This is a genomic window from Acetivibrio ethanolgignens, assembly GCF_001461035.1.
GTDB classification, from domain to species: Bacteria; Bacillota; Clostridia; order Lachnospirales; family Lachnospiraceae; genus Velocimicrobium; species Velocimicrobium ethanolgignens.
The window spans coordinates 1-57,671 of sequence record NZ_LNAM01000153.1 but is presented as its reverse complement, the minus strand read 5'-3'; the positions used below and the strand labels follow the sequence as shown (position 1 = coordinate 57,671).

At 41.4% G+C, this 57,671-nt stretch carries 59 protein-coding genes, 7 pseudogenes and 1 riboswitch (1 of these 67 running past the window's edge); of the genes and pseudogenes, 48 read left to right on the top strand and 18 right to left on the bottom strand.

What is annotated here, in order from left to right:
* From ASU35_RS09040 to ASU35_RS09030, 3 genes and pseudogenes are all read left to right on the top strand, one after another.
* Window positions 1-8: the end of a recombinase family protein gene (locus tag ASU35_RS09040; RefSeq protein ID WP_479714986.1), read on the top strand. The gene continues 1,525 nt to the left of window position 1, outside the view; only the last 8 of its 1,533 coding nucleotides appear in the window; its start codon lies off the left edge, out of view; it ends in the stop codon at window positions 6-8.
* A gap of 37 nt (window positions 9-45) precedes the next feature.
* A pseudogene (locus tag ASU35_RS09035) lies at window positions 46-1,818 on the top strand (type IA DNA topoisomerase); the annotation flags it as partial.
* Complete coding sequence (locus ASU35_RS09030; protein WP_058352697.1) at window positions 1,815-2,660, top strand: LPD16 domain-containing protein; 846 nt, start codon at window positions 1,815-1,817, stop codon at window positions 2,658-2,660. The pseudogene ASU35_RS09035 and the gene ASU35_RS09030, both read left to right, overlap by 4 nt.
* 121 nt (window positions 2,661-2,781) lie before the next feature.
* On the opposite strand, the pseudogene ASU35_RS09025 reads toward ASU35_RS09030, so the two are convergent.
* The 4 genes and pseudogenes from ASU35_RS09025 to ASU35_RS09010 all read right to left on the bottom strand — a co-directional run.
* Window positions 2,782-3,003 (bottom strand): annotated as a pseudogene (locus ASU35_RS09025) ((4Fe-4S)-binding protein); the annotation flags it as partial.
* A gap of 16 nt (window positions 3,004-3,019) precedes the next feature.
* Window positions 3,020-3,619, bottom strand: coding sequence for an ECF transporter S component (locus tag ASU35_RS09020; RefSeq protein WP_058352696.1), 600 nt, complete (start codon window positions 3,617-3,619; stop codon window positions 3,020-3,022).
* Window positions 3,620-3,697: 78 nt separating this feature from the next.
* Window positions 3,698-3,812: riboswitch (FMN riboswitch) on the bottom strand.
* Between the two features lie 12 nt (window positions 3,813-3,824).
* Entirely contained in the window at window positions 3,825-4,220 is a 396-nt protein-coding gene (locus ASU35_RS09015) for a pyridoxamine 5'-phosphate oxidase family protein (RefSeq protein WP_058352761.1), read from the bottom strand.
* 217 nt (window positions 4,221-4,437) lie between these two features.
* Window positions 4,438-4,902, bottom strand: a complete 465-nt coding sequence (locus ASU35_RS09010) for a hypothetical protein (protein WP_058352695.1) — start codon at window positions 4,900-4,902, stop codon at window positions 4,438-4,440.
* 164 nt (window positions 4,903-5,066) lie between these two features.
* On the opposite strand from ASU35_RS09010, the gene ASU35_RS09005 reads away from it, so the two are divergent.
* From ASU35_RS09005 to ASU35_RS08895, 22 genes and pseudogenes are all read left to right on the top strand, one after another.
* Window positions 5,067-5,393 carry a helix-turn-helix domain-containing protein gene (locus tag ASU35_RS09005; RefSeq protein ID WP_058352694.1) on the top strand — a complete coding sequence of 109 codons (327 nt, stop codon included), beginning with the start codon at window positions 5,067-5,069 and terminating at the stop codon, window positions 5,391-5,393.
* Between the two features lie 409 nt (window positions 5,394-5,802).
* A complete protein-coding gene (locus ASU35_RS08995) occupies window positions 5,803-6,021 on the top strand; it encodes a helix-turn-helix domain-containing protein (RefSeq protein ID WP_058352692.1) in 219 nt (72 codons plus the stop codon).
* Between the two features lie 12 nt (window positions 6,022-6,033).
* Entirely contained in the window at window positions 6,034-6,639 is a 606-nt protein-coding gene (locus ASU35_RS08990) for a DUF1819 family protein (protein ID WP_058352691.1), read from the top strand.
* Window positions 6,640-6,650: 11 nt separating this feature from the next.
* A complete protein-coding gene (locus tag ASU35_RS08985) occupies window positions 6,651-7,208 on the top strand; it encodes a DUF1788 domain-containing protein (RefSeq protein WP_058352690.1) in 558 nt (185 codons plus the stop codon).
* Window positions 7,209-7,220: 12 nt separating this feature from the next.
* Entirely contained in the window at window positions 7,221-10,760 is a 3,540-nt protein-coding gene (gene brxC / locus ASU35_RS08980) for a BREX system P-loop protein BrxC (protein WP_058352689.1), read from the top strand.
* 21 nt (window positions 10,761-10,781) lie between these two features.
* A complete protein-coding gene (locus tag ASU35_RS08975; RefSeq protein ID WP_058352688.1) occupies window positions 10,782-11,264 on the top strand; it encodes a hypothetical protein in 483 nt (160 codons plus the stop codon).
* A 17-nt stretch (window positions 11,265-11,281) separates the two neighbouring features.
* A complete protein-coding gene (locus ASU35_RS08970) occupies window positions 11,282-12,391 on the top strand; it encodes an SEFIR domain-containing protein (RefSeq protein ID WP_058352687.1) in 1,110 nt (369 codons plus the stop codon).
* A 3-nt stretch (window positions 12,392-12,394) separates the two neighbouring features.
* Window positions 12,395-12,913 (top strand): annotated as a pseudogene (locus ASU35_RS08965) (BREX-1 system adenine-specific DNA-methyltransferase PglX); the annotation flags it as partial.
* A pseudogene (locus ASU35_RS08960) lies at window positions 12,892-13,605 on the top strand (DinB/UmuC family translesion DNA polymerase); the annotation flags it as partial. The pseudogenes ASU35_RS08965 and ASU35_RS08960, both read left to right, overlap by 22 nt.
* A gap of 16 nt (window positions 13,606-13,621) precedes the next feature.
* Entirely contained in the window at window positions 13,622-14,458 is an 837-nt protein-coding gene (locus ASU35_RS08955; RefSeq protein WP_058352685.1) for a hypothetical protein, read from the top strand.
* A 17-nt stretch (window positions 14,459-14,475) separates the two neighbouring features.
* On the top strand, window positions 14,476-15,504 hold the full coding sequence (locus ASU35_RS08950; RefSeq protein ID WP_058352684.1) for a hypothetical protein: 1,029 nt from the start codon (window positions 14,476-14,478) through the stop codon (window positions 15,502-15,504).
* Window positions 15,505-15,526: 22 nt separating this feature from the next.
* Window positions 15,527-17,065: a hypothetical protein gene (locus tag ASU35_RS08945; protein WP_058352683.1), complete on the top strand. Its 1,539-nt coding sequence runs from the start codon at window positions 15,527-15,529 to the stop codon at window positions 17,063-17,065.
* A gap of 111 nt (window positions 17,066-17,176) precedes the next feature.
* Window positions 17,177-17,536 (top strand): hypothetical protein, encoded by a 360-nt coding sequence (locus ASU35_RS08940; RefSeq protein ID WP_207644129.1) that lies wholly within the window; start codon window positions 17,177-17,179, stop codon window positions 17,534-17,536.
* Between the two features lie 96 nt (window positions 17,537-17,632).
* On the top strand, window positions 17,633-19,162 hold the full coding sequence (locus tag ASU35_RS08935) for a hypothetical protein (protein WP_058352682.1): 1,530 nt from the start codon (window positions 17,633-17,635) through the stop codon (window positions 19,160-19,162).
* Window positions 19,163-19,203: 41 nt separating this feature from the next.
* Window positions 19,204-19,578, top strand: a complete 375-nt coding sequence (locus tag ASU35_RS08930; RefSeq protein ID WP_242861244.1) for a hypothetical protein — start codon at window positions 19,204-19,206, stop codon at window positions 19,576-19,578.
* 58 nt (window positions 19,579-19,636) lie between these two features.
* On the top strand, window positions 19,637-20,086 hold the full coding sequence (locus ASU35_RS08925) for a YolD-like family protein (RefSeq protein ID WP_242861243.1): 450 nt from the start codon (window positions 19,637-19,639) through the stop codon (window positions 20,084-20,086).
* 211 nt (window positions 20,087-20,297) lie between these two features.
* Window positions 20,298-20,663, top strand: coding sequence for a helix-turn-helix domain-containing protein (locus ASU35_RS08920; RefSeq protein ID WP_058352680.1), 366 nt, complete (start codon window positions 20,298-20,300; stop codon window positions 20,661-20,663).
* Window positions 20,664-20,939: 276 nt separating this feature from the next.
* A complete protein-coding gene (locus ASU35_RS08915; RefSeq protein WP_058352679.1) occupies window positions 20,940-21,233 on the top strand; it encodes a hypothetical protein in 294 nt (97 codons plus the stop codon).
* Window positions 21,227-21,526: a hypothetical protein gene (locus ASU35_RS08910; RefSeq protein WP_058352678.1), complete on the top strand. Its 300-nt coding sequence runs from the start codon at window positions 21,227-21,229 to the stop codon at window positions 21,524-21,526. The genes ASU35_RS08915 and ASU35_RS08910 overlap by 7 nt, the downstream gene beginning before the upstream one ends.
* 324 nt (window positions 21,527-21,850) lie before the next feature.
* Entirely contained in the window at window positions 21,851-22,138 is a 288-nt protein-coding gene (locus tag ASU35_RS08905; protein WP_058352677.1) for a helix-turn-helix domain-containing protein, read from the top strand.
* A gap of 507 nt (window positions 22,139-22,645) precedes the next feature.
* Window positions 22,646-23,053 (top strand): type II toxin-antitoxin system PemK/MazF family toxin, encoded by a 408-nt coding sequence (locus ASU35_RS08900; protein ID WP_058352676.1) that lies wholly within the window; start codon window positions 22,646-22,648, stop codon window positions 23,051-23,053.
* Between the two features lie 6 nt (window positions 23,054-23,059).
* Window positions 23,060-23,296 carry a helix-turn-helix domain-containing protein gene (locus tag ASU35_RS08895; protein ID WP_058352675.1) on the top strand — a complete coding sequence of 79 codons (237 nt, stop codon included), beginning with the start codon at window positions 23,060-23,062 and terminating at the stop codon, window positions 23,294-23,296.
* 237 nt (window positions 23,297-23,533) lie between these two features.
* On the opposite strand, the gene ASU35_RS08890 is transcribed toward ASU35_RS08895, so the two are convergent.
* On the bottom strand, window positions 23,534-24,850 hold the full coding sequence (locus tag ASU35_RS08890; RefSeq protein ID WP_058352674.1) for an IS110 family RNA-guided transposase: 1,317 nt from the start codon (window positions 24,848-24,850) through the stop codon (window positions 23,534-23,536).
* A 370-nt stretch (window positions 24,851-25,220) separates the two neighbouring features.
* Between ASU35_RS08890 and ASU35_RS20190 the strand changes: the two genes are divergently transcribed.
* The 8 genes and pseudogenes from ASU35_RS20190 (at window position 25,221) to ASU35_RS08860 (ending at window position 29,955) form a co-directional block, all read left to right on the top strand.
* Window positions 25,221-25,394 (top strand): helix-turn-helix domain-containing protein, encoded by a 174-nt coding sequence (locus ASU35_RS20190; protein ID WP_242861242.1) that lies wholly within the window; start codon window positions 25,221-25,223, stop codon window positions 25,392-25,394.
* Between the two features lie 165 nt (window positions 25,395-25,559).
* Window positions 25,560-25,847, top strand: a complete 288-nt coding sequence (locus ASU35_RS20185) for a helix-turn-helix domain-containing protein (RefSeq protein WP_242861241.1) — start codon at window positions 25,560-25,562, stop codon at window positions 25,845-25,847.
* Between the two features lie 4 nt (window positions 25,848-25,851).
* Entirely contained in the window at window positions 25,852-27,225 is a 1,374-nt protein-coding gene (locus ASU35_RS08880) for a site-specific integrase (protein ID WP_058352673.1), read from the top strand.
* A 1,171-nt stretch (window positions 27,226-28,396) separates the two neighbouring features.
* Window positions 28,397-28,480: pseudogene (locus ASU35_RS20925) on the top strand (transposase); the annotation flags it as partial.
* 24 nt (window positions 28,481-28,504) lie between these two features.
* A pseudogene (locus ASU35_RS20920) lies at window positions 28,505-28,894 on the top strand (helix-turn-helix domain-containing protein); the annotation flags it as partial.
* Window positions 28,895-29,039: 145 nt separating this feature from the next.
* A complete protein-coding gene (locus ASU35_RS08870) occupies window positions 29,040-29,279 on the top strand; it encodes a DUF3791 domain-containing protein (protein WP_058352671.1) in 240 nt (79 codons plus the stop codon).
* A complete protein-coding gene (locus ASU35_RS08865; protein WP_058352670.1) occupies window positions 29,276-29,749 on the top strand; it encodes a DUF3990 domain-containing protein in 474 nt (157 codons plus the stop codon). Before ASU35_RS08870 ends, ASU35_RS08865 begins: the two co-directional genes overlap by 4 nt.
* Window positions 29,746-29,955, top strand: coding sequence for a DUF3791 domain-containing protein (locus tag ASU35_RS08860; protein WP_058352669.1), 210 nt, complete (start codon window positions 29,746-29,748; stop codon window positions 29,953-29,955). Before ASU35_RS08865 ends, ASU35_RS08860 begins: the two co-directional genes overlap by 4 nt.
* Window positions 29,956-30,414: 459 nt before the next feature.
* Here ASU35_RS08860 and ASU35_RS20710 read toward each other — a convergent pair whose 3' ends face one another.
* The 5 genes from ASU35_RS20710 to ASU35_RS19235 form a co-directional block, all read right to left on the bottom strand.
* The gene (locus ASU35_RS20710) at window positions 30,415-30,609 is read right to left on the bottom strand and encodes an IS66 family transposase (RefSeq protein WP_423229979.1); all 195 of its coding nucleotides are present in this window, start codon (window positions 30,607-30,609) and stop codon (window positions 30,415-30,417) included.
* Window positions 30,610-30,716: 107 nt separating this feature from the next.
* Window positions 30,717-30,917 carry an IS66 family insertion sequence element accessory protein TnpA gene (gene tnpA, locus ASU35_RS08855; RefSeq protein ID WP_058352668.1) on the bottom strand — a complete coding sequence of 67 codons (201 nt, stop codon included), beginning with the start codon at window positions 30,915-30,917 and terminating at the stop codon, window positions 30,717-30,719.
* A 227-nt stretch (window positions 30,918-31,144) separates the two neighbouring features.
* Entirely contained in the window at window positions 31,145-32,986 is a 1,842-nt protein-coding gene (locus ASU35_RS08850; RefSeq protein ID WP_058352667.1) for an ABC transporter ATP-binding protein, read from the bottom strand.
* On the bottom strand, window positions 32,983-34,782 hold the full coding sequence (locus ASU35_RS08845; RefSeq protein ID WP_058352666.1) for an ABC transporter ATP-binding protein: 1,800 nt from the start codon (window positions 34,780-34,782) through the stop codon (window positions 32,983-32,985). The genes ASU35_RS08850 and ASU35_RS08845 overlap by 4 nt, the downstream gene beginning before the upstream one ends.
* A 15-nt stretch (window positions 34,783-34,797) precedes the next feature.
* The gene (locus ASU35_RS19235) at window positions 34,798-34,974 is read right to left on the bottom strand and encodes a hypothetical protein (protein ID WP_156059393.1); all 177 of its coding nucleotides are present in this window, start codon (window positions 34,972-34,974) and stop codon (window positions 34,798-34,800) included.
* A gap of 319 nt (window positions 34,975-35,293) precedes the next feature.
* On the opposite strand from ASU35_RS19235, the gene ASU35_RS08840 reads away from it, so the two are divergent.
* From ASU35_RS08840 to ASU35_RS08800, 9 genes and pseudogenes are all read left to right on the top strand, one after another.
* Window positions 35,294-36,451, top strand: a complete 1,158-nt coding sequence (locus tag ASU35_RS08840; protein ID WP_058352665.1) for an ABC transporter substrate-binding protein — start codon at window positions 35,294-35,296, stop codon at window positions 36,449-36,451.
* Window positions 36,452-36,518: 67 nt separating this feature from the next.
* Entirely contained in the window at window positions 36,519-37,394 is an 876-nt protein-coding gene (locus ASU35_RS08835) for a branched-chain amino acid ABC transporter permease (RefSeq protein WP_058352664.1), read from the top strand.
* A gap of 5 nt (window positions 37,395-37,399) precedes the next feature.
* A complete protein-coding gene (locus ASU35_RS08830) occupies window positions 37,400-38,455 on the top strand; it encodes a branched-chain amino acid ABC transporter permease (RefSeq protein WP_058352663.1) in 1,056 nt (351 codons plus the stop codon).
* Window positions 38,456-38,459: 4 nt separating this feature from the next.
* A complete protein-coding gene (locus tag ASU35_RS08825; RefSeq protein WP_058352662.1) occupies window positions 38,460-39,248 on the top strand; it encodes an ABC transporter ATP-binding protein in 789 nt (262 codons plus the stop codon).
* Window positions 39,148-39,720, top strand: a pseudogene (locus ASU35_RS08820) (ABC transporter ATP-binding protein); the annotation flags it as partial. The gene ASU35_RS08825 and the pseudogene ASU35_RS08820, both read left to right, overlap by 101 nt.
* Before the next feature lie 239 nt (window positions 39,721-39,959).
* Complete coding sequence (gene dhaK, locus ASU35_RS08815; RefSeq protein WP_058352661.1) at window positions 39,960-40,946, top strand: dihydroxyacetone kinase subunit DhaK; 987 nt, start codon at window positions 39,960-39,962, stop codon at window positions 40,944-40,946.
* A 17-nt stretch (window positions 40,947-40,963) separates the two neighbouring features.
* Complete coding sequence (gene dhaL, locus ASU35_RS08810; RefSeq protein WP_058352660.1) at window positions 40,964-41,611, top strand: dihydroxyacetone kinase subunit DhaL; 648 nt, start codon at window positions 40,964-40,966, stop codon at window positions 41,609-41,611.
* A 37-nt stretch (window positions 41,612-41,648) separates the two neighbouring features.
* Window positions 41,649-42,125, top strand: coding sequence for an L-2-amino-thiazoline-4-carboxylic acid hydrolase (locus ASU35_RS08805; RefSeq protein WP_058352659.1), 477 nt, complete (start codon window positions 41,649-41,651; stop codon window positions 42,123-42,125).
* Between the two features lie 64 nt (window positions 42,126-42,189).
* A complete protein-coding gene (locus ASU35_RS08800) occupies window positions 42,190-43,911 on the top strand; it encodes a sigma 54-interacting transcriptional regulator (RefSeq protein WP_058352658.1) in 1,722 nt (573 codons plus the stop codon).
* A gap of 108 nt (window positions 43,912-44,019) precedes the next feature.
* Here ASU35_RS08800 and ASU35_RS08795 read toward each other — a convergent pair whose 3' ends face one another.
* Window positions 44,020-44,979 (bottom strand): rhodanese-like domain-containing protein, encoded by a 960-nt coding sequence (locus tag ASU35_RS08795; protein WP_058352657.1) that lies wholly within the window; start codon window positions 44,977-44,979, stop codon window positions 44,020-44,022.
* A gap of 54 nt (window positions 44,980-45,033) precedes the next feature.
* The gene (locus ASU35_RS08790) at window positions 45,034-45,951 is read right to left on the bottom strand and encodes a sulfurtransferase (RefSeq protein WP_058352656.1); all 918 of its coding nucleotides are present in this window, start codon (window positions 45,949-45,951) and stop codon (window positions 45,034-45,036) included.
* Window positions 45,952-46,122: 171 nt separating this feature from the next.
* Between ASU35_RS08790 and ASU35_RS08785 the strand changes: the two genes are divergently transcribed.
* Entirely contained in the window at window positions 46,123-47,709 is a 1,587-nt protein-coding gene (locus tag ASU35_RS08785) for a phospholipid carrier-dependent glycosyltransferase (protein ID WP_058352655.1), read from the top strand.
* On the opposite strand, the gene ASU35_RS08780 is transcribed toward ASU35_RS08785, so the two are convergent.
* The 5 genes from ASU35_RS08780 to ASU35_RS08760 are packed head-to-tail and all read right to left on the bottom strand — an operon-like array spanning window position 47,706 to window position 53,290.
* Window positions 47,706-48,419: an ABC transporter ATP-binding protein gene (locus ASU35_RS08780; RefSeq protein ID WP_058352654.1), complete on the bottom strand. Its 714-nt coding sequence runs from the start codon at window positions 48,417-48,419 to the stop codon at window positions 47,706-47,708. The genes ASU35_RS08785 and ASU35_RS08780 overlap by 4 nt on opposite strands.
* Entirely contained in the window at window positions 48,419-49,177 is a 759-nt protein-coding gene (locus tag ASU35_RS08775) for an ABC transporter permease (protein ID WP_058352653.1), read from the bottom strand. Before ASU35_RS08775 ends, ASU35_RS08780 begins: the two co-directional genes overlap by 1 nt.
* A 12-nt stretch (window positions 49,178-49,189) precedes the next feature.
* Complete coding sequence (locus ASU35_RS08770; RefSeq protein WP_058352652.1) at window positions 49,190-50,146, bottom strand: ABC transporter substrate-binding protein; 957 nt, start codon at window positions 50,144-50,146, stop codon at window positions 49,190-49,192.
* Window positions 50,147-50,159: 13 nt separating this feature from the next.
* Window positions 50,160-52,160 (bottom strand): glycosyltransferase, encoded by a 2,001-nt coding sequence (locus ASU35_RS08765; RefSeq protein ID WP_058352651.1) that lies wholly within the window; start codon window positions 52,158-52,160, stop codon window positions 50,160-50,162.
* Entirely contained in the window at window positions 52,157-53,290 is a 1,134-nt protein-coding gene (locus tag ASU35_RS08760) for an aminotransferase class I/II-fold pyridoxal phosphate-dependent enzyme (protein WP_058352650.1), read from the bottom strand. Before ASU35_RS08760 ends, ASU35_RS08765 begins: the two co-directional genes overlap by 4 nt.
* A gap of 91 nt (window positions 53,291-53,381) precedes the next feature.
* Here ASU35_RS08760 and ASU35_RS08755 point away from each other — a divergent pair, with 91 nt between their 5' ends.
* Window positions 53,382-53,597, top strand: a complete 216-nt coding sequence (locus ASU35_RS08755) for a sulfurtransferase TusA family protein (protein WP_058352649.1) — start codon at window positions 53,382-53,384, stop codon at window positions 53,595-53,597.
* On the opposite strand, the gene ASU35_RS08750 is transcribed toward ASU35_RS08755, so the two are convergent.
* Window positions 53,594-54,493, bottom strand: a complete 900-nt coding sequence (locus ASU35_RS08750) for a LysR family transcriptional regulator (protein ID WP_058352648.1) — start codon at window positions 54,491-54,493, stop codon at window positions 53,594-53,596. The genes ASU35_RS08755 and ASU35_RS08750 overlap by 4 nt on opposite strands.
* Before the next feature lie 197 nt (window positions 54,494-54,690).
* On the opposite strand from ASU35_RS08750, the gene ASU35_RS08745 reads away from it, so the two are divergent.
* The 4 genes from ASU35_RS08745 to ASU35_RS08730 are packed head-to-tail and all read left to right on the top strand — an operon-like array spanning window position 54,691 to window position 57,478.
* On the top strand, window positions 54,691-55,395 hold the full coding sequence (locus ASU35_RS08745) for a YeeE/YedE thiosulfate transporter family protein (RefSeq protein ID WP_058352647.1): 705 nt from the start codon (window positions 54,691-54,693) through the stop codon (window positions 55,393-55,395).
* A 28-nt stretch (window positions 55,396-55,423) separates the two neighbouring features.
* The gene (locus tag ASU35_RS08740) at window positions 55,424-55,651 is read left to right on the top strand and encodes a sulfurtransferase TusA family protein (RefSeq protein ID WP_058352646.1); all 228 of its coding nucleotides are present in this window, start codon (window positions 55,424-55,426) and stop codon (window positions 55,649-55,651) included.
* Window positions 55,652-55,678: 27 nt separating this feature from the next.
* Window positions 55,679-56,227: a YeeE/YedE thiosulfate transporter family protein gene (locus ASU35_RS08735; protein ID WP_058352645.1), complete on the top strand. Its 549-nt coding sequence runs from the start codon at window positions 55,679-55,681 to the stop codon at window positions 56,225-56,227.
* Window positions 56,228-56,248: 21 nt separating this feature from the next.
* Window positions 56,249-57,478, top strand: a complete 1,230-nt coding sequence (locus tag ASU35_RS08730) for an FAD-dependent oxidoreductase (RefSeq protein WP_058352644.1) — start codon at window positions 56,249-56,251, stop codon at window positions 57,476-57,478.
* The last annotated feature ends 193 nt before the right edge of the window (window positions 57,479-57,671 follow it).

Genomic DNA, 57,671 nt, shown 5'->3' with positions numbered 1-57,671 from the left:
TTGAGTAGTGAAATCTAGTAGTAACTCACCTACAAAAACTAACCAACAGATGCCGGTCGTGAGGGTGAACTGATTTTCCGTCTGGTGTATCACGAAGCCGGGTGCAGAAAGCCATTTGAGCGACTTTGGATTTCTTCCATGGAAGATTCCGCTATCCGGGAGGGCTTTGAAAATCTTAGGCCTGGAACTGAATATGATGCTTTGTATGAAGCAGCCCTGTGTCGAGAGCGAGCCGACTGGATTGTTGGCATTAACGCTACTCGGCTTTTTTCTACCCTCTATGGGCAAACCCTGAATGTTGGTCGAGTCATGACTCCCACCCTTGCGATGGCAGTCATGCGTGAAGCAGCCATTGCCGCTTTCAAACCGGAACCCTTCTATACGGTTCAGATTGGACTGGATGGATTTACGGCAGCAAGCGAACGCTTCAAAAAGAAGTCGGATGCCGAAGCAGTCAGCAGAGGCTGCTCTGTCGCTGCGGTCACAAAAGCGGAACGCAAAGAGAAAAGTGAAAAGCCGCCTGCGCTCTATGATCTGACCAGTTTACAGAGAGATGCCAACCGTGTGCTGGGCTACACGGCGCAGCAGACCTTGGATTACACCCAGAACCTCTATGAAAAGAAATTGGTCACTTATCCCCGAACCGACAGCAGGTTCTTGACGGATGATATGGCGCACAGCCTGTCTGACCTTGTGAAGATGGCTTTCAACACATTCCCCGTGGATGGTGTGGATAATGTACCTGTCCATGCAGTACAGGTTGTGAATAACAAAAAGGTCACAGACCACCATGCCATTATCCCTACCAGAGAATTGCAGAAATGCAATCTGAGCGAGCTTCCCAAGGGCGAGCTTGCAATTTTGCAACTGATTTCCACCCGCCTGTGTGTGGCTGTCGGAGATCCGCACCGATACGCAGAGACAGTCATTGAGCTGGACTACGGCGGCACAGCGTTCTCCGCCAAGGGAAAAACCATCCTGCATAATGGCTGGAAAGCTCTTGCCAGGAAAAGCAGTTCGACAAAATCTGATGAAAAGGAACAGGCTCTCCCTTCTGTTTCCGTTGGCGATGATATGGCTGTTAACAGCACGGAAATCAAGGAAGGAAAAACATCCCCTCCGAAGCACTACACCGAAGATACGCTCCTGCAGAGTATGGAAACTGCTGGTGCGGATGAAATGTCCGATGAGGTGGAGCGCAAAGGTCTGGGAACACCTGCAACCCGTGCCGGTATCATTGAGAAACTGGTGCGTATCGGTTTCTTGGAGCGTAAAGGCGACAAGAAAACCAAGTACCTGATTCCGACCCACAAGGGTACAGCTTTGGTAACAGTTATGCCCGAACAGATTCAGTCCCCATCTATGACAGCAGATTGGGAAGAAAAGCTGCTTCTCATTGAGAAAGGCGAATACGCCAGCGAGGACTTTATGGATGAGATCAAAGATGTGATTGCCGGTCTGATTCAGAATTATGAGGTGATCCGTGATTCTGAGGTTCTTCTGTCAAAAAAAGCAAATGCCATTGGTAAATGCCCTGTCTGCGGTAGCGCCGTAGAGGACAAAGCCAAGGCATTTTTCTGTTCCAACCGGAGCTGTAAGTTTGCCCTCTGGAAAAACAACCGTTACTTCGAGAGTATCGGCAAGAACATGACCAGTGCCACGGCACAAAAGCTGCTCGGCTCCGGGAAAATCAAACTGAAAGGCTGTAAATCAGCCAAAACCGGAAACACCTTTGACGCCACGGTGTATATGTCCGTCTCGGATGACGGAAAGACACAGTTCACGATGGAATTTGATAACGGAGGAAAACGCAAATGAGAAATGAGTTTAACCCGGATGGCAAGGACATCCGATTTATTGACAGCCACTATAAGGACTTATTCCGTATTCCTGACGGCGGCTGTGTCCAGATTCACTATCCTGATGAAACTGTCGTGAAACCCTGCAAATTCATCGACGAGTACCACACCCAGGTTGGCTACAATGTGTTCCACATCTGCCAGTTCGCAGAAATCATGGAACGTAACGGCGCAACCTACATGGCAGAGCCTGAGATTATGGGGGATGAAGCGGCATGGAAAGTTGGGCGTGACAGAATCCTGGCGGTGCAGACCTGTGAGGATGGCTACGACTATACTCTGCTTGATGAGAACTACAACGAGATAGATGGCGGTCAGCTGGATAACCCGGATTTGTCCATGATCGAAGCCAGAAAAGAAATTCTGGAATCCTTTGGTCTGGAACACAGGGAGCTTCGTGCCATGGTCTATGAGGAGGTGATGGAACAGGCTTTTGAGGTTGGCAGGCAGGCGGTTGTGGTGAATGACCCTATCGCAGAGCTTGCGTTCAAGCTCGACCGTTTTGCTGAGAACTTCGACCCCTATGAATATATGGATCAGGTCGATGATATGCAGGCGCATATCCAGCAAATCAAGGCAGACCTTGCCGTAGGCAAAACTGCACCATACCGTGAATTTCTGGATACGGCCATTGCAGAGTCTCGTGATGAAACTGCCGTAGAGGTTGCAAAGGTGCTGAGAAGTCAGCTGGACAAGATCGAACCTTCGAAGCGTGAATCGGTCATAGAAAAACTGGCGCAGGCCGCAGAAAAGGCTGTGCCTGCCAGTCACTCTCCCAAACGCAAAGAACCTGAACGATAAGGAGGAAGCCTATGAAAATCGAAAAATGGAATGATGTTCACGGAAACACCACTCCTGATGAACCAATGGTAGCTTTCTTGGAAAGCTCCATCGACTCTTACGCAGTCCTTCAGCTGAAACGCATGGTGTCCTCGCCCTTCATGCTGGTCAACGCAAGGACTCCACGCTTTTTCAGTCGGTCATAGAACCCTTTTCCTCTTGCAGTCAGGAAATAGATGCCGTTCTCATCAGTATCCATCATATCAATGGCAGCCGTAACTGGCTGACCGGCATCATCCACTGTTGCTACAACCGTGGTATGAATTTCCTCGACAAAATATGCCAGATAATCCTTGCTTTCCATTTTGAACCTCTCTTTCTTAAACAGCACCCTTCAGTACCGGGCGCAGTCGTTTATAAACTAACATCGTAACACCGCTGATTACAAGTCCCTTCAAAAGATTGAAAGGAAACGCATTGTAAAGAACCACATCCAATTTCGTATGAATAAATGGGATGAACTCTCCAAAGGAAGCGATAAGTTGTTCCAAAGGCATAAACTGCTCAAACAGCGGCAGGAGAATGAAATAGTTTGCGACAGCCGCAACAACGCCTATCACAATGCTGCCGACAATTCCAGCAATCCATGCCATTTTTTTCGTTTTATGACACCCATAAATCAGCCCGGCGGTAAAGACAAAGGAAGCACCCATCAGAAAGTTTGCCAGTTCGCCGACTCCACCTGTTGAGGTGGAGAAAAGCTGTAGAGCATTCTTTACAAGCTCAATCAATAAACCCGCCACAGGCCCAAAGGCAAAGGTTCCGATCAAAGCCGGAAAATCGGAAAGATCCATTCTGGCAAAAGCGGGTGACAGCGGAACCGGCAACTCTGCAAACGCCAGAATATAAGCGATTGCGGATAGAAGCGCAGTCATGGTAATGGTACGGACAGTAATTTTGGTTGCGGAAACAGTACGCATAATTCTCCTTTTGAGATATGATTTGGATTTAAGGCAAAACCCCGCAGATTGCTTTTTGCATCTGCGGGGTGAGTCTTATCACATCTTCTTTCATCCGGACTATACCGTCGGCTGCGGGATTTCACCGCATCAGCGTTTCCGCTCGCAGGCTGTCACTGCCGGTCAGGGATTTCACCTTGCCCCGAAGATTTCATTACGGTTCTTCTTAGAACTCGTAAGGAGGATTGCCGGAGAAGTCAGCAATCACGCCGTGAGGCTCTTCCAGATAGAACACCTCAAAGATAGGATTGTCGGCGGTCTGGTACTGACCCTTGACAATCGGATTGTTCATGCAGCCTTCCTTAACTGCCATGTTGTTCTCAAACACCGCCTTGCCATGCAGCCGAATCCAGGCGTAGCTGGGGCTGGAGACGGACACTTCCACATAGGGGTTGGCCTGCATATCCTGATAGACATCCTTGGTGTTGTTGGTGCAGAACCAGAGCTTGCCATCCTGCTCGAAGCAGAACATGAAGGGACGGCACTTGGCTTTTCCGTCACGACCAACGGTAGCGAGATTCACTGGGGTATTATGTCTGGACGGACGGTCACTGTAAAGCACGGAAAAGGGTTCCTCCTCTATTTCTGGAAAGATGTTCTCTGCAAAATATTTCGCCCAGGACTTCTCCAACAACCGATCTTCACGATCCGTAAGATTTGCAGTAGCATCAAAGAGACTAATCTGTTGTGATTGATTTGTAGCAAATGACATTTGTTGTACACTCCTCGTTTAAAATCTGTCTCTATTATACTATATTTGAGGTTAATGTGTTAAGTTTTCAAAGTGCTATTGGTTGTCCATTTGTCGGGCAACTCTTTGCATATTGCATGGTCTGATAAGCTCCGCCAGAATTGTGTTCTACGCAGAAAATAACCAAATCCGACCGGTCAACCATGAACCGATTTCTGACTTGATGGGCGGACTTGAAGTGCTTTTTTGAGGATTCGAGACAGATTTCAATTTCATCATAATACTCATGAAATGACTGTTCATTATTCCGGTATTCTGCCGTCATATATGGCAGTACAAGAACGAGAGAACTGTTGTCATCACGGATGGTTCGCTTGCATCTGCGGACCGTTGATGAAACAAGCTGATCAAATTCTCCGTCTCGTCCAACAAGGAACTCGACATATTCTTTGGTAAGAAGCAGCTCACAGATGATTGATTCCAACTGTCGCTCAGTCACAAACGGATCATCAACTTCTCTGTGTCCAAAGAAACTGACAGCGAATAAATTCATAAAAATCTCTCCTTTGGAGATGCTTGGTACTGGTATCGCCAATCAAAAACCGATATTGGTAATTATATCACCAATACAGAAAAGGATAAAGAGAAAATTCATTTTCTCACTACCAACGCCGCCTTCAAATTCATACTACAATAATCGGGGAAGGAGGGACAGGAATGGCCAACACGCAGTATGATGAATTTATTCGTATCAGGATTACTGAACTGAGAATAGCAAAGAATATTTCCGAACACAAGATGAGCTTGGATTTGGATAAGAGTGGCTCGTACATTCGTGGAATAACCAGCGGAGCAGCCTTGCCGTCTCTCAGGGAACTGTTCAATATCATCTCGTATTTTGATATGACACCGGCAGAATTTTTCGCCCCGCTGGACGATGCGAATACTCCGTATCGTGAATTGTGCGAGAAGCTGAGAACCATGAGTGAGGAAGATCTCGAAAAGGTCATCACCTTCATCGGCTGGATTGAAAAGACAAACTAATTATATGAAAGTGATTCTTGAACCTGGATGCTAAATGGCAGTCCGGGTTCTTTTCTTTTATGTTGAAGCGTTCAGAATGAACGAGCAGCCGGTATCGCAGATACCGTTCAAAGGGGATTGGGGATGCTGCCCCAACAAGCAAATTTGCGAAGATTGCACCAGAGGGAAAATCGAGAAAATGAGTGAACCTGTACAGGTTTACACTGCTTGCCAATTTGTGAATCGGGTCCGAGAGTATTTAAACCTTCCTAAAAAGTATTAAGATCATATAAACAAAGAAATCATTAAAATATTCAATGAAAACAGAGCTATCACAACATTATCCATTGAAAATGAGCGAGTTTGTGGTATAATGTAAAATAGTGCAAGTATACTTAGCAGAGTTGACAAGAAAGGATCGGTGAAGTACATGGCTGTCAGCTATAAGAGGCTTTGGAAACTGTTGATTGATAAAGACATGAAAAAGAAAGATTTAGCGGAGAAAGCAAATATCAGTTCTTATACGATCAACAAATTGAACCGTGGGGACAACGTAAACACAGATACACTTGAAAAAATATGTTGTGCACTGAACTGTTCTTTTGATGACATCATGGAAGTGGTCTCGGAGTCATCTGAGCAAGAATAAGGAGGCTTCAACATGGATAGTACATACCCATATATCGCTTCTCTGACCAGGGAACCATTCCTGTTTTATGAAATGCGTACAACAGCAAAACTGATATGTGAAGGACTGGAGGACGCAGAAGTAGTTAGCAGGATTGCTGAGGAAAACCTTTTTCAGTATCCGACAGAAAAGACGATTTCAAGAATCGCCAGAGCCTGCATAAAACGGCTTCGAGCAATGGAGGATGAATCACTCATTCAGGCAATTTCTATTCAGCCTGCAGATGTGGCAAAACAGATTTGTCTGTATGCAATGATGAAGCAAAGCCGCCTTGTCTGGGAATTTATGATTACGGTGATTGGTGAGAAGTACCGATTAAGGGACAGCTCATTTGGTAAGATAGACTTGAATACTTATTTTATGCGTTTACAGGAACAGGATGACACTGTTGCCACCTGGAGCGATAATACAATTACGAAATTGAAGCAGGTTCTTGCGAGAGTTCTGGTAGAAACAGAATATCTGGATAACCTGAAATCAGATCATTTGAATCCTGTCTGGCTGCAACCGATTTTAGAAAATGCCATCAGAAGCAATGGAGATTTATCCGCTTTGCCTGCATTCAACTGCTTCTCATAGGAGGGATCTTTATGAGTGACATAAAGGAACGCCTGGATAAAGTCCGGGCTTTAATCCAGGAGCCTGAGTTTCTGGAAGGAAAAGGATTAAGCAATGAAGTAAATATACGTATTTTCTGCTATGAGCCTGAAAAAGAAATGACAGTCCGGCATTTTGTCGAGCAACTCACAACAGACCAGAGCTTGAACTGTCATCTGAAAATTTGTAATCTCTATGATATTTTCCTGTCCATTTGCGATGATATGGACATCACAGACGAGATACCAGATATGGAAGTGGCGGACGGAAGTGGATATCTTCTGGAGCAGCTTCATTCTGCTGTAGGAGAAGGAGAATTTATTGAGAAAATCCAGTATGAGCCGCACGAACCTGGTGATGTTTTAATGCTGACCGGTGTGGGCGAGGTATTCCCTTTTATGAGAATCCATGCTCTTCTGGAAGCGCTGCAGCCGCATTTCTCGGATATCCCAATTCTTGTTATGTATCCGGGAGAATTTGATGGCCGTCATGTAAAACTGTTTAACAGGCTTCAGCCCAACGACTATTATCGGGCATTTAATGTAATCTAAGGAGGAAAAGCCATGATCATTCGTGAAATGTTTGCGGACGACATCAACCGCAAAATCAATGGAGTCATTAAGGTTGACCAGGCTGCCGATGATGTCATTGAGCAGGAATTAAATGAATACGTGATTACGAAGGAATTGAAGAAACACTTCATTACTTTTTTCAACTATTACGGAGACGCCTTTGACCAGCCGACCTCTGATATGGGTGTCTGGATTTCTGGCTTTTTTGGAAGTGGTAAATCTCACTTCCTGAAAATGCTATCTTATTTGCTGGAGAACAAAGAAGTCAAAGGTATTCGCAGTGTGGAGCGATTCCGAAAAAAGTTTGAGGACGATCCCGCTACCTTTATGATGATTGACCGTGCGACAAAAGGAATGACAGAAACGATTCTGTTTAACATTGACATCGAAGGTTCCATTACAAAGGATAAGACGGCGGTACTTCGTGTTTTTGCAAAAATGTTCTATACCCATCTTGGATACTACGGGGAAAATCTGAAAGTTGCTATGCTTGAGCGCTATATTGATCAGCAGGGCAAGACTGAGGAATTTCGTCGTGTGTTTGAAGAAAAGAAGGGCAAGACCTGGATGGAAACCCGCCGTGCCTTTGCTTTTAATGGCAAGTTCATTATTCCGACTCTGATGGAAGTTTTGGATATGAGCGAGGAAGATGCACGGGCCTGGTTTAATGATAAATCTGCTACAGACCTTTCCATAGCACAGCTTGTTGCAGATATGAAAGCCTATGTGGATTCTAAACCCGCAAACTTCCGTCTGCTGTTTATGATTGACGAAGTTGGTCAGTATGTCGGTACTGACACCGATATGCTGTTGAACCTCCAGTCTCTGACCGAAAAAATCGGAAGTGAATGTGGCGGCAAAATCTGGGTCGTTTGCACTGGACAGGAGGTCATTGATGAGATCATCAAAGTACGTGCGGATGAGTTCTCCCGCATTCAGGCTCGCTTTAAAGTTCGTTTGAGCCTTTCTTCTTCCTCTGTGGATGAAGTGATTCAGAAACGTATTCTGAAAAAAACACCGCCGGCAGGTCAAATTTTGGAACGGGTTTATGATCAGAACGATTCTGTTCTTCGCAACCTGTTCAGCTTCAGCGGCTCTATTCTGGACATTAAAGGATACTCCGGCCCGATGGAATTCTCTGAGAATTTTCCATTCGTACCATATCAGTTTATTATCATGCAGAAGGTGTTTGCAGAAATCCGTAAGCATGGAAATTCCGGTAAGCATTTGTCCGGCGGTGAGCGTTCCATGCTGTCCGGCTTTCAGGAAGCAGCACAGAAAGTTCAGGAGAAGGATGAGTATGCACTTGTACCCTTCTTCCGTTTCTATGATACCGTACATACCTTCCTGGACGGTTCGATTCGCCGGGTAATTGAGCGTTGCCAGAAAGCTGCGGACAATGGTGATGGTATCGAACAGCAGGATGTGGATGTGCTGAAGCTCCTTTATCTGATTCGTTACATTGATGATATTCCTGCGAATCTGGATAACATCGTCATTCTGATGGCAGACGATATTCGTATGGATAAAATCACAATGAGAGAAGCTGTCCGGGAATGTCTCAACCGTTTGATGAGCCAGAACTATATTGGCAGAACAGGCGACACCTATAATTTCCTGACGGATGAAGAGCAGGATATTCAGCGTGAAATTAAGAACACACCGGTAGACACAGCTTCGATTGTGGAGCGGATTGCTCAGATGATTTACGGTGATATTTTCACCACGAAAAAGTTCCGATATGGAATTTATGACTTTCCATTTGATCAGATGGTAGATGGCATTACTGTTGGTGTGGCAACTGGTGGAATGCGGCTGCGTTTCCTGACTGTGGCGACCGATGCCTCTGACAAGTCCGAGCTGCATCTAATGACAGAATCTAAGGGAAACGAGGCGATTGTTGTTCTGGCAGAAACGCCTTATTACGAATCACTGGAAAGTGCTATGAAGATTCGTAAGTATGTGAAACAGCGCAATGTCAGTCAGCTGCCGAAGTCTGTGCAGGATATTATCCGTGACCAGCAGGAAGAAGCCAGCAAATATGAACTGTCAGCAATGGATGATTTGAAATCAGCGATTGAATCCGCACAGTTCTATGTGGATGGCGAACATTTGGAAATTAAGGCTGGAAATGCCAGGAGCAAGATCGACCAGTCTTTGGAATATCTGGTTTCCCATGTGTATAGCAAGCTCGATCTGATTACAAAGAATGCCGCTTCTGATGCGGATATTGTATCCATCCTGAATGGGTCAGAACAGATGATTCCCGGCACAGAGCCGAACCGGGATGCAGCTTCTGCAATGGAAGAGTTTTTGGAAATGCAGGCAATGAAGAACCTGCCTACTTCAATGGCAGATATTCAGAGCCGTTACAGCGGCATTCCATACGGCTGGAAAGAAATCGACATTGCTGCAGTCGCAGCCAGTCTGATTTATGACCAGAAAGTAACCATCAAATATGCTGGGAATACCATTCAGCCCGATGATCCGAAGCTTCCCGATATGCTTCGTAAAAAGAGTGAGATTGGTAAGACCTCCATCAGTAAGCGCAAGATGGTTTCCATAACCATGATGAAGGAAGCCAAAGACTTCCTGAGGGATTACTTTGATGTAATGGATGTACCGGATGACGAGGATGGTTTAATTAAATTTATCGTTGAGAAATTTTCTGCTCAGAAAGAGCATTACACGCAGTTAAATAACCGGTATGAAGATCGCAAGTATCCGGATCGAGGTCTGGTACAGACTGCAATCAGTCTGATGGATGATGTTCTCTCTCAAAGAAAAGACAATCTTGCCCTTGTTGAGCGTGTCGTAAAGAAACAGGACACTCTTTACGACAGCAAAGAGGCGATGGTCAGTGTGGAGAACTTCTTCAAGAATCAGGTTATGGTCTTTGATTCTGCTGTTCGTTTTGAGCAGGAGCTGCGTACCGACCTGGATTACATTGCAAAGGACGAGGAAGCACATAAGGCTTTGAATACAATTCGGCTGATCATCATGGTTCAGTCCGGCTCTAAGTTTAACTATAAGCGGATTCCAGAGCTGAATGCCCTGATGGCAACAGTACAGACTGCCCATGACAAAATGCTGGACGAAAAACGTCTGGAGGTTCTTGAAATCGTTCGTCAGTGTATGGAGGAAACCCATACTGCCGCTCATGGTGATGCAAAGGCATCCAACGTGATTGCTACATCTGACACCTACTTTACAGGATGCAAAACGAAAATAGCCGACTGCAAGAGCCTTGCTCTGCTGGATGGTATGTTCCTGCCGATGTGTCAATACAAGGACAATACCGTGGACAGGATTGAATCCCTCCTTGCCCCTCCTGCTCCGCCGAAACCGCCAGTAAACACTGGTGCAGGCGATAAACCGGTACCGAAGAAAGTGATTAAGGCTTATAACCGTCAGGTTGTATTTCAGGCGAAAACGCTGGAGAGCGAAGCAGATGTAGATGAGTATGTGGAGAAGATTCGTGCCCAGCTGAAAGCATTGCTGAAAAATTGTGATGGTATCAAGCTGAATTAACCCGTAAGGAGACCTCGAACCATGATGGAACTTATATCTGCTTTGATTGGCGTTATTGGAGTAGTGATCGGATGGATTTTGAATGAACTGACAACCGTTATCCGAGAACGACCGAAGCTCTGCTTTCAGATGGTGGTTACACCAGACAGTGAGCTGACAGAAAAAGAATACCGTGTCAAAACAAGCCCTTCGGAACATGGAATCGAAATCTTTAACATGGGAGAAAAGCCCTTTGTGTTGGAGAATTTTGAAATCTGTTACAAGAAAAGGCTATTAGTAGACTGCCATATGCCTGAAGAAAACCGGATTATTCTGCCCTACCACAATGCCATATATACGCTATCGGAGCAGGAAGCGGATGCAATGCAATGGCATTGTCAAAAAGAACATTTCGAGGAATGTAAAGTTATAGCGTACAGCGTTGACGGAAAAAAGGCAAAAGGAAAGCTGCCTGTTCCGCTGTTTGCGATACGGGCAAATTTCAGGGATGCGTGGGTAGTTTAGAAGATTAGGAGATAAATATGGATCATAACCCAAAAGTGTTTATTTCGTATGCACATAAAAATCAAGCATATGAAGATAAAGTATTAAAATTGGCAAATAGATTACGCTCAGAAGGTATTGATGCGATGATAGATCAGTATGAGGAAGCACCTTCTGAAGGATGGCCACGATGGATGGAACATCAAATAATTGAGTCGGAATTTGTTCTTGTTCTGTGCGAAGAAACATATAATCAAAAACTCTATTCGGAGAAAAAAGGTAAAGGAGTGGTTTGGGAAGCAAATATTGTTTATCAAATGTTGTATGATTCAGCAGCAGAAACAAATAAATTTATTGCGGCATTTTTCGACGAGGATGATCAGCAGTATATACCTACGCCGTTGAAACCGTACACATACTATAATCTTTCGGATGAAAAGCAATATGAAAGACTGTATTGGCGTTTTAGAGGTGTTACCAATAGTAAAAAACCTCCATTGGGTGAATTAAAACCATTACCAGAAAAGAAGCGAAAAACAATGTTCTTTTCTTCGCCAATTAACCTTGAAAAATGGAACGCTGCAAAGTGGAGAGGAACAGTATATCTTTGGGGTGGCGATGCACCTGCAATAGGATTATTCTTTGCAAATTACTCGGCAGGTAAAGAAATTTTCAAAGAGTGGAAGAAAAACTATAAAGATATGGAGTTTGCAGATACTTTTTTGAAAGTTGATTATATTGTACCGCCATTTCCTGAGACATGCTGGGTATATAAATCTTATGATAGAAATTATGGAAAAGGATATTTTCTGCACATAGGTGCAAATATTGACGCAAGCATTAGTCGAGCAAGTAGTTCTGGAATAGAAATGCAAGAGCTGCTTTTGGCAACGGTTTCTCGTTATCAATGGATGGATGAAAATAATGGTTCGGGTAATAGAGATCAGTTCTTGAATATGTATAACAAAGCTGGAAAATATTATTTAGTTCCTGTTGGATTAAAGATCCCATCTATGGGAGCTACGATAGAGAATATGAAATTTGATTTTGAATATGCAATTCCAATGAAAGAAATAACTGTTACAGCTGGGGTAAAAATAACGGAAGAGAATCCCTGCAAGGCAGTTCTTATGAGTCCGGAGGAATAATGTATGGATAAAAATGCGATAAAAAAATATGCTGTCTGGGCACGGACAGAGCTGATCGCCCGTGTTTCCATGAAAGCGGAACAGTATGGCATTGCCGAGGATAACATGGTAAATGCTTCTGCCGACAGTGTGAATGGCAAGGTTCTGTCCGCTGACGAAAAAAAACAGCGTCAGGCACTGATTGCCCAGATTCAGGATAAAGGATACCAGCAGGTTATGGAGGAGGTTGCCTACACATGGTTCAACCGCTTTTCTGCCCTGCGTTTTATGGAGGTCAACGGCTATCTGCCCTCTCACGTCCGTGTGTTTACAGATGTAGAAAACCGGTTTAAGCCCCAGATCCTTGCCGAAGCAATCCATCTGGAGCTTGACGGAATGGATATGGAGAAGGTCTACGCCTTAAAGGATGCTGAAAAGACGGACGAGCTGTACCGTTACCTTCTCATTGTTCAGTGCAATGCGCTGAATAAGATCCTGCCGGGAATGTTCCAACGGATTGCAGACTATTCGGCATCAATGCTGAATTGCTGATAGATCATGCCTGGGGATGGGAGCCATGCACGATTGCGGAAGTGAAGCAATATAAGCCCGAAAGTAATAGCGTCGGCTCCGGCCAAGTGCTGCATTGCCCCTATGATTTTGAAAAAGCAAGACTGGTTGTTCGAGAGATGATGGATCTTCTTGTGCTGGATTTGGTGGACAAGGGATTGGTTACTGACCAGGTTGTGTTGACAGTTGGCTATGATATTGAAAATCTGTCTGACCCTGTGCGCCGCAAGGCATATAAAGATCAAATAACTACTGACCGTTATGGGCGGCAAGTGCCAAAACACGCACATGGAACTGCCAATATAGGCAGATATACTTCCTCTACCCGCTTGGTAACAGATGCAGTTTTGGAACTATATGACCGGATTGTAGATAAATCTCTTTTGGTACGCAGACTCAACATATCCGCAAATCATGTGATTTGTGAAGCAGATGTGCCGAAAGAAAATAAAGTGGAGCAGCTGGATTTATTCACTGATTATGCTGCTTTGGAGAAGGAAAAAGAGAAAGAAGATGCTGCGCTGGAGCGTGAAAAGAAAATGCAACAGGCAGTATTGACGATAAAGAAAAAATTTGGAAAGAACGCCATTTTGAAGGGAATGAATCTTCAGGAAGGTGCAACCGCTAAAGACCGCAATGCACAGATTGGCGGTCATAAAGCATAGCGAAAAGAGGGATACGATGTACGATATTGAAAAGGCAAAGCAATACGCATGGGAACAGGCCGACTGGATTGCTCACAGCAACGGATACTTTCTGATGAAAGACTGCGTTTTCTTCTATCACAAGGGGAACGTGGTTTTTGACCCTTGGAATAATGTGGACGAAAACGCTGTTGACGATCCTTTCTCCTTCTATGGCAAAGACAAGATGGATGAGTTTTGCAGACGGATTCTTGCGAAAAAAGAAGATTCCGCCCCGTCCAGTATGGTTTCTGTGGATAGCAAGATTCTTGACTTTTTGAAGATGCTCTACTTTGGCGTTACGGACAACCCCTTTGAAGCTGCCAGCAGGAGCGCATATACGGATATGTGCAGAACGATTCGATTTAATGGCAAGAATGGGGATATGTTGAGAAAAGCGGTAGATGCACTTTTGGAAGAAAGAATCCCTGAGCTTGTAGCTGTGAATGATGCTGAGGATTTTACAAAATGGCACCACTCCATTTGCGAAGAAATTGTTTCGATGTATGAATCGGAAGGAATCGAGTTTTATATTGGACAAGCGCAGAAATGGGTCAATATGACTTTGAAATACTTGTATGTGTTGGTTCCTGATGTTGTAGAACCGTTTTACCGTTTTTTACATATTCCGCTGGACAACTACATCATCGACATTGCAAAGAAGCAGTATGGCATCCCTTCTCTGCCCTGCGCATGGAGCAGAATATCGGATTATCAGGATTATCTTGATTATGAGGAAATGCTGATGGAAGTGATTGATGAAGTGCCTTTGGATTGGGAGTTTGCAAAATGGGTTGAATCGGCTCGCAAGCAGAAAGTCGAGAAAGGCAGATAGTTTTCAGGAGGTGCGCTATGCAGATACATTACCTTCAGAGATACCATTCAAAAGAGAATGTGGATACATCCAACACCATGTTGATGCTTTCCCGTTTATATAATTACAATGCAGATAAATTCTTCTCTATGTTGAATAGCCTTATTCTCGGAGAGGATGAAAGTCCTGAAATTACATTTGACTTGCAGGTTGCCGGTGACGAAAGCGTTCCGGATGCTGTAATCAGCCAAAAGAGCTTTAAGATCGTTGTCGAGACAAAGCTCTATAATCAGTTCGATAAGCAGCAGCTTGTAAATCATCTGGAGCAGTTTGGTGCAGAGGACATCAAGGTTCTGCTGACTATCGACCCCAGACCAATGAAGCAGCAGTTATTTGATGAAATGACTGTTGAACTGAAAAAGTATAACAGCGAAAACATGGAGCGCCTGATCCACCCGATTAAGCACGTTAATCTGACTTTTGAACAGCTTGTGGAGGCGATGGAAGATATTATTGATGACAGAGACACGGAGATTATTTCTGTGCTGGATGATTTCAAAAAATATTGTTTTGATGAAAAGCTGATACCGGATGGTCATAAGTGGATGCGAGCGATTGTGGCAGGAACAACGTTCCAGGACAACATGGATTTGAATTTATTCTACGATCAGGAATCCCGAAAGTTTTCAGAGCATGGATATATTGGACTCTACAAAGATAAGAGCATCCGTGCGATCGGCAAGCTGAAAAAGACCATTATTGCGGTTGAAGTTGAGGGAAAAATGACATACCGGTCAGAAAGCGGCGAAGCGCCAACGCCGGATGAGATTTGCCGCATTAACGAAGCAATCCACCGTGCAGAGAACTACGGCTATAACCTCCGCACGATTAGTCACAGATACTTTATGGTCGAGAAGTTCTACCCGATTGATTTTAGAAAAAGCAGCAAGAATCCCATTCAGAAAAGCAAGTTCTTCAACCTTGCGGATATGTTTGAGTACAAAACGATGCCTGATACTGAAAAGATTGCAGCTGATCTAAACGGCAGAACCTGGGAGGAGTTTTAATTGTTTTTAGGAGGTGACTGCAATGGAATATTTGAAGCAAGTCCATGATTTCGCCACAAAATGGATTGATAAATTCAGAGATCAAAAAATCAACTACATAGAGCTTGTCGATCATTACATGGCTGATGACTGTGAATCGCTTGGGTTTCAAATGGATTGCGGTCACGCATTTTCAGAGAAGTACGGGAATGCTGCGAGCAAATACGATGAATTGAATCGAGTGATTGACGAGATAACAGACATCCGTTTGCTTGGCTCTGCAATCTACTCACAATGGAGATACTTCAACCATTGGGCGTATGATGCCGTTTCCATTTTGGAGTTCGAGAATCGTTCCTGGTTTATTCTTGCACTGAGCCGTCTGGCGGTGCTTTCCGGCGAGAACCCTTTTATATTCACCGGTGAGTTGAAGAAAATTCGTATTGTTTCTAATCACCTTGGCTATGGTCCATGCCCGGAACCGGATGAAGAAGTCGAGCAACACATTATTATCAATTCGGAAGGTCGGATGTGGTTTTCAGCGTATGCGTTCGGACAGCGCCGAGATGGGCATTATGAAAAGGCCAGAACACAAAACCTGAAAGTGGATAAAGCTGTTGCTGAAAGAATTATGTCCGCATTTTCAGCATATTTCAGCAACGAATATACAGAGGTATTTGCAACAGACATCGGTGACTGGAATATGGAACTTACGAATACGGAGGGCAAGACCTATAAATTTCGTGGTTCCTTGTGTTCTGAGTTTGTAGTTCAAGGTGTTGACCTTTCAGATTTACTTCGTCAAAGTTTGGATATGCCTGATTTGTATGTCTTTGATGGAAACAACAAGCCAGACATTGTGAATCGGATCGAAGTGTTCTATCACCGCATCACTAAGATAAAATCGAAGGAACCAATCTCGGAGCATACGGAATATGCCGTCTGGGATTACACAGAATCTTTGATCGTAGACAGAAACAGCGAAAGTATTGAACACATCCAGAATATCGGCACAGGTTGTTCTGTCTCTCGCAGGTACAAAGTAGAAGGCGGTATTGAGAGCCTGCTCGATGATTTGGACATAGACACCCTGTTTGAACATATTGAAGGAAATCCACCTGATGTAGTTGAAAATCCACTTGAAAGCAAAGACTACACCATCAAGGTGGTCACAAAAAAGGGTGTTGAAAAAGTAATCCAAGGAACCTACGACAAGAAAGGTTTACCGGATGATTGGGCTGAGTTCATGGAGTCCGTGTTTGATTTCATTACTTTCTATGGCTGGGGCGAAATTATGAACCCATCCGTCTACGGAAAGGTGCGGCGGTGTGGCAACGACATCATCTATTGCAGTGTGACCTTTGATGAAGGATATAAGAGCTATTATTACATAGCCGATGACGATTCAATCGAGGTTGGTGATTATGTGATTGTTCCTGCCGGTAAAGACAACCATGAAGCTGTTGTTGAAGTAGTGAAGAAAGAATATTTTGCAGCGGACGAAGTACCGCTGCCGATGGAAAAGACAAAGCATATTATCCGGAAATGTACGGAGGATGATTTTGAATTATCCAAAGAATGATGCAATAGATAAGCGTAATATGGAGAGGAAACGATATGACTAAAGACACACTTGAAAAGTTCTTTCAGCGGTACGAAAGTTTTTTTATGCAGTCACTCAGTGGAGAAATTGATGGTAATGAGATCGCAGAGCTATATGCCCCGGAATTCATTGCGGCTTCCCCCCCTTGGAGTACTGGCAGGAAAAAATGATATTGACTTCCAGCAAGCACTATCCGAAGGCTATGAGCAATATCGTAGAATCGGAACGAAAGGGATGCGTGTTCGAACTGTAGATATGTCACGGATAGATGAATTCCATTGCGTAGCCAATGTAGCTTGGACGGCATCATATGAAGTGCCGAATAAACAACAGGTTGATATTGACTTTGATGTCCATTATCTTATGCAGGAGTTAAATGGGAAACTCCGAATATTTGGGTGGATCTCTGGAAATGAGCAAGAGTTGCTTAAACAATATGGTGTAGTATAACAGTGTGATACCGAGCCAAGTAGTAGAACGAATAGAAGTTCCAATGAATTTGTGAATGCTTGTCTGCGGTATTTGAGGATCATAGGAATAAATTCAATGAAAACATATCAAAAATTATTACGGCTTGGCATTAGTCTTGCGCCGATTGGAATTGAAACAAGGAACGATGAGGTATTATACTTTTGCACACCCAAGGGAGCTTCTATCATTGGCTGGGCTGGAGTAGACGGTATCCACTTCTGCTTCATTCGTGGTTTCGGGGAAATGGTTTTTGCGGTCAGCCCCATGAATATTGCCCCTGATTTTGTTCACCCTCTGGCAGAGAACTTTACGGACTTTCTGCGTTTGCTGCTGGCGTGTGGAGATGCTGCCGTTTTGGAACAGGCATGGATGTGGGATAAAACTCAGTTTGAGACTTTTTTGAAGGAGAATCCTGCAACCGAACAACAGAAGAAAACTCTCTCCGAGATTGCCGAAAAGATGAGTTTGACGGCTATGGAGCAGCCGTGGGAATATATCAAATCACTGCAATCGTCCTTTGATTACAGCAAGATCACATACACGGAAGAGTATTACGACATAGATATGAACCCGGCTGCGGAACCCACTGTCCCAGAATGGAAGGTCTATTTTGAAGGCAACTTCTGGGGACATCAGGGAAAGGATCACGCCGGAAAGGAGATTCCCGTTGGAAAGCAGTTTGAGTGGGCGGGACACCATTGGTTGATTCCTACAGCTTACTCATGTAGCAAGGGCTTGGTGATTGATTTCTGTATGCGTGTTGAGCCAGATGAAATCCTTGCTTTCATGAGAAGGTGGAATCTCACTTATGAGAATGACTCATTTGAAAACTTTACACAGGAGCAGCAGATGGAACTGGAACTGGACAATCCTTTGTGTCTTCATTTCAATCCACGACTGGATCTGAATGGGCATGAGCTGCGGGCATCTCACGGCTGTGCTGTGACATATAATCCCTGTTTGCCGGATGGAATGGGCATTGAGTTGGAAGCAAAATGGGCTGTGGAGCATTATAGCCTGGACACATCATATGGATGGGTCATTTGCAGAGATGCCTTTCCGTGGGTGAGCAAGCACCGACCGGAAATAAGGACGCTTTCTCTGATCATGGAACAACAACTGGTTTCCGTCCTCGGTCCGCATTTCACGGTGAAAGCGCCCGGCGATTCTTTCCATTTTGTCCATCCTGCGAACGGGACAGAATACACGCTCACCGTACAGGAATTGGAGCAACAGACTTTGCAGAAGAACAGCTTTGGCTCTGGTCGCTGGATTTATCCGACGCATTTTGTCGAAATGCGCTACACGCTTTCACCGGAAGCATCAGAGCGAATTACAGTCAGCGATTGTGATGATAGCGACAAACCGTTTGAAATCATGCCCGACCATGATTCGTTTGCACCCTCTGCAAGCAGCAATGCCGCCTGTATTGGAAGCATCGGCGGAGCAGACGGACCAACAGCGGTTGTATTTGGAGCAAGTTCACAAGGAAAGCTCTGTACTGCTTGTTCTGCATTACATTTTGAACTTGTGCAGCATGACATTGAGTGGCGTATTACATTTCATGAAAAAAGATTTGCTGATTTTACCTGTACACTAACTTAGAAGTGAATCATGACAAAACAGAAAATCGGAATTTGGTGGAGGTGTTGAATTTGGATATTGAAGGAACAAAATCGTATTATGAGCAGATAAGCAATCATGACTTATGCGGCTGTGCATATTGTCAAAACTATGTCCGTGAAATCAAAGCCACCTATCCGGAAATTGCTGGATATCTTTTTTCGTTAGGAGTTGATATAGAAAAACCGTTTGAAACAATGCCTCTTGAACCAGATGAAACAGGGTATATCGAGTATATATCTGCCCAATATATCGTTTGTGGAGAGCCTGATGATTTTATCAAAACAGCCATAGGTTCTGTAAATGTGGATGTCGCTGGTGCTCATCCGTCAACACAGATAAATGAAGCTCATTTCGTTATTGAAATATACCCTGTTCGGTTGAAGTGGGTGATGTAGATAAATTCTGTTTTTTTTGAGATCAAAAAAGAAGTTGTCAAACATGAGGAGGTGCGGAGTGAACAAATCAAACGACAACCACAAATATGATGATATAATCAATCTACCGCACCATACTTCACCCACAAGGTCACGTATGGCGATGATTGACCGTGCGGCTCAATTCTCTCCGTTTGCTGCTCTGACTGGATATGATGCAGCGGTCAAGGAAACAGCCAGACTGACCGAGGATCGGGTTGAGTTGGATGAGTATCAGAAATCAGCTCTGAATGATCGGCTTCAGATCTTGCAGGAAAGGCTGTCGAATACTCCGGTAATCTCCATTACGTATTTTGTCCCGGATGAAAGAAAGTCTGGTGGTGCATATTGTACGGAAACAGGAATCATCAAAAAAATTGACTATTATGAACGTACCGTCATTATGCGAAGCGGCACACACATCTCAATCGACGAAATAATTGGTATCGAAGGAGACTTATTCAATCAGTTAGATGGAAACATAATATAGAAAGAGAAGCAGTTAATAAGGAAGTCCACAAAACCGGTCTGATATATCGGTGCGTGGACTTCCTTTTTTTGAGACAATCAGTGACCATACAATTAAATTTATTCTGCCGGAATTTGTCTGTATAGGCATTATCGCTCTATACAAAATCGACATTTAGGCAATTAGCCCATAGAATAAAAACCACAGACTCGGATGGGAGGTGATCGGAGCGATGGACGTAAATGAAGTGGATTATATCAAAATTGGGCAACGTATCAGAGCAGCTCGAACAAAATTGGGCTGGCAACAGGCAGAGGTTGCTTTTCGTACAGGTCTGACTACTTCTCATATGAGCCATATCGAAACGGGACAAACCAAAGTGGCTCTACCGACTATCGTAAAGATTGCTAATACATTATCTGTTTCTATTGATGAACTGTTGTGTGATAGTCTGGAACAGGTGAAGCCTGTCTACGACAAGAAAATTGCAGAGGAACTGGCAGACTGCGATGCCGCAGAGCTGCAAGCGATGCTGGAAATTATACATACAACAAAGACTGTGATTCGCAAGAATCGAAAAGTCACCTATGCACCTTAATAATAAAGGCATCTTGGAATTACTGCTTCTGAGCAAGACACACCAGCTAACCTGTGCAAACAGGTCAACTCCTGTGAATGTCCATTGAGTATATCAGAAATAACTGAATACAGATTGCATTTCATATAGCAAGTTGTCTTGACTGCCGATATCAAACTGATATGACAGCCAAAACCAAAAAAACAGATTAAGCAAGCCGCAGAGCTGTCATGATCCGTAATGGGTCAGTGGTGCTTTGCGGCTTTTTTCTATATTCAGCATAAGGAGGGATTCGTTATGGAACAAAACAGGAATTGTGGGAATAACGGATTTGAAACGTATAATATCGGAGACAGGTGTGAGTACGTTCAATATGCAATAGAGATTGAGCGTACTCTGCATAATATGCAAAAGGAATTAAATACCTGCATTGATCCCAGAAAAGCAGCCATGCTCATCATGCGTGTCGCAACAGAACTTTACGATGCAGATTGGTGCGGCATTCTTGATGTGGATATGGAGATTGGCGTCTGGACACCAATCTGGTGGTATGACAGAGAATTTGGAGAAATGGCGCAGACCAAGTGGTAGCTTTTGAGTACCGTTATCTGGGCGTTGTATGTGAACTGATGAAAACGTTTGATCAGGGACGTGATTACGTCTGTATCCAACACTATGCTTCTAAGGTGCTTCTAATTGCACCACACAGCATTGACGGCTACTTTTGGATGATTTACGCAATGTTTAAGTTGAATCATCCAGAGATGGCACGGGGAGAGCTACGGATGGCACAGCGCAATCTCTTAGAGGAGGAATATGACGAGCTAATTGAAAGATTGAAAATGGCCGGTTTTTCTCGGTGCTATGGCATAACACCGGCGTAACACCAATAAAAACCATCATAACACCCGATTTTTCCCATAACACCATTATAACACCGTCAAAACACCGATACGAACCGGCATAACACCGGTTATAACACCCTCGCCAGTTATGTTTTCAGGGCAAGAGCAAAATTGCCTTAGAAAATGTAACTGGCGGGGGTATTTTTTTGAATCATAAACAGCCCAACAGCGCACCTGTTCTTGCAAGAAATTGTGAGATTGGGTGCGCTTCTTTTATTTCAGGGGATACTCCCCGCAACCATTCTCCTCCCGGCTTCTTGAGATTTTCATTTTCAAAATTTCAAGAAATCGGAGGAAATCAATATGTATTACAACCCTAAAGATAGCGGCATGAGAATTGCCAATTTAAGAAAGAAAAAAGGACTGACGCAAGAACAACTTGCAGAAAAACTGAACATCAGCACAAGCAACCTTGGAAAACTCGAAAGAGGTCTTCAAGGAATGTCCATCGACCTGCTGATCGAAATCGGGATATTTTTCGGTGTGTCAACCGACTACATATTGCTTGGATGTGAAATCCAGCCTAATGCTGCTAAGGCAGAGCTTGATTCTGTTATTGCTCAGCTGACTGCACTGAAGCAGAAACTATAAAATCCGCCGTGAGAGGTCATAAAAAACGAATCGTGAAAACAGTACAATTTAGACACAGCCAAAGAAAAACGGCTGATTGTTCCTTGAAAACTGAATAGACAATCATCGAATACGTTCCTGCTGTCGGTGCGAGAGCATCAGCCACATCAGCGGTACGCCGTGACGTATCGGAAAGAGAAATAGAACGACTTTTTCTTATATTGACGCAGTTGTCTCTCATCCGGTGCCAGCGATCAATACCGGCTCGTAAATATTGGATTGCTACCAATACGGCAATGAAAACAGTCAGAGTTAATGATACTTCTCTACGGAGCTGGCGGAGAACCCGGCAGAGGTTAGATTCCTATGGCGCTGATTCGCAATCAGCCGTTCGATGATTCCCTGAAGACGACTGTTCTCTTTCCCAGGGGTGCGTGGCAAATATGGGACACATAGACTTTGGAATGACTGCCCGATTCATTTCGGGCAGTTGTTTGTTACATACCCAACGAAAGGAGGTCATGGCACATGATGAAAGAAAATTGGGTATATCGCCGTGGCGATATTTATTGCGCTGATCTGGACCCGGTAGTTGGGTCTGAACAAGGTGGTGTCAGACCGGTGATTGTGATTCAGAACGATACCGGCAATAAGCACTCTCCCACGTTGATTGTGGCAACGGTCACAACGAAAATCCGCAAGAAGGAGAATATGCCGACCCATCTTTTAATCAAAGACAATCCTGCGTTTAGAGAAGCATCTGTGGTGCAGCTGGAACAGATTCGTACCATTGATAAGTGCAGAATTGATAATTACTTAGGTAAGGTTACGTCCCGTGAAATGGTAGCGATCGAGAAAGCCTTATCCATCAGCTTGGCAATGGAACAGCTGAAAAAGCGTTCCACAAAACATAAACCGAAGAAAGAAAAGGAGTGAACATAGATGTTTGAAGAAAGAATCGCTGCTATGAATCAGCGTACCGAAGAAGTTATGACTGCCTCTGCAGGCCAGTTCGATAAGAGAACATATACCGTTGATGAGATTCAGGACATCCTGGGTATCAGCAGAACAAGCGCATATAACCTTGTGAAGAAGAAAGCCTTTCACAGTGTCCGAATCGGCGGCAGCATCCGAATCTCTAAAAAGAGTTTCGATGAGTGGCTGGATCAGCAAATCTGATATTTGTCAAGGATGTCGTGCTACCCGGCGACAAACTTCAAAATAAATCAAGAGTTCGATAAAATGTAGCCATGACAAGAAAACACATGGCTACATTTTTTACATAGTCCAGCTAATAAATGTCAATAGGAAAATGAAAAAAATTTGATTTCATTTTTGAACTAAAAAAGGGCGCACTTACCCCTTGGTGAAAATATCATTTTTTCAAAGATATTGTTTCGTTAATGTTACAGTATTTTATGCGGCAACGTCGCATTTAGCCGCATTGTATTGTCTGATGTGCTCCTGTGGCATAATGATTTCAAAGGGTTTGTTGTCTCTAAGTATTGCAAATATCATGTTGCATACCTTATGAGATACAGCACCCATTGCAACGAGTTTTGCTTTTGATTCACATTTTTTGAGATAGAAATCACGTAAAACAGGATTTTTAGCTTCCCCGGTACGGGAAGTACTTATGCTTTGTAAAGCTAGTATATGGATTACTCTTCTTGCGATGGCAGAACCTCTTTTTGACATTTGAACTTTAGTTCCTTCAAATTTACCAGACTGCTTTACTGCTGGATCAAGACCGAAGTAAGCAAAAAGCTGCTTTGGCTTTGAGAATGCAGAAAAGTCACCAATCTCTCCCATGAGAGATACAGCTGATAGGAAACCGGCACCTTTGAATGTTTCAATCAGATGGATTTGATTAACAAAATCCGTATCTTCATTGGCATCTACAAGCTCGCGTAGTGATTCGAGTACACCTTGGATTTCTTCATCGAATTTACGGATGAAGCTTATGTATAAGCGAATACGCTTGATATTGCTGTCAATGATATAACCAAATTCATTGGCTTCAACCGCAGCCTGAATAATAGCATTATACTTTTTCTCAGCATATGTGAGTCCAAATCGGGCAGTAGACCGAATGGTATCAATAATCTCCTGTTTGTCTGCCTTAAGGAAAGCAGATGGAGAAGTATAAGTTTCCAATAATGTAAGAGATGTATTGGTTGTAACTTTGGAAAAAATGCCAAGGTACTGTGGGAATGCCATACGTAATTCACCTTGTAACTTATTCACATAAGCACTGCGGTTATCCATTAAGTCATAGTATTCACGACAAAGATTTCTGCAGTTGAGAGCAAGGTCGGATGGCATAAGAGAAACCTTCAAATCAGATTTCAAACCAACTAAAGCAGCCTTTTTTGAATCAAAACGGTCATTATGTACTTTTCGTATATTTATATTTGTGCTATTCTTAGTGATGATAGGATTAATAACTGAGCAGTTAAAACCCTTATCACGAAGATAGCAGAAGAGTGGGTAATGATAAATTCCCGTGGATTCAAGGAAAATGCGGCTTTCCAAAGAATACAACTCTTCTGCTTCTTTTATTTTGGAAACAGCGGTTGTAAGGGAATCCATACTGCTATGTAGGATTTTATAAGGTTTTCCTACGAACTGCTGGTTTGGGAGTGCAATAGACATCCAAGAGAAGTCTGCCCCAACATCAATACCAACAGAGATGAATAATTCATCAAGATTAAAAATAACATTGTTTGACATGAGCGAAAGCTCCTTTCTGATAGGAATCCATTTCCAATCTGGCAGGTACACAACCTAGCGTGTTATACAGGTATAGCCATCCGGCTCCCAACCAGCTAAAACATAAAACCCTGTCGAATGGACTAATTGACTTTTTTACAGGTATCAGCTGAAGAATCAGCTTCCCAAGGAGAATTACATTCTTTGTCCTATCCTTAAGGATAATACCGTATGATTTATCTGGTGTCTATCAGGAACCGTCAGACATGATAATTATTAAGGATAACATCTGATGAAGGGAGAATACCTTCTTCTGTTATCTGATATATAGAAACTTGTAAACTAAGTAGTCTTGATTGACTACACCATTATTATACTAGGAGGTTGTGCGATGGCAGAAACAAGAAAACGCACGAGTATGTCTGTCCCTGAAATGGGCAGGATGCTTGGCCTTTGCAAAACTGAGTCTTACTGGCTCATTAAGAAAAATTACTTCAAGACCATTCTTGTCGGCAACACCATGAGGGTGATGATCGACAGTTTTGAGGAATGGTATGCTAACTAGTTCAAATACCAGAAGGTCGATGGAACCCCTCCCGGTGAGGAACTGAAGAAAACTACATATTCTGTAGAGGAGCTTGGTCAGCGTCTTGGGCTGAAAGAAGCAACTGCCTAAGAACTGGTTGCCAAAGGGCATTTTGAAATTGTCGAAGCCCTGGGAAAGCGTAGAGTGACCAAGGCGGGCTTTGAAAGATGGTATGCATCCCAGAGCGATTATCGCACGGTAGAGGATCAAAAACTGGATGCAGACATTGTGGCATCCACCTACGGTCTGCCGGAAATGGCAAGAATGCTTGGAGTACATCGTCAGACCATCTACTATATTGTTGCCAATGGCGATTTTGAGCTTATCAAGGTTGGCAGATATAAGCGAGCTACCAAAGAGAGTTTTGAAAAATGGTATCAGAATCAGACCCGCTACAGATTAGTAGCGGAGGATGGACAGGAAAGGAGATGATTACATGGCATCCATCGTTAAGAGAAAAAAGAAGTATTCTGTGGTCTATGCATACACCGATGAGAACGGCAATAAGCGTCAGAAATGGGAAACCTTTGACACCAATGTTGAAGCAAAGAAAAGAAAGTTGCAGGTCGAATATGAGCAGGAGTCGGGAACCTTTATTCCACCCTCTGCCAAGACTGTAAACGATCTTCTGGAAGAATATATGTCCATCTATGGTGTAAACACCTGGGCGATGTCTACTTATGAAAGCAGAAAGAGCCTGATTGCCAATTATATTCGTCCGCTTATCGGTGATATGAAACTGGAGGATGTTTCTCCGAGAATTATGGACAAGTATTACAGAGATTTGCTTACTGTAAAAGCTGTGTCTACGAAGTATGTGAAAGCTCGTAACGAGTATCTAACACCGCATACGGTCAGAGAGATTCACAAGGTTCTGCGTAATGCATTCAATCAGGCGGTGAAGTGGGAATTGATGACCAGAAACCCCGTAGAACACGCTACGCTGCCGAAAGAAGAACATAAGACCAGAGACATCTGGACAGCGGAAGTTCTTTTGAAGGCTCTGGAAGCCTGCGACGATGATATTCTCCGTCTGGCAATCAACCTTGCTTTCTCCTGTTCTCTGCGAATGGGTGAGCTTCTGGGGCTGACCTGGGACTGTGTAGACATTTCTCCTGCGAGTATCGAACTTGGTCAGGCAAGCATCTTCGTTGAAAAGGAGTTGCAGAGAGTAAATCGTGAAGCGATGGCAGATCTGAACGGAAAGGACATCATGTTCAAGTTCCCACCAACCTTTGCAAACACTCACACGGCGTTAGTTCTCAAGACCCCGAAAACGAAAACCAGTGTCCGCAAGGTCTTTTTGCCGAGAACTGTGGCAGAAATGCTGGTTCAGCGCAAGGCAGAAATCGAAGAACTGAAAGACCTTTTCGGTGACGAGTTCACCGACTTCAATCTGGTGTTCTGTTCTTCCAACGGAAGGCCGATTGAGGGGCAGGCTATCAATCGTGCCTTCAACAAACTGATTGAGGAGAACGGACTTCCGAAGGTAGTTTTCCACAGTCTCCGACACTCCAGTATCACCTATAAGCTGAAGTTGAACGGCGGCGATATGAAATCCGTTCAGGGTGATTCCGGTCACGCACAGGTCAAGATGGTAGCGGATGTTTACTCCCATATCATCGACGATGACCGCAGGCTGAACGCTGAAAGACTGGAAGCTGCATTTTACTCTGGCAGACAGGCTGCACCGGAACCCGTACAGACAGCTGCACAGGAAAGCTCCACAGATGATAAAGAGTTGCTCCTGAAGCTCCTGCAAAATCCGGAAATGGCAGCACTCTTGAAGTCACTGGCAAAGACCTTATAACAACCGCAAGGGCAGATCCTTTTACATAATCGTAGAAGGTTCTGCCCTTGCTTTTTTGTTTTTACATAGCGATTCAGTCCGAAAAAATATGCTGAATTTCAAGTGATTTCTGCTTGAAAAAATGGGGCTGAGATGCTATAGTAACAGCACTTAATTCTCCGCAAGAATCACCTTGCGGTAGTGCCTGAATGATTTGGATTTCCTATTACTTCGCATAACGAGCAGATACATAGTGACATTAGATTGTACTCGCAACGTCCGCCAAAAATCGAACGGCTTGCTAAAATCGAACCAATCGGACGACGTGAAATCCCTCTGAATCAGCTATCACAGCGTGGTATCAGGTGGGATTGAAAATGCTGAAAAAGCCTGTATTTCCAAGCATTTTTTAGCATCAGATGTCACTCCCCGATGTCGAATCGGGTCTACTCCTAAGCGGTAGGCCGGAGGTTCAAATCCTCTTAGCGACGCCAGCAAGCAACGCCGAAAGCCTTTGTTTTCAAGGACTTTCGGCTTTTTTACTGTATAAGAAATTGGAATTTCCTATACAGCGAAAAAGGCATATCCATGAGATAATGCATGCATAGAGGCCTTTCACGCACTCATCAAAAGAAAATGGTTAAACAGATTCAAAATATTCGATTACAATCATGCATATAAAAGCGGATGGCAGAATTATAAAGGTTGAGGGTGGTGACCTAACAATACTACTTGCAGGACTTGGTTTCCACTGCTTTTTGATTTAGGAAGAGAAAAAACTGTGCCACAGCCTTGGCAGGCCATCGTGCAGAGTGAGTATTCCGGCCCTCATTGGGTCTTCCGCAATTATCCGATCCGCAATCTGCATACAGTCAGGAAGAATTTCTTCAACGACTTTCGCATAGGCAGAGGCACGATCTTGAGTTACAGCAGTCACATGCTTATTTTGTTTTGTACTATTTAGATACACCACTTTACAACTATTAAAAATAATCAAGTCGTTGCTGAATAAGCCGTTTCAAAGCATTTGAAAAAGGGCTACCGTAATCCCACTGGCATTAGACGATGGGTAAAGGTAGCCAAAAGTAGAGTTTCATGATATACTTGTACTATGGAAACATGGTTTTCTTATGAGATATGTCAAAAGCACAAAGTCATTATTAGATATATGGGACAGATAAAGACCATATCTTTTTGGGCAGACGGATATTTTGCGTGTAGTGTGGGGAATGTTACAGAAGAAATGTTCCGAAAATACATAGAAAATCAGGGATAGCAACAGGTAAGGCGGTGATAGTTGATGTTAAAAGCATATAAATACAGAATATATCCGAATAATGAGCAGAAAGTACAGATAGCAAAAACATTTGGCTGTTGCCGTTTTGTTTATAATCAGACTTTGGTATACAGGAAGGAAAAATATGAGAAAGAGAAAAAGTCTGCCGGAAAAACAGACTGCAATAATTACTGCAACAGGGAATTATAGCAGTAGATTTTGTACCCAAGTTAAAAGAAGTAAAGTCAAAACTGCACAGAGAATTTTCTGGTCAGATAAAATCAGCAACCGTATCACAGGTGGCAAGTGGAAAATATTATGTATCACATCCGATGGACGGAAATATGATAATCCAAGAATACTGGCAAAACAGGAAAGGAAGCTAAAAAACTGCAAAGACAGTTAGCACATAAAGAAATATATAGGGCAGGGACTGCCCGAATTAACGCCTGTGGAGATAGTAGGTTGCGAAGTCGATGAAGCAGGAAGCCCATTGGCTTTAGACAATGGGTAGTTCACAAGATTATCTTGAATATCAATAACAGGAGGTGCTCCAACCATGTTGGATAACGCTAAAATAAGGAATGCAGATGAGCTGGAATTTGCTGTATACTGTATTGAAAATATTGCTATCAGACTTGGGAAAAATGCCGAAGAAATTTATCAGACGTTGACTGAGAAAAGCGATATTTTGAGCAGTTATATCATACCAGAGTATGAGATGCTGCATACCCAAAGTAAAGATTACATCGTTGATGATATTATCAGCATGATGGAAGAAAGGGGTATACAATTATGATTTTATATCACGGCTCCTATCTGGAGATTCAAACTCCGGATTTAGTACATTCCAGAGCTAATTTGGATTTTGGGCATGGCTTTTACACTACCCCTATTTACAATCAGGCGGTAAAGTGGTGTGAAAAATTTAAGCGCCGTGGAAAAAGCGGAATTGTTTCTCGTTACAACCTTGATGAAAACGCATTGCTGGAACTCAAGGTTCTAAAGTTTGACAGCTACTCTGAAGAATGGCTTGATTTCATACTGAAGTGCAGAACGGGAAATGATGCGGCAGATTATGATATAGTAATTGGCGGTGTCGCAAACGACAAGGTATTTAATACTGTTGAGCTTTACTTTGACAACCTGATCGACAAGAGAGAAGCCATCCGCCGCCTGCGCTATGAAAAGCCGAATTTGCAAATATGTTTCCGGACACAGAAAGCACTTAGCAAGTACCTACACTATGAGGGGAGTGAACAGATTTGATCGCCAATCCTATTTTATTACAAAAAAAATATGCCAGAATTATCGTGCATTTTTCAGAAAAAGAAAATCTTTCTTTAGACGATGCTCTCAGTTTTTTCTATCGCTCAACTATTTATCGTCTAATCAGTGAAGGGGTATCTGATCTGCACTGTATGAGTGATGAATATTTGACAGAGGAACTAATTTCTGAATACAGAAGACAATAAAAGTATTTTTACAAAGTGGTTATACCGAAAAATAGATTATACCGAATCTTATAGAAACTCTTGATTTTTCTTCATATGAAAACAGATCGATGCAATCCGGAGCCGGAACATCCACTTCTTTTAGAAATATGTGAAAGTATTTCAGATAAAGCAAGATGTTGTGCAGGGAGGATGCTTTCCGATTTCACCACGGTCCGCCCGATCTTTTTCCAGGCTCAGATATTCCGTTGTCGTCTCTACCGAATAATACAAGGTGTTGCTTAGTTCATAAGTAAGCGTCAATTCAAGCACGCATAGAAAACTCCGGATACTTCTGGGGTATCAGATCATTAGCTATGCCTGTCTGTATGATACTATATATGATGGTTGATGATGTTGCTCCATTGGCAGTATTGGAAAACAGTCAGTTTTTCAGGCCTATCACAAATGGTTTCACACTTTGCTCAGCAAGATTGTTACTTAGCTGGATTTCATAAAATTCATCAAATATAGCTCTGGATTTATTCTGCTCTGTTCTTTATCAGCAAAGTCTTCTACGGCAAAAAGTTTAAGAATGTAGTTTTCTCCCTTCTTTGCAATCTCATTATCAGGACTTGCTATCAATGCCTCGTGGAATTTTCTCTTTGCATGAACCAGACATCCACATAATGTTATGTTTTCCAGCCTTTAACTTTTTCTCATGTCAGTGGCTCCACAGCAGAGAATGATTTTATAATCGCTGTATTCAAACATTAAGCTGGCTCACCACCCTCAAAGTATTTTCAAGTAATCCAAAATAATACTTCAACAAATTTGGCTTTGTTTTTAGGCTTTGTGGTATTAGTATTTTTACCACGAAGCCAGCCGGCTAATGTTGAAGCAGGAATGCCATTAGCATCGCACCATTTAGCCATTGACAGACCACTTGCCTTGTAATCGGCTATTAATCTGAATTTCTCTTCTTTGGTTTTTCTTGTTCGCATTTATAAATACCTCCTATGGAGAGGATTATATATCTATACAAAGAGGTTTGGTAGGCGTGCTTGACTTGACGCTTACAGATGAACTTTTAAAAGTTTGAACCAAAAACAATATCCCCAATTTTTGACGTCCATTAATGTACGGCTAACAATCTTGTCTACTTTTGCAGTTATCCTTAATTTTTTATACAAGATGATTAATTAAGTATAGTTTAATACAACGATATAGACTAAATAGTTACCCTCTCTTTATAATTTTCAGCCTGAGCATGCCACAATTTTTTATATATTCCTTCTTCCAATAATAATTGAGTGTGACTTCCATTCTCTACCAATTCCCCCTCGCAAAATACTAAAATACGGTCACAGAAGATACAACTCGATAATCTATGTGAAATAACAAGGAAGGTTTTATCTACCATCATCGTATGAAACCCTCTATATATTTCAGCTTCTGCCATAGCATCAAGTGCAGCAGTCGGCTCGTCCATAATAAACAACGGTGCGTTCTTATATAATGCTTTTGCTATCGCAATTTTTTGTGCTTCTCCACCGGACAATTCAACTCCGTTTGAGGAGAAATCATAATATAAATAAGTATCTATTCCGCCCTGCATGGAATTAATACGGGATAACATATCGGTATCTTCTAATACCTCCATGACTTTCTTTCTATCTACATTATCACTTACGGTAAGATTTTCAGAAAGTTTAATAGAAAAGAGTTTAAAATCCTGAAAAACCACAGAAAGCAGATGAACATAATCCTCAAACGGATAAGTCTGAATATCAATTCCATTGATTGTTATCATTCCACTTGTCGGTTTATAAAGGCGGCATAAAAGACGAATACAGGTTGTTTTTCCCGAACCGTTCTCCCCGACAACCCCTATATGCTCTCCCTTTCTCATACGGAAAGAAAGATTGCGAATTGCCCATTTTTCAGCATTCGGATATTGAAAAGAAACATCATGAAACTCTATTTCAAAGTCGCTATTTAACACTTCCTTAATTGTATTTATGGAAAAGTTATTTTTATTATGTTCACCATTCATATCAAGAAATTTATAATACTGTTCAAGAAATTTTCTGTTTAACTCCAAATCAATAACTGCACGAACATTATCATTAATTCCAATCAGAAACTGCGAGATGATTCCCACATATTTTACAACATCGCCAATACGAATCATTCCATAATAAGCCTCAAGCCCGACAAACAGATAAACAATCCCAATCACCGATGTTGTAATGATTGTATTCTTGACACGGAACCTACCTTCTTCATCTCCCAATCCCTCCATAAATTTTCTTACTGTATTTTTGCATTCATCAAATTCATGATTGATAAGTTCCTGTTCTCCAAAAATACGAATATCTTTTCCATATCGATAATTCTGAAAAATTTCTTTACGATAAAAGCCAAAAATCCGATTAACTCCCGCCACCTCTCCAAATCTGGCAAAAATATTCTTACTGTGACGGATACTATTTTTAGCAGATAGAATGGATAACCATGATAAAATACTAAATAAAGCAAAGAGCATCATTGTCATTACCAAAGAAGGAATCCCAAGAACACTCGTATCAATCAATATGATTTTCGGAATCTGAATCAGTGCTGCCGTTATTGTAAAAATGCCTATGAGAAACTTTTCGATCAAATGAATTTCTGTTAAGAAAAAATCCCCACGCTGAAATTTACTTTGCTTTATATTTTCTAAAAGTGTCTGTATATCACTGTTTTCCAGCTTATCATAATCTATATTCATTGCCGTTTTCGCAAGCATGAGATCCTGTTTATATGTCAATGTAGCAATTAAAACATTTTTTCTGCCAGCAAGAAAAGCAATTATCAAATCATTCACAAGCACTACTAAAACAAATATTCCGACAGTGATGAATACCTTTCTTAATTCTCTACTTTCATATAACTCGTTTACAATCATCCCTGAAAACTGAAAAATAACGAATGGTTTCATTATGAAAAAAAGAGAATAAATCAACGTTAAAGGAAGCAGAAGCGGTACTTGTTTTTGTATCATTTTTATTGTTCTTATCGTAATATTCATAAACCGGAAATCTCATCCTCTCTATAATATTTACTTTGCTCTGTAAACATTCTGTAATACAATCCTTTTTGTTCTAAGAGAAAGCTATGGTTCCCCTCCTCTACGATTCTGCCACCATCAAGCAGAATGATTCGGTCACAAAAACGAGTGCTGGCAAGACGATGAGAGATAAACAACGATGTTTTAGTGTCTGCCAAACGATTATATTCCTCATAAATTTTGCTCTCAGCAATCGGATCCAGTGCTGCGGTAGGTTCATCTAAAACAATAAAATTACTATCTTTATAGAAAGCCTTTGCAATCATTAAACGCTGTCCCTCTCCGCCGGATAAATCAATAGCTTCACTTCTTACCTGCGTGTTAAGTAAAGTATCTAAAGACTTCGGCAGCGCTTCCATCCGTTCTGCCAAATTTACTCTTTTCAGGCAATGAAGCACTTTATCAATATCCGTCTTTTCAACTGTTCTCGAAGATATATTCTGTGCAATACTGACAGGCAAAATTAAAATCTCCTGAAAAACGGCAGAAAGACATTTATAATATTCTTCCTTGCTATATTTTGAAATGTCGATATCATTGACTAAAATCTGACCTCTTGTAGGTCTGTAAAGCCCCGTCATAAGCTTAACCAATGTCGTTTTTCCTGCTCCATTGTTTCCGACAAGTGCTAATTTTTCACCGGAATGAATGGTAAGATTAATATGATGTAAGGTGTCCTCCTCTAAACCATTATAAGAAAAACATACATCCTTAAACCTGACACAAAATGAGGATTTCATTCTTTGCTCTTCCGCTAAATTATCGTATTCATCAGACATCTCAATATATTCAAAAAAGTCCTGAAAAAATAGAAACATTTTGCGTAAATCGGCAAAATTCATCATAAAATTGGAAATCCATGCAGATAATCCTGATACCATACCAATTAAAAGTACAAAATCTTCTACCCGAATTTCTCTCTTATCTACCATAATAATTAGAAAAACATAAGCACAGCTATTTCTTAACAAAGATATAAAATGAATTTTCATATCAGCAAATAGCCTACCTTTAGCAATCCGTTCTTCTATATTGAGTCTTCCCATAACAGCTTTATGATAGATTCCTAGTAGCATATCCTGCATTTGATAAAGGCGAATTTCTCTCCCCGCCCTTGTAGAAACCGATTCCGCTTCCAAATACTTTAATTTTCTGTCTTCTTTTGCTATCCCATCCTTTTGATTCTGCTCATATTTATGCTGCCCTGTAGTAAAAAAATATCCTAAAAGTGCAGTAATAACAACAATTACAAAAAGCTCCTCTTTATAAGAGCATACGGTAATTCCATAAAGAAGAAAGCCCGAAAAATTAACCGCTAAAGAAACGCATACCGAAAATAGCCGTTGACCACCGTTATATACCGAATTTAACGCTTTTTGACGTTTTTCCTGGCCAATAGCACTTTCTATATTTATGTAATCCGAATTTAATGTTTTTTCATCAATAAACTTTAACAAGGTGTTGACTAAAACTCGATTGTACCATTCGGAACGTCCCGCCAGCCATTCCGACAATGCCTGTACCACAATCAATACCGTATATCCTATTATGATAACTAAGAGAAAGCTAAGAATTTCATAATGTTCCGTAATTCCCTTAATAATTAACTTCTGCATAAGCAGATTGAGATAAGGCGAGAATACCAAAATCGGAATTTGAAGCAATGAAATAATCAAAAGTTTTCGATTGTTCTCCCATATCTTTGACAAAAAGAAAGCTGCCATTTCCCAAGCGGTATATCTTTTATCTGTTTTCAAAACCATTCCCCTTTATTAACATAACATAGTAAAGCAAATACCAAACGGATCAATAACACTGCATTGTAATGTCCCATTCGCCGTCTTAGACAATGCAATATTATTTTTCGATCCGGCATCAATGAACTTTTTCTTTCCTGCGTAACTGCTCCAGTCTTGCAAACGCTTCTTTTCTGTTGCAGCTGCCAACATAAAACCCTCGCTATGTATAATATAACATAAAATTACAGTATTTTCCATACTTAAAAAAGAAGTGAGGGAGGATCGTCCTTTTTGCTGCTTAAGATGGAATTCACATATTGTTAAAAAATGAAATGTTTCAGAATGAAACAATAGTATATGGAAATGTTGTGAGTTATGCATAAAAACCAAATATTTTTGTAATAAAAGCTTAAAAAATAATATAATAAAGTAACGAAAATATACAAAATGCATAAAACAGATTGAAAACTTAATAAATAGAATGCTATAATTCAATTATCAAAATACGTAAGAAAGGAAATAAAAAACTATGAAAAAGAAACTTTTAAGTGCAGTGCTTACGACAGCTCTGGTGATTAGCTGTCTGTCCGGATGCGGAGAAACAGAAAAGGAAGAGGGATCTTCGGAAAGAAATTCAGGAGAAACGATTCAAATTGCAGTGGCAGGACCGATGACCGGAGATAACGCAGAATACGGCATAGGATTTGCAAATGCAGCAGAATTAATGGCAAAGGAATGGAATGAAAAGGGTGGAGTATTAGGAAAACAGATTGAAATCGTAAAATTTGATGACAAGAACACGTCAGAAGAAGCAACTACAATTGCACAGAAAATTGTTTCTGATAAAAAAGTAGCAGGTGTAATTGGACATTTCGCATCGGGCGTATGTATGACAGCCGCTCCGATTTATCAGGAAAATCAGATTATTGAAATCTCTCCATCCTCTTCTCATGCGGACTATTCAGGAATCGGTGATTACATTTTCAGGAACAATACAGTTATTGCAAAAGAAGGTGCAGCATCTGTAGATATTGCAATTAACGATTTAGAAAAAAAGAACATAGGCATTATCTCTATCATGACAGACTGGGGAACCAATACAGCAGAAATCGTAAAAGGCTTGATTGCAGACAGCGGTGATGCAGAGGCGAAGGTAGTTGCTCATGAAGAGGTTATGGAAGGATCGGATGATTATACATCAGCCATTACAAAGCTTGATGAAGCAGGTGCAGATGTTGTAATTTGCTGTGGGATGTACAACTTAGTTGCACCGGTTGCAAAACAGTACAAACAGATTAACCCGGAAATAGAAATTGTTGCATTCTCCAATGCTTATAGCCAGCAGTTGATTGAACTTGGCGGAGAAGCAGTTGAAGGTGTTCGGTTCCCGGTAATCTTCTTCTCTGAATCAGAAGATGAGAATGTAAGAAATTATGTAGAAGCTTATACCGCAGAATATGGCTCAGCACCATCTGCATTAACCTCCCAGGCTTATGATTCTGTGGGAATGCTCTTAACAGCAATTGAGGAAACAGGCTCCACAGACTCCGAAGTAGTGAAGGCTAAATTATATGAAATCGAATACGAAGGCGTAACAGGATTTACAAAATTTGACTCCATTGGTGACGTCGATAAGGAATTCGTAAAAGTAACAATTCAAAATGGAAAATTTGTAAAAATGAATTGATCTGATGCAAAAGAAGTAAGTTGAAAACCGGGTATCTTTTGTAAGATGCCAGGAGAAAGGATATCTCATGTTAATACAACAATTTTTTAATGGTTTGGCTCTGGGAATGGGATATGCCCTAATTGCAGTTGGTTATTCATTGGTATTTGGTATTTTAAGACTGGTTAACTTTTCCCATGGTGCAATTTACGCTTTCGGTGCTGAGATGGCTATGGTGTTTATCGGAATGAAATTTGGGATTGTTCCAGGAATTTTAGCCAGTATGATTTTAACTGGAATCTTGGGGGTTACCATTGATAAAATGGCACTTGAGCCGTTACGAAAAAAGAAATCTTTGCCGATTGCTTCTTTGATTACTACAATTGGTATTTCAAATATCGTAACAAACCTGATGATTGTTTTTCTAGGTTCGGAAAAAAGAAGCTTTCCGAAATTATTTAGACAGGGAGCTGTTCAACTTGGGAGCATCACGATTTCTTACACACAGATTATAATGTGTGTAGTATCCTTAAGCCTCATGCTGCTCCTGGTGTTCATCGTATATAAGACAAAAATTGGTTTGGCAATGCGTGCAAGTGAACAGAATGCAAAAGCAGCAAATATGATGGGTGTGAATGTAAATTTTGTAATTTCTTTTACTTTCTTCCTGGCAGGGATTTCTGCAACAATTGCAGGTGTGTTGGTGGGCGGGTACTATCAGATTGTATATCCGAATATGGGATTTATGGCTGGTTTAAAAGCATTCGCAGCAGCAGTGCTTGGAGGAATCGGAAGTTTACCGGGAGCACTTTTGGGAGGTCTGATTATCGGAGTATCAGAAAGTATGGCGGCTACCTTTTTAGGCTCTACTTACCGTGATTCCATTGCATTTGTAATTTTAATTATTGTTCTGATTGTAAGACCTCGTGGTCTCTTTGGACGGAAAGGAATTACAAAGGTGTAAGGTCAATGAAAAATAAAAATAAAAGTTTTTTACATGAATTTGAAGTTTTTACAGAAAAGTATAAAAAAATAATTTCGCTTGCTTTAACAGCCGTACTGCTTGCCCTTCCGTTTATTTTAAACAACCAGTATCTGCTGACAGTGATTGTGAAAATCGGGATTTATGCAATCTTTGCAATGGGGTTAAATATGTTAACTGGGTACACGGGCCTGGTATCTTTAGGACATGCGGGATTCGTAGCGATTGGAGCTTATACAGCATCCTTGTGTGCAGTAAGGCTTGAGCTGAATTTTTTTGCAGCAACACTATGCGGAATGGCAGTTGCAGGTTTGATTGGTGTAGTACTTGGATTACCGACATTACGGGTGTCGGGAACGTATCTTTCAATTATTACCCTTGGATTTGGAGAAATTATAAAAATGGTTGCAATGAACTGGAGCAGTGTGACAAACGGTACCCTCGGAATAAAAAATATTCCGAAGGCATCCCTGTTTGGAGTTCCATTTACAATCTCAAATAAGGGAATGTATTATTTAACACTAGTATTTGTAGTTTTGGTTGCGATATTTTGTCTTGCGATTGTTCGTTCAAAATTGGGACGGGCATTGCAGGCAATTCGTGGAGACGAAATGGCAAGTACCATGATGGGGATTAATATTACAAACTATAAGATTTTTGCATTTGTTATTTCAGCATGTATTTGTGCACTGGGCGGTTCCTTATATGCAAGTCTGATTGGATATATTGATCCGAATACCTTTAACTTTGATGTTTCTACAATGATTCTCAGTGTGGTTATTTTAGGTGGGATGGGGACTATCCGCGGTATGTTTGTCGGTGCAGGCATTTTGATTGCTCTTCCGGAAGTTTCCCGTTTTTTGATGGAATATCGATTTGTACTTTATGGAATCATTCTTGTCGTTATGATGAGGTTTCGGCCACAGGGTATTTTGGGATGGAAATCGACCTTGCCATATCGCCTGACAAAAAATGTGCAGGAAAAAATCAATGCAATGGATGAGAATGCACCTTTGAAATTATGGCAGGAAACAGAGGAGTGATGAGATGGCTGAGAAAAAATTATTATTAGAGGTAAAAAATATAACCAAACGCTTTGGTGGTATTGTCGCAGTTGATCATGTAAGCTTCGAAGTAAACTGTGGAGAAGTAATAAGTATTATCGGCCCTAATGGTGCAGGAAAAACAACCGTCTTTAATATGTTGACAGGTGTATATGAAGTAGATGAAGGAAGCATTGTATTCCAAGGTGAAGAAATTCAAAATAAAAAACCGAAACATATTGTAGAAGCAGGAATTTCCAGGACTTTTCAGAATATTCGATTATTTTTGGACTTAAGAGTGATAGAAAATGTACTGGTTGGTGCACATATTAAAACAAAGTATGGATTTTGGGATTCTATTTTTAGAACAAAGAAATTCAGGGAAGAGGAAGACCAGAAAACAGCGGAAGCAATCCAATTGTTAAAAGCCATCGATCTGGATTCCAGAAGAGATGATTATGCAGCAAACCTTCCTTATGGAGAGCAGAGGAAGCTTGAAATTACCAGAGCGATTGCTACTGGTGCACAGTTGATTTTATTGGATGAACCAGCTGCGGGAATGAATCCGCAGGAATCCGCAGAATTGATGGAATTTATTAATAAATTGAAAAATCAGGGATACACCATTTTGATGATTGAACATGACATGAGTGTGGTTATGAACATTTCAGACAGAATTTATGTAATTGATCATGGAAAACCAATTGCTCAGGGGCTTCCGATTGAAATTGCAAATAATCCGAAGGTTATCGAGGCATATTTGGGAGGGGTACAAAATGATGCTGAAAATTAATGATTTACATACCTATTATGGTGCAATTCACGCTCTGAAGGGAATTAATATGGAAGTGGAAAAAGGTGAGGTTGTTTCTTTAATTGGAAGCAATGGTGCTGGAAAAACAACACTTTTAACTTCAATCATCGGAGTAACGAGAGCAAAGCAGGGCGCGATTGTTTTTAATGGAAAAGAAATTACGCAGGCACCGACCCATTCCATGACGAAGATGAAGATTAGTATTTCTCCAGAAGGACGAGAAGTATTCCCGGAGTTGACTGTAGAGGAAAATTTAAGGTTGGGGGCTTATATTGTAAAAAATAAAGGTGAGATTGCTACGGGTTACGACAGAGTTTATAATCTGTTCCCAAGATTGAAGGAACGCTATAAACAGCAGGCGGGAACGCTTTCCGGCGGTGAACAGCAGATGCTTGCAGTAGGAAGAGCCTTGATGTCCAGTCCGGAGCTACTGCTTTTGGATGAACCTTCATTGGGGCTTGCACCAAATTTCGTTTTAATGATTTTTGATATGATTAAGGAGATTAACAAACAGGGCGTTACCATTTTGTTAATCGAACAGAATGCAAATATAGCACTTTCAGCATCTGATCGTGCTTATGTAATTGAAAATGGAAAAGTTACAATGAGTGGTGATGCAAAAAAAATCGCATCGGATCCGCAGATTAAAAGAGCTTATCTGGGAATTGGTTAAAGAAAGGAATCGATAAAATGAAAAAAATTATCAATCATCCGGCAGATGTAGTAAGCGAGGCACTGAAGGGAATGCAGTTTGCTTATGCAGACAAATTGGATTACACACCGGGAGCAGAAGTGATTTCCCGCAAAGAAAAAGGAACGAAGGTTGCAATTATTTCTGGCGGCGGTGCTGGACATGAGCCCCTTCATGCAGGCTTTGTCGGAACTGGTATGCTGGATGCGGCAGTTTCGGGAAATGTGTTCTCTTCTCCTAGCCCGGATCGAATCGGTGTAGCCATTGAAAAAATGGAAACAGGAAAAGGTGTTTTACTTGTAATTAAAAACTATTCTGGCGACATCATGAATTTTGGGCTAGCAGCTGATCTTGCAGATGCAGACGATATTGAAGTAGAAACTGTTGTGGTAAAAGATGACGTAGCAGTTCCGGACAGCACGTATTCTACGGGAAGGCGGGGAATCGCCGGAACTGTATTTGTACATAAAATTGCAGGTGCAAAAGCTGAGGCAGGTGCTTCCTTGCAGGAAGTAAAGGCGGCGGCAGAGCATGCCATTGCAAATATCAGAAGCATGGGTATGGCAATGACGCCATGCATTCTTCCAGCAGTAGGGAAGTCTGGATTTGTACTAGGAGACAATGAAATCGAAATAGGTATGGGAATTCATGGGGAGCCGGGTGTGGAAAAAACAACGGTGAAAACAGCAAAAGAAATTGCAGAAATTCTTCTTGGTAAAATTCTTGAAGATTACGATTATTCAGACAGTGAGGTCGCAGTACTTGTAAACGGACTGGGCGGAACTCCGTTGATGGAATTATATATCTTAAATGGAGAGGTTCAGAAGGTTTTGGAAGAAAAAGGGATCAAAGCATACAAAACATTTGTGGGAAATTATACAACTGCTTTAGATATGACGGGGTGCTCTCTTACATTGATGAAGCTGGATGATGAACTAAAAGAGCTTTTGGACGCACCGTGCGACACACCGGCATTCAAACTTTAAATAAAGGAGATGGGAACATGGGATTTGTACTGACAGCTGCAGATTATGCAGAATATGTTAAACGTACTTATGAAGTAATTCGTGTGAATGGTGATTATGTAACAGAGCTTGACCTTGCAACTGGCGATGGAGATCATTGGTCTAATATTAATATGGGATTTGAAAAGCTCGTGGCAGATATAGAAGCACTTGCCTCCATGAATATCAGTGATGAGCTGAAAGCCATTGGAAAAAGTATGATGGCGGTTATTGGCGGATCTTCGGGAGTTTTATATGGCAGTGCATACCTTGCTGCTGCAAAAGCAGTGAAGGGAAAAGAGGTACTGGGAAAACAGGAGTTGTATGATGTTTTGGAAGCAATGTTAAATGCAATTATTTCCAGGGGGCAGGCGCAGGAAGGTTTTAAAACAATGATTGACAGCTTGGCACCAGCAGTAAAAGCATACAAAAGCTGTATTGAAAACGGAAGCAACGAAAAAACCTTATGTGAAGTTGTAAAAAAAGCTGCAATAGATGGGGCAGAAAATACAAAAAATATGAAAGCCGTCCGAGGAAGAGCAACTTACCAGGCAAATAAAGGGGTAGGCCATCTGGATCCAGGTGCTATTACAATGTCTTATCAAATCAGTACATTAATGGATTATGTGGCAGAAAAGCTTATGTAGTGTTTTAATATTATTATATTTTCAGGAGGAAAAACAAATGATTAAGAATGTACCAGAAACAAAAAGCCAGCACATCAAGGATATGAGAGGAGCTTTTGAGCATAGAGCGACATGGATGTATCTTATGTACAAGGAAGGCAAAAAAGCAGGATTAAGTGATGAATTTGCACATAAAGCAATTTTAGAATGTGGCCGTTTCCATGGGGAAACAAAATATACGCATACAGATGACCTTCATGTATTCCATAAAGAATTCATCAATGATAATGTAAAAGAAATTTTCCAAATGGAAGATACTTGCACAGATGATAAACTTAGTGTAGACTTTCATTATTGTCCATTGGTTGCAGCATGGAAAAAACTCGGTGCAACTGATGAAGAGTGTTCTGTACTTTGTGACATTGCCATGGATGGCGACCGGGGAATCTGTGAAAAAATGAACTATGATTTCTACCTTGGAAAAACAATTGCAAATGGTGAAGATGTCTGCGAAGTGAGAATTAGCAAGAAATAAGAGATATCGGCTATTATGAGTAAAACTTATGATAGCCTATTTCTTTATAAGCGGAGGTCTTAATATGAGTAGTTTACTGGGAAAAATTAGAAGCTTTGTGGATAATTTTGCAGTTGTAATTTCTGACATAGTGGATACAGATGTGATTATCACAGATTCTAACATGGATATTGTTGGAAGTAAATTCAAATATTTTTCCCTTTATAAAGATATTAAGATCGGATCTTTAATATCAGATGTGCTTATCAATAATCATAATCTCCTGATAGAAAATAAAAGGCAGATTCCAAGCTGCCGGGAATGTGAGCAGTTTGAAAGCTGTAAAATACAGGGATTTGTAGGTGTACCCATCCGATATGAAAAACAGGTGCTGGGTGTGATTGCTTTGATTCTTCCGAAAAGCAGAGTAAAAACACTGTTTGAAACCATAGATTCCACTATTACATTTATGGAAAATATGGCGGATCTGGTAGCTGTGCGAATGATAAATCATATTGAAAAAAAAGGGCTACGTCAGAAAATTTTGCAGATTGAATCAATTCTGGATCTGATGGAAGATGCGGTTCTTTATACGGATATTTACGGAAATGTTATTTATATAAATCATTCTTTTAAAGAAGAATTTTACGTTGATGCAGGACTCATTGGAAAAAATATCTGCAAAGTGTATCCGGAATTTATCCAATGGATCGATGAAAGCTATAGCGTAGAAAATTTAAAGGTTACCATCAATCATTACGGACAAAATTTTTATGGGCTGCTGAATCGGAAACAGGTAAGTATTACCGAAGGCCAATACGGCCTAATTTTCAGTTTGCGTCCTCATAAAAATATAAGTACCAATTCGCTGACTTTTGTACCAGGAACCATCGTAACACTGCCATGGCTGGAAAAATTTATGGAAAGTGAGTGGACGGAGATTGCTGCAAAATATGCAGAGCTGGATTCACATTTGTTGATTTGCGGAGAAGAACAGGCGATGAATGAATTGCTGGCAAAGGGAATTGCCAACCACTCAAACCGCAGACTGAATGCAATTAAAATTATTTATATGCAAAATGTATACAGGGATTTGATGGACAGTTATTTATTAGGAGAGTATGGTGTTGTAAGAAATATGGATGGTGGGATTCTGGTGATTGTACAGCCGGAACAGATGCCTCTTTATCTACAGGATAAATTTGCAGAGATAATGCGGACTGGAAAGCTGGAAATTTCAAGCGGACGCTTTATAGCGGTGAATGTAAGGTTTATATTCTGTACAATTATGGATTTAGGAGTGTTCGCAAAAGAAAATACTTTCAGTAAAAAACTTTATCAGATAATATCAGAGCATATACTTTGTCCAGAAACAACCATCCACAATAATAAACAGTTTTTTATGAAATACTGTGCCGCCGGACTTCGGTACTATAACAAAATCTATTGCACCCGCAGGAAGAAGGATATTGTGAACGTGTCTTTGATGGAAAGGATCTGGTCGGATTGCCGAAGTGTTCCTTTAGGGATGCTGGAAACGATTCTTGAGTGTATCGTGCGGGATGGAAGCTATAAGGGAAAAGAAATCAATTTTTATGATAAGGAATTTCGCCCAAGGATGGCTTCTGTAAAAGAAATGGAAGAGCAGCAGATACGGAGGATGGTAGAGCTTGGGTACACACGGCAGGAGATGGAAGAAATCCTGCAGATATCAAGAACAACCCTATATAGAAAGTTAAAAGAATATCATTTACAGGTAAAAAAAGCGAGAAAGGGAAAAATTTCATACCTATCTGGAAAAGAGTAAAATCACCAAATTAGAAGATTGAATGGTGTCCTTGTTCTATATAAGGAGCATCGCTTCATAACTAGATTTTAGTTATTTTGCGACACTCCCTTATAAATAGAAAATGAATTATTCTGTAACTACAGGAAGGCCTGCACCTAACCAGCCGCCTTTTCCTTCAGTACCCATACCACCTGCAAGGCTGTATGCTTCATAGCCTAACATACGAAGGATAGTCATAGTCTGGGAAGAGGTCTGTCCGGAGTAGCAGTATACGATTACTGGCTTGTCAGTAGGGATAGTGGAGAAGGACTCCTGCATACCCTTACCAAAAGGAATATTCATAGCACCAGCAATATGACCCTTAGCATAATCCTCTGCGGAACGGATAGAGAGAATGGTATAATCATCACTCTCAGCTTCCACAAGCTCTCCTAAGCTTTCCACAGGGAAGTTAAAGGACTTGAAGGTATCAGAGGTTGCCTTTGCATAGTAATCAACAATGGCAGCCTTAATTGCCGGGTCAACAGGATATTCGTCACCAGAAAGAGTTGCTTCTTCAGTAGTGATGTAATTTTCATAGTTTTCAGCAGTAGAAATACCATTATTGAAGCCACCCTGAATATTGGTAGCATATTTTCCTGCAACATTTAATAAAGCAACTGTCTGGGAAGAGGTCTGTCCGGAATAGCAGTTTACGAAAATTGGAATGTCATCCGGGATGATATCTAAGGATTCACCAACAGTAGCGTAAGGTACATTAACTGCACCCTTTAAGTGGCCGGCAGCATAATCTTCAGCAGCACGAATATCAATAATAAGCATATCCTCACCGGCATCCATCTTCGCAAATAAATCAGGAACACCAATCATGTGTCTGTCTTCCGGGAAGTTTGCAAAATAACCCATAGCAGCCTCTGCTACTACATCGGTTTCAGGAACCTCGGCTTCAGGGGCTTCGGTCTCAGGAGCAGAAGTTTCTACTACTGGAGTCTGAGTCTCAGCAGGAGCCTCTGTTTTGTTGCCACAGCCTGTGATAAGACCACAGGTCAAAACAAAGGTAAGTGATAAAGCAAGTAATTTTTTCATAAACAATTCATCCTTTCTTTGGATACTACCGCAAAGCGGCGTTAAAATTAAGTATCAGGAAGCATCTTTTTTAGAAGGTGCAGCTGCTCCATCTGGCATTTCAACAGGATTGTCAGAATTAGAGGACCATTCTAAAAAGGCTCCATCATATAGCTTGATATTCCGATAACCGGCTTCATACAGTTGTACAAAAACTGGTGCTGCACGGAAAGAAGTTTTACAATAAATAATGATTTCATCTTCAGGATAGATTTTATTTTCCAGATAATTAATTTTTGTGATTTCTGTTGTTTTAAAGGTTCCATCCGCGAAAAAGTTTCCCGTAAAGTTCATCATAACAGATGTAGGAATCTTGCCTTCCGTATAGTATTCTTCATCAGAACGAACATCTAGAAGAATTACGTTGTCCCGTGGGCTGTTTACCTGCTCTAATACCCGGGAGGAATCTACCAACCATTCGCTGGATGGTTCTCCAGCAGTAAAGACGGCTTCTGTTACAGAAGGAACCTGGTCCGTGATGGAAAGTCCGGCTGCCTTAATAGTTTCAAAACCACCATCAACGACCTTTACATTTTCGTGACCGTACATGAAGAGCGACCAAAGAAGCCGGGAAGCACTCATTTTATCTGTATCGTAAGCGATTACCAGAGTGTCATTGGAAATGCCGCTGGCACTCATGATGCTTTCCATTTTTTTCTTTGATGTCAGCATATTCTTAACAGGAACATTAATTACAATGCTCTCAGCGGGAATATTTACTGCCCCCTCAAGATGTTCTTTTCCATAATCCTCTGGAGACTGCATATCGACCAGGACAACATTTTCCTTTCCCATGTAGTCCGTAAGTTCTTTTGCAGAAACAATGAGTGAATTTTCCGTTTCTGCAAAGGTGTGGGAATTGCAGCCCGTTAAGCAGGTGGTAAACAGAGCTAATACCAAAAAGATTGTTATTTTTTTAGCAAAAGAGCTCATAAAAAACCTCCTTTAGTTGTTGGTATGTATCATTCTTGTAGTAGTAATGCGTTATCTATTTACTATTGTACTTTAGTTTTTACAAATAGAGTTATAGCATTTTGTTATATTATATATGTTAAAGCAATAACAAGAAGTGTTGCCTTGTGGGAAGGAGGGATTTCTGCTAGAATGAAAGAAATAATCAGTAAGGAAGTGGGGAAAGTGAAGGAGAAAAAAAGAGGACTTGTAGATAAACTGTTTTTTCTGTATATATTGGCATACGGCTTTTTTTCTTCTGCATTTCTGACACAGTTTCCTTTTGTACATTCGGACGAGAGCTGGCTGGCGGGATTGTCGAGAGATATGTTGACAGAAAAAAGTCTGTCAGTAACGGAGCATTTTTTCGATGCCCGCCCAAGATATCCCCATGCAATAAAGAGCTTATTTCACCTATTACAAATGGGATTTATCCGAATATTCGGATACTCTATTGAAAGTGTCCGTTTGTTATCTCTAGCAGCAGGAATTGTATTTTTGATAATATTCTACTTTCTTATTAAAAGAATAACAAAAAGAGAAAAGCTTGCCCTGGCTGTAACGGTATTGTTTAGTCTGGATGTCGAGTTTATTTATGCTTCTCATTTTGCAAGGCAGGAAATCCTGCTTGGGGTAGCTTTTATAGCAGGACTTTTTTTACTGCTGGGACAACGAGAGCCTGGTGTAATGAAGGTCGTGCTGACGGCGGTAATAACAGGGATTTCCATAGGGATTCATCCCAACAGTTTTCTTCTGGCCTGCTCCTTTGGAGCTATCCTTTTTTATCTGTTTTTACAGATAAAAAAGGATATTCTTCCTTTGGTGACTTACATTGGAGTAACGGGAGCCTTTGCGGCAGTTTTTGTTTTAATCAGCTATTCTTTTGATTCGCAATTTTTAAAGCATTATTTTCAGAATGGTGCCATGGAATTTGATGTTGATGCTTCTCTGGCTGCAAAAGTCAGTGAACTGAGGGGATTTTTTGAACGGCTATTTACAGGACAAAGCGGAACCTATTATGTGACAGAGCTTAGATTTTCCCTTTTGTTATTTGCTTTCCTTATGGTGTTTATGGGGATTTATGCTCTGGTTATGAAAAGGAGGCTTCCTGGAGCTTTGATTTCAGGGACAATGGGACTGCTTGGTGGAATGATTTTTATCGGAAGATATAACCAGACCAGTGTATTCTTTTTCTTTCCCTTTGGATATCTTTTATTGGCCTTGTTTTTAGCAGAGCAGGAGGAGAAAGGAAAAAGGTTTATTTATGCGTTAATATTGGCCGTAACAGTTTTGATATCTATAGAGCAGATAAGACCATGGCTTTCAAAGGGGAGCCATGCAGCATACCTGGAACAGATAGAAGAACTGGTACCGAAGGATTCCACAGTAATTGCCAATCTGAATACAGAATTTTATTTTTCGCAGGGCTGTTTAAGAGATTATCGGAACCTTCCTTATGTATGGAGGGAAAAGGGAATAGAGGCATATATCAAAGAAAATGGAATAGAGTATATTCTTTATTCTACTGAGCTTGACTATCTACATGAACACAGGCCGTATTTTAATGTAATTTACGGAGATATTCGTTTTGTACCGGAGCTTAAAAGGCTATGTGAGGAAAAGGGGGAGCTGATAGGAGAGTTTACCGATACAGTCTATGGCAGCAGAGTTATCGGAGTGATGGGACAGGAAAAATATAGCCATGTACTGGTGTATAAATTAAAAGAGCTGGATACTTAGGCCAGCTCTTTGATTAAGCATTCAAGAAGTTCTTTTTTTGTATGCTCTGACGGAAGATAGAAGGAAGAGATTTTTTTTGTTGTTTTATCTAAAATTCCAATGCGGTCACCTAAAGTAATTGCTTCTTCAATATCGTGAGTAACTAAAAGAACGGTGCAGCCTGTTTTTTTCGTAAGCTCTCTTACAAGGCTCTGTATACTTTGGCGGGTTAGGTAGTCAAGGCTGGAAAAGGGCTCATCCATTAAAAGAATGGAGGGTTTTAAGGAAAGGGCTCGTGCCAGGGCTCCACGCTGCTTCATGCCGCCGGAAAGGGCTGAAGGATATTGGTTTTCAAAGCCGGAAAGCCCGGTCATAGCCAGACATTCTTTTGCAATAGTCTTACCCTCCGATTTGGAAATGTCACACTTTTTTAGGGCATAAAGAAGATTTTCTTCCAGGGTAAACCAGGGAAACAGCTGATCAAAGCTTTGAAAAACCATCACTCGTTCTTTGGAAGGGGTCGTTACGGTTTTCCCATCAATTTGAATAGAACCGGAGTCGGGCTTTAAAAAGCCTCCCAAGGTTCTTAAAAGTGTAGTTTTTCCGCAACCGCTTTTTCCAAGGAGGACAAAAAATTGTCCAGAGGGAATGGAAAGAGACAGGTTATCCAGTACACAGAAAGCTTCGCCATCCCTTTGGAAGCTTACTGATAAATCTTTTACTTCAAACATCAATTCATTCCCCACTTTCTGGTTGTTCTTTTTTCAATTAGAGAAAAGAATATATCCTCAACTAAAATTCCGATAATAACAATTAAAATAATTCCGGCAAAAAGCCCTGCAGTATCCATAAAGGTACGTTTAGTTAAAATGTAAAATCCCAGACCTCCCTTTTTCCCTACAGCACCAAATACCATCTCAGCACTGATAAAAGCACGCCATGCTCTTGCCCAGCCGATTTTAAGGCCGGAGATAAGATAAGGAAGAGCATAACGAAGCCGAATTTCCAGAGTAATGGCGGTATTGCTCATGGAGAGATTTTTTCCAATATCGGTATAGAGAGAAGGGGTATTGGAAAAACCAGTCAGAAGATTTAGTAAAAGAGGCCAAAGGGCAGAGTGAACGATTATGGCGATAATAGCCGAATCACCAGTGCCAAACCAGATAATAATAAGAGGCAAAAGTGCCAGCCCAGGCAGAGGATGGGCAATGGTTGTAATGGTATCAATCAGCCCTTCTGCCAGGGGATGAAAAAGGGAGAAAAGGCTTAGTACAATGGCAAAAAAAGCGGCAAGAAGCATTCCAATGCCGATGATTTCCAGGGAGGAAAGGGTCTGTATTAGAAGGTCTCCGTGAAAAAGATCCTGATACAGTGTTTTTAATACCTCTTCTACACTGGGAAATAATAAGGGTGAAATATGAGACAATTTTACACTAATCTCCCAGACTGCTAATAAAATGGCTGCCCAAAGGAGTCTTTTCTTTTTCATAGGTGTTCCTCCTTACTGGTTTACATTGTCAAAAATAATATCTTCAAAGGCGGGTGCCCTTTTTATAAATCCGGTTTCTGCCATAGCCTGACTCATTTTTTCAATACCGGAAAGCTTCGTAGAATAGATGGTACCATTATAGTTCATCTGCTCTAAAAGCTCCTCCTCGCTAATACCGTAAACAGGGGCTAAAAGAGCTGCTGTTTCTTTTTTGTTGTTGTTAATATAAGCGATAGATTCTTCCAGGGTTTCTATAAAAGCATCATACCAGTCCCGATGGGTTTCATGGAATTTTGTCATGGCAACGCCGCTGATAAAGGTAAAAGGTTCACCCATAATATCCTCCCCGTCGGCAATGATATGCATACCATGGGAGAGCTCCTCCTGAATATAAGGAGGGGTTGCGACGTGAGCAGCAATTTCTGTATCGGAAATCAGAGCATTGGCCGCATCCGGATGTGACATCGATACGGTCTGGTTATCAAGGCAGTGAGCATCAGAAAGCTCCTTTTTAGCCAGCATGCAGAGAAGAACATGCTGGGTGCAGCCAGGAGAAAGAATGGCAATCTTATCTTCCGGAGTAAAGTCTGCAAGGCTGTTAAGCTCAGGACGGTCAGTAACGATGGCTACCTGGTTGGAGCTGATGCCTGTTGCATATTTCCAGTCCATGCCGTTGTCAATGCCAACTAAAACAGGACTGATACCCATAAAACCAAAATCGATTTCACCGTTTAGCATGCCTTCACGAATGGCGGTCGGACCGCCAAACTGCTTCCATTCGATAGAAACACCGGGAAGCTTTTTTTCCAGTATGCCCAGCTCCTTCATAATATTTAAGGGAGCATAAGCAATGCCAAACTGCTCGGCGATGGTGAAGGTTTCCTCCTTGGCATCCTTAGAGGAGCAGCCACTGAGAGAAAATACTCCCAGGGCAAAAACAATAAAAAGTAAAAATGTACGTTTTTTCATAGTCGCAAATCTCCTAAATTTGTATTTCATTAAAGGTTTGGATAAGATTTTTTCCATTTTCATCTAATACCTGAAGCTGCTTGTAAAAGTCCTTGATATCCCGGGCGAGGCTCTCTTTCGTACCGACAAGGACAGCGTGTCCAAAGCGGGCGGTTGCATTTTCCATTACAGGAATCTGACTGCCTTCTGCGTAGTTAAAGCCACAGTCCAAAACGTAAGGAAGGGATAAAAGCTTGTCTTTATCTGTAATATGTGCAATCCTTCCTGGATGGCAGAATAGCAGTAGAACAAAAGAAGCTTTTTTCCCAGTATCACAACGAAAATCCGGTGTCAGCGGAAAGGAAACAGGATAGCCTAAAGCTCCGTCGATTACGGCATCCAGGATGGAAAAGCCTGTAAGATACGGAATTGTTACATCCTCAAAGGCACCACCGATACGGCAGGCCAGTTCATTTACGAAAATTCCCTGTCCACCAACCAGAAGCTGGAGATAAAAGGGACCGTTTTCCAAAGAAAATACATGGGTAAGCTGATCGCATACAGTCTTGATTTCCTCATAGCGGTTTATATGTATGGAAGGAAAGCGGTGACCAATACAGACACCAATATGGGTAGTATCTGGATATAAAAGCCGGTCTGTTATTGTTAAAATAGTAAGGGCACGGTTCTTTATCCAGCCGCTTACCGTAATTTCATCACTTTCGTAAAATTCCTCTACCAGAGCCATATCCTCTCTTGAAAAGGAAAGGGTTTCAGGGAGCCTTTCAAGGACGGCTTCCTTTGTGTATAGTTTAAAAATACCCCGTTGTCCCTGGGAATCCAGAGGCTTTAAAACATAAGGCGGCTTTAAGGTAAATTCTGCCGGATTTCCTGCGGTATCGTAAAAAGTGCCTTCTTTGGAAAGAAACAGGTATCTGGCAGTTTTTATATTGTTTTGCGAAAGAAGTTGTTTCATTTGTTTTTTATTGGTAACAGAACGTGCTTTAGCTTCTGTTAAAAAACTGGGAAGACCAAGAGCCTTAGCTGTCAGGGCAGCAGTTAATACCGGCTGGTCAGTACCTAAGGTCATGACGCCCTGGATGTGATGGTGCTTTGCCGCTTCGATACAGGCTGGAGCATCAAAAGTGCTGACTGGTTCATGTATATCGGCAAGCTCTTTTGCTGGCGGATTTTTTGTATAATCAGCCAGGATTGTGACTATGGAGCGTTCTCTTGCCCGCTCAAGGGCATGAAGCTGGCAGTTGGAGCCACCCAGAACCATAAGTTTTGGCGAGATTTCTTTTATTTCATACAAATTGTTACACTCCTTTTTTAAAAAAGTAGTCAGAGCGGAAAGGGGTGTATAGTATACAAGCAGCTTTCCATATAAAATAATAAGTTTTTTTAAGCTATAGCCGCTTTTACCAAAGCAACGAGCAGGCTTTTGATAAAATAGATTTCCTGTCTGCAGGTCTCTGCCGTTTGCAGGATTTTTAAAAACTTCTGCAGAAAAATAGAAAAAACAACCATGAAAGGAAGCTGCTTTTTTTGCTACCTCACCAGTCATAATACGAAAGCTTGACACCTTTGCTGTGGGAAAGAAAAAATCACGAAGACGACTTCCCAAACATCGAAGCAGGCTTTTGTCATGATTTTCCGGTAGAGCATAGACGAGGTCAAACCCCTCGGAAAGCTTTCGGTATAGAGCCGGAACAATCTCTGGCGGGTGTTGCAGGTCGTCATCCATGGTGAGAACTGCCGGATGACGGCAGGCAAAACGAAGACCACACAAAACGGCATTTTGCTGGCCTGAATTTTTGGTCAAAGTAATAAGCGTGACCTGTTTTCCTGAACAACGCTCCTTTAAATAGGCAGAGATGTTAAAATCAGCACTGTCATCTACCAGATAAACATGGTAAGAGCAAAGCGGAGCTAAAATTATTGAGAGCTGCTCCAGTAAAAGCCGGACGGTCTCAGTAGAGCGATAGACAGGGATGACAATTCCCAGGGTTTCTATTTTGGGTGTATTGTTCATCGCTTCTTCCCCCAGTTTAAAAGGATGTCACATATCTCCTCCTGCTCCATCGGGGTAAGAGCCGTATGGAGAGGAAGGCGAAGAAGGGTTTCATAGGTACGCATACTTTCGGGAAGCTCCTCTGGATGATAGCCAAGCTTTTGCCCCATCGGAGAAGCGTGAAGAGGAACATAGTGAGTTCTGGCATCTATGCCCTTTCTGGCTAAAAGAAGGCGTACCTCCTCCATTAAGGCAGGAGTAGAAAACCGTAGGTAATACAAATGACCGTTAGGCGTACAGTAATCCGGTATTTTCATCTGTTTTGCGAGTCCCTTTTCTTCCAGTGGCTTTAATAGAGAAATATAGGAAAAAAGCCGTTCCCGCCGGTAATCAGAGATGGCTTCTAGTTCTTCCAGCTGGGAAAGTAAAAGAGCACAGGACAGCTCATTTAAAGGAAAGCTAGTACCCTCCTGCCGCCAGGTATAGCGGTCACACAGGCCGTTTAGAAAGGCCTGGCGGTTTGTGCCGTGCATCTGGTAGATGCATGCTTTTTCAAAAAGTTCCGAATCCTGGCAGAAAAAAAGGCCGCCTTCGCCACATATAATATTTTTGGTAGAATGAAAACTGATTCCGGATAAATCACCCTGGATTCCCAAGGGCTCATTTTTATAAAAAGAACCAAGACTTTGAGCAGCATCTTCAATAAGAAAAAGTCCGTTGTCTTTGGTAAAGGGATATAGGGTGTCATAATCGCAGGCAATTCCTGCATAATCTACAGTAATTACAGCCTTTGTCCGGTTAGTCATTTGGTTTTTTATTTCATTCAAAGTAATATTCTGGGTCGCTGGGTCAATATCGCAAAAAACGGGAGTCAACCCTTTTTGCAGAACGGCATTAGCGGCAGATGGGAAATTAAAGGAGGGAAGGAGAACTTTGTCGCCAGACTCCAGAGGCATTAGAGCTATAGAAAGCTCTAATGCAGAAGAGCAGGTTGGAACAAGAAGGAGATTTTCTCTGCAAAACAACTGCTTTAAAGCCCCCAGGGCTTGACGGGAGAAGTTACCGCCGGTTGCCAGAGAGCTTTTTAGACAAGCTGTTATGTAAGCTGTTTCATTTTTTCCGTGAAATGGACTGTAAAATGGAATTCTCATAGGATGTTTCCCCTTGCCTTTGCAGAAAGTTTATTGCTGTAGCTTCCCTTCCGTGTTAAAATAAAACTATATTGGGAAGAGGAGTGATTTTTTGAAAGAATTAAACTGTTTGGGTGATATGTGTCCTATACCGATTATGAAGCTTAAGCAGTGTAAGGAGTTTAAAGCCGGTGAGGAGCTTAAGCTGATTACAGACCATTGCTGTGTTGTGGAATCTATTACCGAGTATTGTAAAAAAAGCGGTCTCAGATTCGAGATTGTAGAGCCTATGAATGGTATCTGGGAGCTGTATGTAAAAAGAATCTAACAGATATTCTTATTTACGTTGTGAATAAGATACTGGATAATTTCTTTTTGTGTGGTTCCCAGAGAACCCTCCTTTGTCCGGTAAATGGAATGGACATCATAATTTAAATTAAAATCAGGAAACTCTATAATCTGGAGCTCCTTCATATAAACTTCTTTTTTTATTGCCATATAAGGTAAAAAAGCCAGACCGTGACCGGCAATAACGGCACTTTTTACGGCTTCGGTTGTATTTAAGTGATAATTGATTTTAAAATTCTCTGTTGTACAGCCCTTCTGCTTTAAATAATTGTACACCAGTCGGTAAGAGCTGAAATTTTCATTCAGCATAATCAGAGGATACCTTTTTAAATCGTCAAGGGAATGAATGGATTTGATATTATAACCGGTTTTGGCAACCAGATAAATCTTATCTACAAAAGCATCATTACATACAATGTCATCATCCCTGCAGTTTCCTACAATAAAGCCTAAATCTGCCTGCTCATTGCGTATCTGGGCGATGACCTCATTGGACGGAAAACCATTTAAGGTAAAAGAATAGTCCGGGAACTTCTGGTTTGCTTTATACAAAATGCAAGGCAGAGCATAATCACAGATAACTGGAGAGGCGGCAATACGAAAGGTAACCTTGCTGGATTTCAGATTGTCAAGTTCTTCGCGGAGATTATCATAGCTTTGCATAAACTGGAGGCCGTATTTTTGCATAATTATGCCAGCCTTTGTAAGCTGGATACCACGGTTAGAGCGTTCAAACAGCTTAACCCCCAGCTCTTCCTCCAGTCGTTGCATTTGAAGACTTAAAGCAGGCTGGGATATATGATTTGCTTGTGCGACCTTAGAAATACTCTTTTCATTTGCTATTTTGCAAAACATTATAACATGCTCTAATAACATGATTTACCCCTCTCTTTATATTCCTATTATTTCTCATTATACAAGATTACAAAACTTTATACAACTATTCAAAACCTTTATATTGAAAAGGTATACAGTATTAGAATGTTAAATAGTCAAAAAAATAACAATATGATATACTTAAGCTAGTAGTGAAGCGTTATAATCCTTAAAAAGCAAAATAAGGAGGTATCTTAATGCCAGAAAATGTAGGTGAAACACAAACTACACAGACATCTACAATCCGCAGAAGCAATAGTAAACGGAAAAAGAAGAAAAATCAGCTTCCGATTGGCTTTGCTGTCTTTGTGCTGATTGTAGCTCTTGGTATTTTTCTTGGTTTAAAGAATGGTACTTTGGCACTGTACTGGACCTTTGGATGCTGTTTCGGATTTATTTTGCAGAAGTCTCGTTTTTGTTTTACTGCCTCTTTAAGAGACCCTTGCATTACCGGATCAACTTCCGTTACCAGAGCAGTATTGATTGCATTGGCCATTACAACCATTGGATTTACCGCAATTAAATATGGAGCATTTATAAACAGCGGGACAATTCCGGGACAGAGCTATATTATGCCAATTAGTCTTGCAACAGCAGTAGGCGGTATTATGTTCGGTATCGGTATGGTTATCGCAGGAGGTTGTGCTTCGGGTACCCTGATGCGTGTAGGTGAAGGCTTTGGTATGCAGATTTTAAGTCTGTTCTTTTTTGTCATTGGTTCTCTGATTGGTGCAAACCATATGGGCTGGTGGACACTTCATTTTAATGCAACAGCACCTAAGATTTTCCTGCCGGATGTATTTGGCTGGGCTGGAGCTGTGATTCTACAGCTTGCTATTATTGGCCTTTTATATATTGCGGCAGATTTATATGAAAAGAAACGTATGGGAAATAACGAATAATAAGTTTAAATTTAGGAGGAAAAAAATTATGGCAGAATTTACAATTGATTGTTTAGGAGAAGCCTGTCCGGTACCTTTGATGAAGGTTCAGAAACAGATGGAAAAGGCAGCAGTTGGTGATGTTATCATTGCTCAGATTGACCACAGCTGTGCTATGAAAAATATCCCTGAATGGGCAAGAAATAACGGACATAACGTTGAAATTGAAGAAGTTGATGACGGTGAATGGGAAATCGTTATTGAGAAAACAAATTAATAGAATCTGAAAGCAGGTGTTCATAAGTTGAAGGCTTTTTGGGATAAGGTAAGTAAGAATCCTTACTATATTAAAATTTTCAAAAATCCATTTACATATGTAACCGGAGCGGTATTGTTATCTATTTTCCAGATTGCGATTTTTGCGAGTACAGGTTCTCCTTGGGGAGTATCCGGAACCTTTGCAAACTGGGGTGCGTGGCTTTACCGGCTTGTAGGCGGCAATGTAGATAAGTGGTATTATTTTTCCAGCGAGGGAGCACAGGCAACCTTAAATAACGGAATTTTAAACCACACCGGCTCCTGGCTGAACTTTGGTATTATCGCAGGAGCGTTGCTGGCAACACTTTTAGCCTCTCAGTTCAAGTTTAAAAAGATTAAATCCCTAAAGCAGGTTGTAGCTGCTGTTTTAGGTGGACTTTTAATGGGCTATGGTGCAAGACTGGCAGGTGGATGTAATATCGGAGCATTGTATTCTGGTATTGCTTCGCTTTCTCTGTCTGGCTGGGTATTTGCTTTCTTCTTGCTTATCGGAGCATTTATCGGAAGTAGGCTGCTGGCAAAATTCTTTATGTAAAGTTAAAAGGCGGGTTTCATAATGAAGAAAAAAATAGAAAAGTATGACGTTGTTATTATTGGTGGTGGTGCTGCAGGTCTAACAGCGGCAATTTACTGTGGCCGTGCAAGACTAAATACTCTGGTAATCGAAAAGGCTTTAGTAGGCGGTCTGGCTACCTATACGAATGAAATTGAAAATTATCCGGGTTTTCCGGAAGGTTCTACCGGCCTTGGTCTTATGGAGCTGTTTCATAAGCAGGCAAAGAAGTTTGGTGTTAAGTTTAAATTAACCGATGTGCGTGGCGTAAAGCTGGAGGGAGATACTAAGGTGGTTGAAACCTTCCGTACAAACTATGAGTGTAGGGCAGTTATCATTGCTTCCGGTGGAAAGCCGAGACTTACCGGTGCTCCAGGAGAGGCTGATTTCCTGTATGACAAGGGTATTTCCTTCTGTGCAACCTGTGATGCAGCAGCTAATACAGATAAGACCGTTATGGTGATTGGTTCCGGTGATGCAGCGATTGAAGAGGGTATGTTCCTGACAAAATTTGCAAGCAGAGTTATTGTGAGTGTTATGCATGAAGAGGGCAAGATGGATTGCAATGAAATTGCAAAGGGTGAAGCTCTGGCTAATCCTAAGATGGAGTTTATCTGGAATACCATGCCGTATGAGTTCCGCGGTGATGCAGAGCATCTTAGAAGTGTTGCTCTTAAGAATACAAAGACAGAGGAAATCATCGATGTACCTGTAGATACCTGTTTTATGTTTATTGGTTATGTACCAAATACCGAAATATTCGAGGGTATGATAGATATGACCCGTCAGGGCTATATTCTGACAAATGAGAGGATGGAAACCAATATTCCTGGTGTATTTTCTGCTGGAGATGTAAGAGAGAAGTTCTTAAAGCAGGTTTCTACTGCAGTTGGCGATGGTGCAATCGCTGGTTATGCAGCGGAGAAGTACATTGCTGAGAGTGAAGTATTTGAAAACCAGATTATGGATAAATCCATGCCGGGTATTTCCTATATCTGGAATGCAGTTATTCCTAAGAGCCGGGAGCTTCTTCCTGTTTTTGAGGAATTTGAAAAGAAGCACCAGGGTAAGGTAAAGGTAAACCGTATTGATGTTTACAAGTCCAACGGTCTGGCGGTAAGACTTGGTGTATCTGAGGTTCCATGTGCTGTAGCGATTAAGGATGGCGAGATTATTGGCAAGCTGACAGAAGGTATTTGTGTAGAAGCACTGGAGAAGCTGTTAGGAATTTAAAATAGGAAAGACAGTGTAGAAGGCAAATATGCTTTTTATACTGTCTTTTTTGTGGCAAAATGTGATTGTACTTGTTATATCTGATTCTCATTTGTACCAATTCGAATATATTCCACTCCTGCAAACTGAATCAGCACGACAAACGCATGAATGAATAAATTATGAACACCCCCGTCCAGATTTTTGATATAAT

Bases quoted from the DNA above. Each gene is read 5' to 3' on its own strand.
- ASU35_RS08920 (WP_058352680.1), top strand. From the start codon at position 20,298: ATGGACGTAAATGAAGTGGATTATATCAAAATTGGGCAACGTATCAGA.
- ASU35_RS08790 (WP_058352656.1), bottom strand. From the start codon at position 45,951: ATGAGCTCTTTTGCTAAAAAAATAACAATCTTTTTGGTATTAGCTCTG.
- ASU35_RS08880 (WP_058352673.1), top strand. From the start codon at position 25,852: ATGGCATCCATCGTTAAGAGAAAAAAGAAGTATTCTGTGGTCTATGCA.
- ASU35_RS08825 (WP_058352662.1), top strand. From the start codon at position 38,460: ATGGCTGAGAAAAAATTATTATTAGAGGTAAAAAATATAACCAAACGC.
- ASU35_RS08905 (WP_058352677.1), top strand. From the start codon at position 21,851: ATGTATTACAACCCTAAAGATAGCGGCATGAGAATTGCCAATTTAAGA.
- ASU35_RS08950 (WP_058352684.1), top strand. From the start codon at position 14,476: ATGCAGATACATTACCTTCAGAGATACCATTCAAAAGAGAATGTGGAT.
- ASU35_RS08990 (WP_058352691.1), top strand. From the start codon at position 6,034: ATGGATAGTACATACCCATATATCGCTTCTCTGACCAGGGAACCATTC.
- dhaL (WP_058352660.1), top strand. From the start codon at position 40,964: ATGGGATTTGTACTGACAGCTGCAGATTATGCAGAATATGTTAAACGT.
- ASU35_RS08945 (WP_058352683.1), top strand. From the start codon at position 15,527: ATGGAATATTTGAAGCAAGTCCATGATTTCGCCACAAAATGGATTGAT.
- ASU35_RS08805 (WP_058352659.1), top strand. From the start codon at position 41,649: ATGATTAAGAATGTACCAGAAACAAAAAGCCAGCACATCAAGGATATG.
- ASU35_RS19235 (WP_156059393.1), bottom strand. From the start codon at position 34,974: ATGTTGGCAGCTGCAACAGAAAAGAAGCGTTTGCAAGACTGGAGCAGT.
- ASU35_RS08955 (WP_058352685.1), top strand. From the start codon at position 13,622: ATGTACGATATTGAAAAGGCAAAGCAATACGCATGGGAACAGGCCGAC.
- ASU35_RS08745 (WP_058352647.1), top strand. From the start codon at position 54,691: ATGCCAGAAAATGTAGGTGAAACACAAACTACACAGACATCTACAATC.
- ASU35_RS08940 (WP_207644129.1), top strand. From the start codon at position 17,177: ATGGTAATGAGATCGCAGAGCTATATGCCCCGGAATTCATTGCGGCTT.
- ASU35_RS08970 (WP_058352687.1), top strand. From the start codon at position 11,282: ATGGATCATAACCCAAAAGTGTTTATTTCGTATGCACATAAAAATCAA.
- ASU35_RS08770 (WP_058352652.1), bottom strand. From the start codon at position 50,146: ATGAAAAAACGTACATTTTTACTTTTTATTGTTTTTGCCCTGGGAGTA.
- ASU35_RS08750 (WP_058352648.1), bottom strand. From the start codon at position 54,493: ATGTTATTAGAGCATGTTATAATGTTTTGCAAAATAGCAAATGAAAAG.
- dhaK (WP_058352661.1), top strand. From the start codon at position 39,960: ATGAAAAAAATTATCAATCATCCGGCAGATGTAGTAAGCGAGGCACTG.
- ASU35_RS08785 (WP_058352655.1), top strand. From the start codon at position 46,123: ATGAAAGAAATAATCAGTAAGGAAGTGGGGAAAGTGAAGGAGAAAAAA.
- ASU35_RS09005 (WP_058352694.1), top strand. From the start codon at position 5,067: ATGGCCAACACGCAGTATGATGAATTTATTCGTATCAGGATTACTGAA.
- ASU35_RS08780 (WP_058352654.1), bottom strand. From the start codon at position 48,419: ATGTTTGAAGTAAAAGATTTATCAGTAAGCTTCCAAAGGGATGGCGAA.
- ASU35_RS08890 (WP_058352674.1), bottom strand. From the start codon at position 24,850: ATGTCAAACAATGTTATTTTTAATCTTGATGAATTATTCATCTCTGTT.
- ASU35_RS08775 (WP_058352653.1), bottom strand. From the start codon at position 49,177: ATGAAAAAGAAAAGACTCCTTTGGGCAGCCATTTTATTAGCAGTCTGG.
- ASU35_RS08830 (WP_058352663.1), top strand. From the start codon at position 37,400: ATGAAAAATAAAAATAAAAGTTTTTTACATGAATTTGAAGTTTTTACA.
- ASU35_RS09030 (WP_058352697.1), top strand. From the start codon at position 1,815: ATGAGAAATGAGTTTAACCCGGATGGCAAGGACATCCGATTTATTGAC.
- ASU35_RS08835 (WP_058352664.1), top strand. From the start codon at position 36,519: ATGTTAATACAACAATTTTTTAATGGTTTGGCTCTGGGAATGGGATAT.
- ASU35_RS08800 (WP_058352658.1), top strand. From the start codon at position 42,190: ATGAGTAGTTTACTGGGAAAAATTAGAAGCTTTGTGGATAATTTTGCA.
- ASU35_RS08765 (WP_058352651.1), bottom strand. From the start codon at position 52,160: ATGAACAATACACCCAAAATAGAAACCCTGGGAATTGTCATCCCTGTC.
- ASU35_RS08870 (WP_058352671.1), top strand. From the start codon at position 29,040: ATGTTGGATAACGCTAAAATAAGGAATGCAGATGAGCTGGAATTTGCT.
- ASU35_RS08985 (WP_058352690.1), top strand. From the start codon at position 6,651: ATGAGTGACATAAAGGAACGCCTGGATAAAGTCCGGGCTTTAATCCAG.
- ASU35_RS08730 (WP_058352644.1), top strand. From the start codon at position 56,249: ATGAAGAAAAAAATAGAAAAGTATGACGTTGTTATTATTGGTGGTGGT.
- ASU35_RS08840 (WP_058352665.1), top strand. From the start codon at position 35,294: ATGAAAAAGAAACTTTTAAGTGCAGTGCTTACGACAGCTCTGGTGATT.
- ASU35_RS08895 (WP_058352675.1), top strand. From the start codon at position 23,060: ATGTTTGAAGAAAGAATCGCTGCTATGAATCAGCGTACCGAAGAAGTT.
- ASU35_RS08865 (WP_058352670.1), top strand. From the start codon at position 29,276: ATGATTTTATATCACGGCTCCTATCTGGAGATTCAAACTCCGGATTTA.
- ASU35_RS09010 (WP_058352695.1), bottom strand. From the start codon at position 4,902: ATGAATTTATTCGCTGTCAGTTTCTTTGGACACAGAGAAGTTGATGAT.
- ASU35_RS08760 (WP_058352650.1), bottom strand. From the start codon at position 53,290: ATGAGAATTCCATTTTACAGTCCATTTCACGGAAAAAATGAAACAGCT.
- ASU35_RS20190 (WP_242861242.1), top strand. From the start codon at position 25,221: ATGGCAGAAACAAGAAAACGCACGAGTATGTCTGTCCCTGAAATGGGC.
- ASU35_RS08740 (WP_058352646.1), top strand. From the start codon at position 55,424: ATGGCAGAATTTACAATTGATTGTTTAGGAGAAGCCTGTCCGGTACCT.
- ASU35_RS08900 (WP_058352676.1), top strand. From the start codon at position 22,646: ATGATGAAAGAAAATTGGGTATATCGCCGTGGCGATATTTATTGCGCT.
- brxC (WP_058352689.1), top strand. From the start codon at position 7,221: ATGATCATTCGTGAAATGTTTGCGGACGACATCAACCGCAAAATCAAT.
- ASU35_RS08795 (WP_058352657.1), bottom strand. From the start codon at position 44,979: ATGAAAAAATTACTTGCTTTATCACTTACCTTTGTTTTGACCTGTGGT.
- ASU35_RS08935 (WP_058352682.1), top strand. From the start codon at position 17,633: ATGAAAACATATCAAAAATTATTACGGCTTGGCATTAGTCTTGCGCCG.
- ASU35_RS08915 (WP_058352679.1), top strand. From the start codon at position 20,940: ATGGAACAAAACAGGAATTGTGGGAATAACGGATTTGAAACGTATAAT.
- ASU35_RS08850 (WP_058352667.1), bottom strand. From the start codon at position 32,986: ATGAATATTACGATAAGAACAATAAAAATGATACAAAAACAAGTACCG.
- ASU35_RS08995 (WP_058352692.1), top strand. From the start codon at position 5,803: ATGGCTGTCAGCTATAAGAGGCTTTGGAAACTGTTGATTGATAAAGAC.
- ASU35_RS09020 (WP_058352696.1), bottom strand. From the start codon at position 3,619: ATGCGTACTGTTTCCGCAACCAAAATTACTGTCCGTACCATTACCATG.
- tnpA (WP_058352668.1), bottom strand. From the start codon at position 30,917: ATGCGAACAAGAAAAACCAAAGAAGAGAAATTCAGATTAATAGCCGAT.
- ASU35_RS08975 (WP_058352688.1), top strand. From the start codon at position 10,782: ATGATGGAACTTATATCTGCTTTGATTGGCGTTATTGGAGTAGTGATC.